Annotated in this window: 51 protein-coding genes and 1 riboswitch; of the genes, 23 read left to right on the top strand and 28 right to left on the bottom strand. The window is 39.3% G+C overall.

Annotated features, from left to right (window positions below; translation table 11 throughout):
- Window positions 1-49 precede the first annotated feature (49 nt).
- The 8 genes from MF4642_RS11585 to MF4642_RS11615 all read left to right on the top strand — a co-directional run bounded on the left by MF4642_RS11585 (window position 50) and on the right by MF4642_RS11615 (window position 6,099).
- A complete protein-coding gene (locus tag MF4642_RS11585; protein WP_078426312.1) occupies window positions 50-1,216 on the top strand; it encodes a replication initiation factor domain-containing protein in 1,167 nt (388 codons plus the stop codon).
- A 3-nt stretch (window positions 1,217-1,219) separates the two neighbouring features.
- The gene (locus MF4642_RS11590) at window positions 1,220-1,510 is read left to right on the top strand and encodes a hypothetical protein (protein WP_078426313.1); all 291 of its coding nucleotides are present in this window, start codon (window positions 1,220-1,222) and stop codon (window positions 1,508-1,510) included.
- Window positions 1,511-1,635: 125 nt separating this feature from the next.
- Complete coding sequence (locus MF4642_RS16875; RefSeq protein WP_161489511.1) at window positions 1,636-1,812, top strand: hypothetical protein; 177 nt, start codon at window positions 1,636-1,638, stop codon at window positions 1,810-1,812.
- Between the two features lie 11 nt (window positions 1,813-1,823).
- Window positions 1,824-2,090 carry a major capsid protein gene (locus tag MF4642_RS11595; RefSeq protein WP_078426314.1) on the top strand — a complete coding sequence of 89 codons (267 nt, stop codon included), beginning with the start codon at window positions 1,824-1,826 and terminating at the stop codon, window positions 2,088-2,090.
- Window positions 2,091-2,247: 157 nt separating this feature from the next.
- The gene (locus MF4642_RS11600; protein WP_078426315.1) at window positions 2,248-3,756 is read left to right on the top strand and encodes a hypothetical protein; all 1,509 of its coding nucleotides are present in this window, start codon (window positions 2,248-2,250) and stop codon (window positions 3,754-3,756) included.
- Window positions 3,749-4,039, top strand: coding sequence for a DUF2523 family protein (locus tag MF4642_RS11605; RefSeq protein ID WP_078426316.1), 291 nt, complete (start codon window positions 3,749-3,751; stop codon window positions 4,037-4,039). Before MF4642_RS11600 ends, MF4642_RS11605 begins: the two co-directional genes overlap by 8 nt.
- The gene (locus MF4642_RS11610) at window positions 4,036-5,619 is read left to right on the top strand and encodes a zonular occludens toxin domain-containing protein (RefSeq protein WP_078426317.1); all 1,584 of its coding nucleotides are present in this window, start codon (window positions 4,036-4,038) and stop codon (window positions 5,617-5,619) included. The genes MF4642_RS11605 and MF4642_RS11610 overlap by 4 nt, the downstream gene beginning before the upstream one ends.
- Before the next feature lie 285 nt (window positions 5,620-5,904).
- Complete coding sequence (locus MF4642_RS11615; protein WP_078426318.1) at window positions 5,905-6,099, top strand: hypothetical protein; 195 nt, start codon at window positions 5,905-5,907, stop codon at window positions 6,097-6,099.
- Between the two features lie 436 nt (window positions 6,100-6,535).
- Here MF4642_RS11615 and MF4642_RS11625 read toward each other — a convergent pair whose 3' ends face one another.
- The 11 genes from MF4642_RS11625 to MF4642_RS11675 all read right to left on the bottom strand — a co-directional run bounded on the left by MF4642_RS11625 (window position 6,536) and on the right by MF4642_RS11675 (window position 20,113).
- Entirely contained in the window at window positions 6,536-7,300 is a 765-nt protein-coding gene (locus MF4642_RS11625) for an OmpA family protein (RefSeq protein ID WP_078426319.1), read from the bottom strand.
- A 6-nt stretch (window positions 7,301-7,306) separates the two neighbouring features.
- Window positions 7,307-8,263, bottom strand: a complete 957-nt coding sequence (tagF, locus tag MF4642_RS11630; RefSeq protein ID WP_078426320.1) for a type VI secretion system-associated protein TagF — start codon at window positions 8,261-8,263, stop codon at window positions 7,307-7,309.
- Between the two features lie 36 nt (window positions 8,264-8,299).
- Complete coding sequence (gene tssM, locus MF4642_RS11635; RefSeq protein ID WP_078426321.1) at window positions 8,300-12,124, bottom strand: type VI secretion system membrane subunit TssM; 3,825 nt, start codon at window positions 12,122-12,124, stop codon at window positions 8,300-8,302.
- 24 nt (window positions 12,125-12,148) lie between these two features.
- Entirely contained in the window at window positions 12,149-13,576 is a 1,428-nt protein-coding gene (locus MF4642_RS11640; protein ID WP_004693090.1) for a hypothetical protein, read from the bottom strand.
- Window positions 13,569-14,567 (bottom strand): type VI secretion system baseplate subunit TssG, encoded by a 999-nt coding sequence (gene tssG / locus MF4642_RS11645; RefSeq protein ID WP_004693089.1) that lies wholly within the window; start codon window positions 14,565-14,567, stop codon window positions 13,569-13,571. The genes MF4642_RS11640 and tssG overlap by 8 nt, the downstream gene beginning before the upstream one ends.
- A complete protein-coding gene (tssF, locus tag MF4642_RS11650; RefSeq protein ID WP_078426322.1) occupies window positions 14,531-16,339 on the bottom strand; it encodes a type VI secretion system baseplate subunit TssF in 1,809 nt (602 codons plus the stop codon). The genes tssG and tssF overlap by 37 nt, the downstream gene beginning before the upstream one ends.
- Window positions 16,340-16,351: 12 nt before the next feature.
- A complete protein-coding gene (gene tssE / locus MF4642_RS11655; RefSeq protein ID WP_078426345.1) occupies window positions 16,352-16,828 on the bottom strand; it encodes a type VI secretion system baseplate subunit TssE in 477 nt (158 codons plus the stop codon).
- Window positions 16,829-16,894: 66 nt separating this feature from the next.
- On the bottom strand, window positions 16,895-17,398 hold the full coding sequence (locus tag MF4642_RS11660) for an Hcp family type VI secretion system effector (protein WP_004693082.1): 504 nt from the start codon (window positions 17,396-17,398) through the stop codon (window positions 16,895-16,897).
- A 46-nt stretch (window positions 17,399-17,444) separates the two neighbouring features.
- Entirely contained in the window at window positions 17,445-18,926 is a 1,482-nt protein-coding gene (gene tssC, locus MF4642_RS11665) for a type VI secretion system contractile sheath large subunit (RefSeq protein WP_078426323.1), read from the bottom strand.
- On the bottom strand, window positions 18,919-19,422 hold the full coding sequence (gene tssB, locus MF4642_RS11670) for a type VI secretion system contractile sheath small subunit (protein ID WP_005399429.1): 504 nt from the start codon (window positions 19,420-19,422) through the stop codon (window positions 18,919-18,921). Before tssB ends, tssC begins: the two co-directional genes overlap by 8 nt.
- Window positions 19,423-19,462: 40 nt before the next feature.
- On the bottom strand, window positions 19,463-20,113 hold the full coding sequence (locus tag MF4642_RS11675) for a hypothetical protein (protein ID WP_078426324.1): 651 nt from the start codon (window positions 20,111-20,113) through the stop codon (window positions 19,463-19,465).
- A 360-nt stretch (window positions 20,114-20,473) separates the two neighbouring features.
- Between MF4642_RS11675 and tssH the strand changes: the two genes are divergently transcribed.
- The 6 genes from tssH to MF4642_RS11705 are packed head-to-tail and all read left to right on the top strand — an operon-like array spanning window position 20,474 to window position 28,070.
- Window positions 20,474-23,161 carry a type VI secretion system ATPase TssH gene (tssH, locus tag MF4642_RS11680; RefSeq protein WP_413772809.1) on the top strand — a complete coding sequence of 896 codons (2,688 nt, stop codon included), beginning with the start codon at window positions 20,474-20,476 and terminating at the stop codon, window positions 23,159-23,161.
- A 23-nt stretch (window positions 23,162-23,184) separates the two neighbouring features.
- Window positions 23,185-24,315, top strand: a complete 1,131-nt coding sequence (gene tssA / locus MF4642_RS11685) for a type VI secretion system protein TssA (protein WP_078426325.1) — start codon at window positions 23,185-23,187, stop codon at window positions 24,313-24,315.
- A gap of 5 nt (window positions 24,316-24,320) precedes the next feature.
- Complete coding sequence (gene tssK, locus MF4642_RS11690; protein WP_078389292.1) at window positions 24,321-25,685, top strand: type VI secretion system baseplate subunit TssK; 1,365 nt, start codon at window positions 24,321-24,323, stop codon at window positions 25,683-25,685.
- A gap of 11 nt (window positions 25,686-25,696) precedes the next feature.
- A complete protein-coding gene (icmH, locus tag MF4642_RS11695) occupies window positions 25,697-26,494 on the top strand; it encodes a type IVB secretion system protein IcmH/DotU (protein WP_078426326.1) in 798 nt (265 codons plus the stop codon).
- An 11-nt stretch (window positions 26,495-26,505) separates the two neighbouring features.
- Entirely contained in the window at window positions 26,506-27,105 is a 600-nt protein-coding gene (locus tag MF4642_RS11700) for a hypothetical protein (protein ID WP_078389290.1), read from the top strand.
- Window positions 27,102-28,070 carry a M15 family metallopeptidase gene (locus MF4642_RS11705; protein ID WP_004979568.1) on the top strand — a complete coding sequence of 323 codons (969 nt, stop codon included), beginning with the start codon at window positions 27,102-27,104 and terminating at the stop codon, window positions 28,068-28,070. Before MF4642_RS11700 ends, MF4642_RS11705 begins: the two co-directional genes overlap by 4 nt.
- Here the strand turns inward: MF4642_RS11705 and MF4642_RS11710 are convergent, their stop codons facing one another.
- The 8 genes from MF4642_RS11710 to MF4642_RS11745 all read right to left on the bottom strand — a co-directional run bounded on the left by MF4642_RS11710 (window position 28,071) and on the right by MF4642_RS11745 (window position 33,193).
- On the bottom strand, window positions 28,071-28,844 hold the full coding sequence (locus tag MF4642_RS11710; RefSeq protein ID WP_078426327.1) for an alpha/beta fold hydrolase: 774 nt from the start codon (window positions 28,842-28,844) through the stop codon (window positions 28,071-28,073). It abuts the gene before it with no gap.
- 232 nt (window positions 28,845-29,076) lie between these two features.
- The gene (locus MF4642_RS11715) at window positions 29,077-29,946 is read right to left on the bottom strand and encodes an MBL fold metallo-hydrolase (RefSeq protein ID WP_078426328.1); all 870 of its coding nucleotides are present in this window, start codon (window positions 29,944-29,946) and stop codon (window positions 29,077-29,079) included.
- Entirely contained in the window at window positions 29,943-30,365 is a 423-nt protein-coding gene (locus MF4642_RS11720; RefSeq protein WP_078426329.1) for a DUF6691 family protein, read from the bottom strand. The genes MF4642_RS11715 and MF4642_RS11720 overlap by 4 nt, the downstream gene beginning before the upstream one ends.
- Window positions 30,366-30,367: 2 nt before the next feature.
- The gene (locus MF4642_RS11725; RefSeq protein WP_078426330.1) at window positions 30,368-30,784 is read right to left on the bottom strand and encodes a YeeE/YedE family protein; all 417 of its coding nucleotides are present in this window, start codon (window positions 30,782-30,784) and stop codon (window positions 30,368-30,370) included.
- A 473-nt stretch (window positions 30,785-31,257) separates the two neighbouring features.
- Complete coding sequence (locus MF4642_RS11730; protein ID WP_078426331.1) at window positions 31,258-31,983, bottom strand: zeta toxin; 726 nt, start codon at window positions 31,981-31,983, stop codon at window positions 31,258-31,260.
- A 33-nt stretch (window positions 31,984-32,016) separates the two neighbouring features.
- Window positions 32,017-32,268 carry a hypothetical protein gene (locus MF4642_RS11735; RefSeq protein ID WP_004693049.1) on the bottom strand — a complete coding sequence of 84 codons (252 nt, stop codon included), beginning with the start codon at window positions 32,266-32,268 and terminating at the stop codon, window positions 32,017-32,019.
- Window positions 32,269-32,395: 127 nt separating this feature from the next.
- Entirely contained in the window at window positions 32,396-32,821 is a 426-nt protein-coding gene (locus tag MF4642_RS11740) for a hypothetical protein (RefSeq protein WP_078389282.1), read from the bottom strand.
- 3 nt (window positions 32,822-32,824) lie between these two features.
- On the bottom strand, window positions 32,825-33,193 hold the full coding sequence (locus MF4642_RS11745) for a hypothetical protein (protein ID WP_004693046.1): 369 nt from the start codon (window positions 33,191-33,193) through the stop codon (window positions 32,825-32,827).
- 186 nt (window positions 33,194-33,379) lie between these two features.
- Here MF4642_RS11745 and MF4642_RS11750 point away from each other — a divergent pair, with 186 nt between their 5' ends.
- From MF4642_RS11750 to MF4642_RS11770, 5 genes are all read left to right on the top strand, one after another.
- On the top strand, window positions 33,380-34,324 hold the full coding sequence (locus MF4642_RS11750; RefSeq protein WP_078426332.1) for an ABC transporter permease: 945 nt from the start codon (window positions 33,380-33,382) through the stop codon (window positions 34,322-34,324).
- Entirely contained in the window at window positions 34,324-35,220 is an 897-nt protein-coding gene (locus MF4642_RS11755; RefSeq protein WP_078426333.1) for an ABC transporter ATP-binding protein, read from the top strand. The genes MF4642_RS11750 and MF4642_RS11755 overlap by 1 nt, the downstream gene beginning before the upstream one ends.
- 72 nt (window positions 35,221-35,292) lie before the next feature.
- Window positions 35,293-36,303 carry an isopenicillin N synthase family dioxygenase gene (locus tag MF4642_RS11760; protein ID WP_078426334.1) on the top strand — a complete coding sequence of 337 codons (1,011 nt, stop codon included), beginning with the start codon at window positions 35,293-35,295 and terminating at the stop codon, window positions 36,301-36,303.
- Window positions 36,300-37,184, top strand: a complete 885-nt coding sequence (locus MF4642_RS11765) for a hypothetical protein (protein WP_078426335.1) — start codon at window positions 36,300-36,302, stop codon at window positions 37,182-37,184. The genes MF4642_RS11760 and MF4642_RS11765 overlap by 4 nt, the downstream gene beginning before the upstream one ends.
- 18 nt (window positions 37,185-37,202) lie before the next feature.
- Window positions 37,203-37,532: a DMT family transporter gene (locus MF4642_RS11770; RefSeq protein WP_004979541.1), complete on the top strand. Its 330-nt coding sequence runs from the start codon at window positions 37,203-37,205 to the stop codon at window positions 37,530-37,532.
- A 111-nt stretch (window positions 37,533-37,643) separates the two neighbouring features.
- On the opposite strand, the gene MF4642_RS11775 is transcribed toward MF4642_RS11770, so the two are convergent.
- The 4 genes from MF4642_RS11775 to MF4642_RS11785 form a co-directional block, all read right to left on the bottom strand.
- The gene (locus MF4642_RS11775; RefSeq protein WP_078426336.1) at window positions 37,644-38,666 is read right to left on the bottom strand and encodes an ABC transporter substrate-binding protein; all 1,023 of its coding nucleotides are present in this window, start codon (window positions 38,664-38,666) and stop codon (window positions 37,644-37,646) included.
- Window positions 38,667-38,741: 75 nt separating this feature from the next.
- On the bottom strand, window positions 38,742-39,197 hold the full coding sequence (locus MF4642_RS11780) for a CopG family ribbon-helix-helix protein (protein WP_078426337.1): 456 nt from the start codon (window positions 39,195-39,197) through the stop codon (window positions 38,742-38,744).
- A 4-nt stretch (window positions 39,198-39,201) separates the two neighbouring features.
- The gene (locus MF4642_RS17260) at window positions 39,202-39,324 is read right to left on the bottom strand and encodes a hypothetical protein (RefSeq protein ID WP_004693037.1); all 123 of its coding nucleotides are present in this window, start codon (window positions 39,322-39,324) and stop codon (window positions 39,202-39,204) included.
- Window positions 39,325-39,643: 319 nt separating this feature from the next.
- On the bottom strand, window positions 39,644-40,135 hold the full coding sequence (locus tag MF4642_RS11785) for a hypothetical protein (RefSeq protein WP_004693036.1): 492 nt from the start codon (window positions 40,133-40,135) through the stop codon (window positions 39,644-39,646).
- 330 nt (window positions 40,136-40,465) lie between these two features.
- Here MF4642_RS11785 and MF4642_RS11790 point away from each other — a divergent pair, with 330 nt between their 5' ends.
- The 4 genes from MF4642_RS11790 to MF4642_RS11805 all read left to right on the top strand — a co-directional run bounded on the left by MF4642_RS11790 (window position 40,466) and on the right by MF4642_RS11805 (window position 45,848).
- Entirely contained in the window at window positions 40,466-41,545 is a 1,080-nt protein-coding gene (locus MF4642_RS11790; RefSeq protein ID WP_078426338.1) for a putative zinc-binding metallopeptidase, read from the top strand.
- Window positions 41,546-41,678: 133 nt separating this feature from the next.
- The gene (locus MF4642_RS11795) at window positions 41,679-43,619 is read left to right on the top strand and encodes an esterase/lipase family protein (RefSeq protein ID WP_078426339.1); all 1,941 of its coding nucleotides are present in this window, start codon (window positions 41,679-41,681) and stop codon (window positions 43,617-43,619) included.
- Window positions 43,620-43,792: 173 nt separating this feature from the next.
- A complete protein-coding gene (locus tag MF4642_RS11800; protein WP_078426340.1) occupies window positions 43,793-44,554 on the top strand; it encodes a 3-oxoacyl-ACP reductase in 762 nt (253 codons plus the stop codon).
- Between the two features lie 139 nt (window positions 44,555-44,693).
- On the top strand, window positions 44,694-45,848 hold the full coding sequence (locus MF4642_RS11805) for an MFS transporter (protein WP_078426341.1): 1,155 nt from the start codon (window positions 44,694-44,696) through the stop codon (window positions 45,846-45,848).
- 55 nt (window positions 45,849-45,903) lie between these two features.
- Here the strand turns inward: MF4642_RS11805 and MF4642_RS11810 are convergent, their stop codons facing one another.
- The 5 genes from MF4642_RS11810 to MF4642_RS11830 all read right to left on the bottom strand — a co-directional run bounded on the left by MF4642_RS11810 (window position 45,904) and on the right by MF4642_RS11830 (window position 52,057).
- Window positions 45,904-47,394: an amidase gene (locus tag MF4642_RS11810; protein WP_078426342.1), complete on the bottom strand. Its 1,491-nt coding sequence runs from the start codon at window positions 47,392-47,394 to the stop codon at window positions 45,904-45,906.
- A gap of 54 nt (window positions 47,395-47,448) precedes the next feature.
- Window positions 47,449-48,879, bottom strand: coding sequence for a sensor domain-containing diguanylate cyclase (locus MF4642_RS11815; RefSeq protein ID WP_078426343.1), 1,431 nt, complete (start codon window positions 48,877-48,879; stop codon window positions 47,449-47,451).
- Between the two features lie 254 nt (window positions 48,880-49,133).
- A complete protein-coding gene (locus MF4642_RS11820) occupies window positions 49,134-49,361 on the bottom strand; it encodes a hypothetical protein (protein WP_078426344.1) in 228 nt (75 codons plus the stop codon).
- A 182-nt stretch (window positions 49,362-49,543) separates the two neighbouring features.
- Window positions 49,544-50,788, bottom strand: coding sequence for a D-amino acid dehydrogenase (locus MF4642_RS11825; protein WP_005399403.1), 1,245 nt, complete (start codon window positions 50,786-50,788; stop codon window positions 49,544-49,546).
- 132 nt (window positions 50,789-50,920) lie between these two features.
- Window positions 50,921-51,007: riboswitch (glycine riboswitch) on the bottom strand.
- Window positions 51,008-51,253: 246 nt separating this feature from the next.
- The gene (locus MF4642_RS11830; RefSeq protein ID WP_227518544.1) at window positions 51,254-52,057 is read right to left on the bottom strand and encodes a hypothetical protein; all 804 of its coding nucleotides are present in this window, start codon (window positions 52,055-52,057) and stop codon (window positions 51,254-51,256) included.
- Between the last annotated feature and the right edge of the window lie 369 nt (window positions 52,058-52,426).

Below are 52,426 nucleotides of genomic sequence, written 5' to 3' on the forward strand. Positions count from 1 at the left end.
ATTCACTAAAACAAGAAAACGACATCATGCGTGATATGGGGATTGAATAATGTTGAACAAAAAACAATCAATACCACAGAGTTGTACGTGGGGAATGGGATTTTTAGATACCCCCATTAATAAGATGGGGGTAACGGAATTCGAATCCATTCACTCCCATTTGAAAGATGCCGATTTGCCTTTGCCTTTTGAACGTTTAAACCCTGTTTCCTATTTGCACATGGTTATGACTTCGAGAGGTGCTAAACAAGTTCCATGCCGTTTACCCGCTGATAATGAAATTGCAGTCATTGACTGGGTCAACTTCACTGATAGCTGTGGCACTTTAAACCACAAGTTTGTAAATGCGCTTAATGATGATCAAAGCATCAACGAAACAGAATTAAATTTCGCAATGGCTCTAGAAATCGAAAAACATATAGAGCACATCTTCGGATTACAACTAACCCTTGCCGATAAAGGCAAAAAGAACATGTACCAAAGTTCATTTGAAATAGGCGATAAGTGCGGATTTGTCTGCGTTGGCGGTCAACGTAATACCTATTTGGTGATGCTTTCGGGTCGTGGCTGCTCAATGGCCAAAGAGGGTTGGGAACAACGTCTTTATACATTCCTAACAACGGTTGCAACACGTGGAAAATTAACCCGTGTAGACATAGCTCATGATGACTTTGATGGAAAACGTATCAATGTTGACTGGGGCAATATGATGGATGGCATGGGTGGATTTAAAAACGGCAACCGTCAACCAAATGTAGAGCACAAGGGCAATTGGAAGCGTCCTAACGGTCGCGGTCGTACTTTAAATATTGGTAGCCGTGAATCAGGTAAATATCTCCGCTTATATGAAAAAGGTAGGGCAGAGGGCGATCCAGATGATAACTGGCAACGTGCTGAAATCGAGTTTAAATCACGTGATCAGGCATTACCTTTTGCCATGCTGTTGTCACCGTCCGAATACTTTATTGGTGCATATCCATGTTTTGAATTTCTATCTGAAGATATTCAGCCTGAACGTATCGAAACCATGAAAAAGGCAGCTTCAATCAATGCTCATGCTGCTTTAGAAATTATCAAAAAACAATACGGCAAATATATCAACGTATTTAAGAAAGTCTTTGAACCTGAAGAACTTATTAACATTATTTCGTGTTCTGATCCGTTGGCTTATCCCAAACGGTTAGACCATGTATTAGTCACTGCAATGAGGATGTAAAAAATGACACAAATGAAAGCAAACCTAGTGGGTGCAAAAGCTACTGATTGGAAGTCTGAAGACGGTCGTCATTATGACTACGTTACTCTTTATGCACTTATCCCAATGGACACTTCCCAAGGCAATGCAGTTGGGCAGGGTGTAGCAGAATTCAAATGGCAAGATTCACGTAATTTAGTCCAGTTAAGTGGTCGTAAATTTCCGTTTGAAGTGACCTTGGAACTTGATTTTGTCTCTACTGGTAAAAGTCAAAAACAAGTGCTTACCAACGTGATTCTTCCACCGAAGGTCTAATTATGAACATCAAATACGTGTTATTTGGAAGCGACATCCGCGAATGTCCTAAATGCTTCAACTTAATGCACAAAAACAATATGTCTTTGCACTTAACCAAGTGTAAAGGCTAAGGAATTTAACAAATGCTCGCTTTGTGTCAATTAGATGAACAGACACAGCAAGTCATAAGCTGTGTTGAATACTCATTTTCGATTATTCCTCAGCTTTCTTTAACCGAAGCAACAATTTTAGGCACTGCTTACTGGCTCGTCCTTGCTGTATCTAGTTTTGTCCCTGCTTTAAAACGTGTAATCAAATAGGTATAAAAACTATGGAAAAACAAACCTTAATCAAAGCTGTTAAAGCTGACGCTCGTTTCAAACAGCTTTCAGTTGTTCAAAAAGCCTCTGTAATTGCCTTAGCTCTTACAGTTGCAAGTCCGTCTTTTGCTGCTGGTGTAACAATGCCTGCTGTAGATGTAACTGACATTTTGACTTACATCGGTCTTTTGATTGCTGCTGTCTCAACTGTCGGTGCTGCTGTCCTAATGATTTTTCTTGCTGCTAAAGGGATCAAAGCAATTCGAGCAGCATTCTAATATTAATGTATTAGGCACTCTCGAAGAAAAATAAGGTCGTACGAGGGCGCGCAGTACGACCTTTTTTTATTTGAGAGGGCACCATGCACATTATTTTCCCGTACTTCATTTTGCTTTGTTTCATTAGCTCAGGTCATATTATTTTCGGTAATCGATCATGAAACTAAAAATACTTTTAATCCTACTTTGCACTGCCTTTACCTCTCCAGTCTTTGCGGGTGCTGCTGAACGTCAAGAATCAATTTATGACGCTGCAATGAAGTCACGCAATGGAATTGGTGTTTCTAATGTTCGTGCTGCAAATGACATGATTAACGCTGACATTACCCAACGTGTCACTGTAGATGGTTCTAACGCAACGATTAACACCAAAGTTTCAATCCCTGCTAATGATGATTCATTCAAGCGAAATACGGCTAAACACGCTAAAAACCTTTTAAAGGGTGGTGCTGTTGCTGTTGGTGCTGCAATTGCAATGGATCAAATTCTAGATGGTGTTGGTTGGGTTATTGATGAGGGCGGTAAGGTAACGAAAAAGCCAGTTGAAACAGATGTAGGCTCTCATCATCAATTCTTTTGGTCTTATGATCTAACTACAAAATTTGTTACACCCACAGAAGCACTTAATGCAACTTGTAAGAAATACCAAGGTTCAGGATTTGCAGGAATTTCTAATGTAGTTATTTCAGGCGATATAGCCCGTGCAACTTGCAACAATTCCGATGGTTCTAGTGTTGGCTCAGGTGTTCAAAGAAACTCAAATCCTAGCTATGACCCATCTGCACCACAGCCGGGCAACGTTCCTGTACCTGATGGTGAAATGGAAGATGCATTTTATAACTGGTTCAAAAACAATACGCACTCTATTACTGACCCAGTAACTACATATATCTATTCTCCAAAAGATTCAAAAGGTAATGCCTTGCCTAAATCCCCAGAGGGTTCTGATCCATCATTCGGCCCGAATGAAATCACAGATGAGATGATGGATAACTATATGGAACACCGTGATGCAAACTTGCAAAACCCTTACACAACCTCAATTCAAGATTCTACACAAACGGATACAACTCAAAACCCTGACGGCTCAAAAACAACAACGACAACAAACCCTGACGGCTCAAAAACTACAACACGCACAGATACTAAAACTGATCCTGATACGGGTGAAGTTACAACAACTGTTACTGAAACAACGACCATGCCTGACGGCTCAACATCAACAAAAACTGAAACATCGACACAAACTAAACCAAATCCTGAAACAACAGAATTACCCGCTTTTTGTGAATATGCTGCAACTCTTTGTACTTGGATGAACCGTGATACAGAGCATAAAGCAGACGAGAAATCTCTTTGGGAAAAAATTACAGAATGGTTTGATTGGACGAAAGAAGAGCCTGATCACAAGGATGAAGATACCAAGGTTGACGTTTCTGAAATGGATATACCTGATGTCAAAACCAATCTATTTAATGCTTCTGGTCAATGTCCTCCTGACTTTTCTTATCCATTTCCATTACCTACTGGTGGTACTTACAACATTACTTACTCATATTTAGGTGTATGCGAATGGTTTGGAAAGCTTTATTACATCAATGTTACTTGCGGTTGGATTGCTGCTTACATGATCGTTGTCGGACGTGGAGAAAAAAAGAATGGCTAATTTCTCATCTTTACTTACTTCTGTAATTCAATTCTCATCAAAAGGCTTTGTAAAAAACTCCCTTACTGGTGCAGGTCTTGGTTTAGGTTCTTATGTACTTTTAAGAGAGCTTTATGACCAATTCTTATCATATTTGCAGTCTAACTTTGCCAATCTTTCAACAATTTTCTATGCCATTAACCTTTCTGGTCTTGATGTAGCACTTTCTATTGTTATTTCTGCCGTTGGCATTCGTATCTATTTGAACTCACAACAAGTATTTTTACGGACATTATCAAAATGAACTATTTAATTGTAGGTAAAAACGGTTCGGGCAAATCATACTTCTGTGTTGATATGCTTTACAATTTGAACTTAACAAATTTAGCCAATCTCAAATCGAATAGCGAAGCGTATTCGCAAAATTATCCAATATTACAAGACCGAGATTTAAACCAACTTTATACTTCTTTCGCTGATACTCTCGAAGCATTAGCTCTTGAAAACCCAAAGGTTTATTGCAATTTCAAAACACCTGAACAACTTATTTCTTCATTCGAACAATTCCAAAATATTGAGGATGGAGAGGATTTCCTTGAATATTTTAAATTCCATATTATTTATAATGATTTCATTAAATACGTTCTTAAAAACCATACATCCTTAAAATTAGATTTCTTAAAACCTGTACACCAATTAATGGCCGATATTAACGGTATTAAGGTTGATAATGTTTATGCACCCCCTGACGACTGGAGAACGGCACCCCTAGGTTCTAAGATTTTCTATGATGAATTTCAGGATAGACCTGAATTTCTATTTGATGGTAATCGACCTTCAAAAAACCCAATGATCCTAGAATTATCAAAGATTCGTCACTATGACATTGATCTTTTCTTGATGACTCCTGATCCTGATAACTTGCACAAATCATTAAGAAAAATTGTTCATGTTCTATATTTTGTAAAGAGACCGCACGGTAATCCCAATTGCTGTTCTATTTATACATTTGATCAATTCTTGTCGAATCCTCGTGCAGCTGCTGATTCAAAACGTGAACCTAAAAAGTATTCTGAGTACAAATTATTGACTTATAAAAAGTCAATTCAACGTCTCTATACCAGTGCTGCAAATCACTCATCTATGGGTTTTAAAATGCCCTGGAAATGGATTAGAAATGCATTTTTCATTCTAATTGGTGCAATTATTATTATTTCTTTGCTCTTCAAAATTCCAATATTCGGCGCCTTTGCAGATGCGATCCGTGGAATGGTCGGAAAAGATAACAACCTTGCCAATTTGCAAAATGCTTCTACTGGGCATAAACCTACTGATAAAACCAATACCTCAGCAACTCAATCACAGGCTTTTGATCCTGAACTTGAATGCCGTAAAGGTGTCAATGTAGAAAAACCTGAATGTGTTAAGTGGTTTGATGACCTATCTAAGGGTAATCAATCTGTAGGTAATTCTGAACATTCCGTTTCTACAGTTTCATATAACCCGAATATGCCTTTTAATGATGAGTCGTTTACCGATTTGACATATGAAGTTACCGCAAAACCTGTCTTTGCAGGCTGTGCCAAATTTAATGGCGAGTACATTGCATATACACAGCAGGGTACACGCTTAAAAGTCTCTCAGGCCGATTGCAGACGTGTCATTAATGATGGTGATAGACCTTTCAATTATTTCGCTCAAAAGCAAGAAATAAAGCCTGTAGAACAAGCAACAGATGATCATTATAAAAAAGCTTACCAAGAAAATATTGCTCGTTTAGACGCTGAACGATATGCAAAAGCCCAAAACCCAGTTGTTAAACCTGAACAAATTCCATTAGGTTCACCAGTACCAAGAGATATTACAGGGGCAAATTCACTATGACACCTGAAATGCAAGTAATTAACCATTTACTGTATTGGACTATTTTTACAGGATTCTGTACAGGTTTATTCCTTTCAAGATTTCCTATTCAAATTATTGAATTTACAGAAAAATATTGGCGTTTAAAGCGCTTTAAGAAATATCGAAAGAAATTAACAGAACGAGTGCCTACGAGTGATTCGAGTAATTAAAATTTAAAAACCTTCTTTCCCTGATTACAGCTCCCGTATAAACTCTAAGCGATAAAAACAGAGCGTCCGTATGGCGCGAACTGAGGGGAAAAATATGTTATCTCAACAAGTTACAGATGAAGCTCAAAGAGTTGCTAAACAGCATTTAAGTGGAAATTTAAATGTTTCAATCAATCTTGAAGTTTTACAAAAGATATTAAGTGATGAAGATATGTCTCATGTTTTTATCACTGAATTTAATAATTATTTAGATAAATACCGTAGTTGGTATGTTAAAGATCAGGCATAAATAAGATGCCGGTAAAGATTTATGCGTGTAAACCAACATTTGTACAAAACAGTCAGCTATGACAGAAACAAGGGCACACTCACCAGAGCCGACTATGAGTACATGCGCGATCTACTGGAGACAGTCCTAGAACAACTGCAAAATTCAGAATTAGATAACGATAAAGAAATAGATCAGCTTAAACAATTTTTTATAAAGTTAGATCATCACATTGATAGGTTGCGTGCGTAGATTTCGGCATAACGTATATTATGTTCATTAGCGTACTCGGCATTGTGAATATAATTTTACTGAGATTCACAATGTCGAGCTGTAGCACCAACTGAGGTTGCGTAGGCTACAGTCTTGGATATGCTATTTAACATAATATACATTATACGCAATCTAAGTTATTTATAAAAAGCCACACTTGATTATGTAGCTTTTTATAAATAACTTAGATTACATCAAATTCAATTCGACGGTTTTTCTTACGACCATCTGCAGTTGCATTATCAGCAACAGGTTTGTTCGAGCCCAATCCTTCAACACTTAAGCGTTCTGCTGCAATACTTTTATTGATCAAATAGTTTTTAACAGCTACAGCACGTTCTTTACTTAAAGCAAGATTCTTTGCAGCATCACCTGAACTGTCTGTGTGTCCAATAATTTTGACCTTTTTCCCACCAACCTTATTTAGTGCCACCGCCATTTCATCTAAGATCTGAGTCCCACTCGCAGCCAAAACCGCACTGCCAGATTCAAATTCTATAATTCTGTTTTTAAGCGCTTCATCTATAATTTGCTGTTCGGCCTGATTGACAGAAAGCTGTGCATTTAAGCGATATGGTGGCGTTACTAGACTTTGGAATAAGTTTGTTGTTGGCTGAACTTCGTTTGAACTCGATATTTTTCCATTAAGTTCCATTTGCGTACCACGTACAGAAAATTTACCTTGGTGAACTTTTTTTAACTCTGGAACCACCATATTCGCAACAGATTCACTCCAACCATTTGGAGCATTAACCGCTTTAACCTTTATTTTATCAATCACTTGGTCAGTGCCATAAACACTATACATCTTGTTTAAAATGATTTGCTTACTGGCATCATTTGGAACAACACCTTCAACAATAATCGGTTCAGCCCAGACATTCACGCTCAAAACCAACGTTAAAGTCAGCAGCCATTTATTCGACTTAAATCTATGATTTATTTTCATATTTTACTAATCTATAAAAGTTTTTTTAAAAAGTTTCACAGCTTGTATTAAGCTCAATTGCCGCTCACACAAAGCTTGCTCCAGCGTTGCCAAACCGGCATTTTGCTCTAAATATGCATCAATCCAATTGGCTTGAACCAATGAAACCCAGTGATCTGAATCTAACTTTTGCGTGAAAATTTCACTTAAAGTCATAATATCAGCCCCTTGAAAGCCAAAAAGCAGTACGGGTTTTTCGCTATGTAAAATTCCTATCAGAAGCTCAGCATTTTGATTTTGAATAAAAAAACTGATTAGATTGACCCAAAAAGCCGCAATTTCATAGCAGTAGCTAGAGTTATTAATAGGTAAAATCAACACCTTAGTTAAGCGACTAGTACCATGTTGAATGACGGGCTGTAACAATAACCCGAGTCCAATCATGCTTTGTGCAAGCTCGTAACTGGTCATTCTTAGTAATTGAGCAAATGAATGTATCGTATGGTGTTCATAAAATGCCGAAACTTCGCTGTTATTAAAAACTTGTATCTCATTATTTAATTTAGATAATTTATCAAGCACGATATTGGGGTCACGTATCGAACGTACCACACGATTCTTTTGAAATAAATCGATTAAAGTTTGCTTATAGCGATATGGTGCATAAATAAGATTATCAAAACTATTTTCAACCTCTAATAAATGACTCAAAACCATTGGAAATTGACGGCCAGAACTATCGTGACTGGCTATCAAATTTGCCACAAGAAAATTATTTTCTTGTGGATTGGCAATAAAAAAGTCTAATGAAGGTAGCTTTTCATACGCTTGACTAAATCCCTCTGATTGCATGGCATGTTCTAATGCTTCAGTAATCCACTGATCAATCAGTTGAATTAAGGCATACTGGCCGCGTGTTTTTAAGAAATCACCACGTGCAGGACATTTTCCATAATATAAAGCTAAGGTACGCAGTTCATCCATCGCAATACTCCTTACAACCTAGCCACTTTCTAGAAATCATAAACGAGGCTCCTGTATACCTGGTGTTGGAGCTTTAGGACTTGCAGCTGTTGCTGAAGGTGTGGTTTGCGCTGCCACCACACGTACGGATTTATTGGTGACAATTTGATCGACCAGTTGCATGCCATTGTAACTGCGCTGCCCGCCTACTCCACCATTGGCGTCCCCGCTGATTAAACGGAAATTGACTTTTACTGCAAGCTCTGGATTTTGCTGATTTCTCCAAATCATTTCATAGCTTCCGCCACGTTGCGTTCGCTCAGCACCATCAATTAAACGATTAATACCATATTCACCAGGTGCCTCAAAAATCGTATGCGTTTTCCCATCTAAATCAATGGCTGTAATACGTGCACCTGGAATTGCTCCGGCATTTGGCCATACAAAATTCACCCATTGTTGAATACCGTTTTCATAAAGCATTCTTTGTCCATCAATATCAATGGTATAGGATAAAAACTTAGGATTTTCAATTGGGTAAAATTGAAAATTGGATTGCGCCGTAGCCGCAGGTGCAGACGAAGCTTGATTTAACGCTCCTGTTGCCATCCCATTACTTGGCGCAACATAGCTTTGAAAATTCATTACAAATTGTGGATTTAAACTAATCCCTAAATCTTTCCATGTCTTAGAAGTCAAGGTATAACCACGACGAATAACAAGTGGATCAAGATACTCTTTGACATAACGCGCAATACTGCCATTTTCGCCAAGAATCTGGCTAATTTCATTGCTTGTTGCTTGCAGTGTCGCTGAAGAGTTAAATGGATATTTTTTACTCAGGTTCGTATTGAAAGGTTGGTAGACTTGCATAACCCATAGCTTATTCATCTCATCTTGCGCTGGGAGAATTAAACTTTCAAATGATTGTGTCAGTGGCGACATCAACAGCTTTTGGAGCAGTTTCTGATCAACCTCAGATAGGCCAACTGACATTTTTTCATCGACCAACTTCTGCGTTGTATTAAAGACAGAATTTTGCTCATTAATGGTCGACTTAACCAAACTCATCGCAGATGGCCCAATATCACCTGAGCTTTTCAAGTCATTGAATTTACTTCGAACTTGAGCTAAAGATTGCATGTATTCATCAAGCAAAGACTTATTTTGTTGATCATCACGTTTACGCACCAACTGATAAAACATTTGGAATTCTTTAGAAATCGGGCCTTGCGCTTGATTCATGACTTTAGCATCAATCTGAGTTTCATCTCGTCTTAATACTTTGCGTTTAAACCAAGCCACAAAACCTGTTTGTGGCGCTGCCAGCTCCGCCATTACGACTGGATTGTCCCAACTGGTTTCTTTCGCAACGCGATCAAAAACACTACGAATGGGTGAGTTTTCAGGCTCGCCTAAAACTTGGACAAAGCTCGCCTGTTGTCCGTAATCCTTAGCTTTGGCATAATGTATCGCACCTAAAAATTTCCGCCATTCCGCAATATATTCTTTTTTATAGAGTTCTGTGAGCTGTTTACGGATTTGATCTGGGCTACCACTAAATGATAAGTCATCCGACTGTGTGCTGTTGAGTACCCAGTCTTTGGTATCCGTAGGACGTTTTGCAACTTCATCGATGGCTTGTTCAACATATTCTGACCATGCAGCATGTGTAAACATACCCGGTAATGCATAACTGCCTAAGACTGCATTTTGATTGGCATCGCCAAGCATTTGCTTTATGGTTAATGCCGGATAACGGACAGCCGCACGCATTTTTAATTCATTATAAACACGGTCTCGTGCAGGCATTCCACGAACAACAGACAGAAGAACTTGACGCGTTTGATCCACGACCAAGCTGTCTGAGCTGAGTACAGGAAATTTAGGATCGCCAGCTAAAGTCATGCTATACGACAAAATTTGCTCTGCCTTTTGGATCATTTCTCCGCGCGGCATTTGCCCACGATTATTATCCAACCATGAACGCCAGAAGCGTGTGACTTGATCACTTAAATGACTTGCATCCATATATTGGGTATTACCCATCATTAAATAGGCTTTTAAAGCATTGTATGCATCTTGTGGATTTGCATCATTAGGCTCTAAATATTGCTGTGTTTTTGCAACAGGCGTCAGCTCTACATTTGCATGGTTTGTGCGCAATTTCTCTTCATTGCTTTTCACCCGCTGTAGATATTGAGCAATATTTTGTTGTGTTGGAGTCAATACAATTTGCTCAACACCCTTTAAATATTCAGTTTTTAGCTTCTCCCGCAGCTCATCTCCCTGATATAGACCAAAACCCAGCTTTAAAGGACGATCTTCTTCAAATTGGTCCAACTGCTGCATACGTTCCTGTAAAATCAAGAGTGCACTCAGTTGTGTAGACAACTCTTGACCTGATTGCTTTTCAAGTAAAACGACTTTGTCTAAATCGGCTTGTACGTCTGCAATCAATTGTTGATTATTCCGATAAGACCACACCCATAGACTTAAAATGATGGCTACACCAAATAAAGCGGCAACAAAGGCGATATAACGCTGACGCTTTCGGCTAGGGTTAATATGCTGTTTAACGAGGTTCTTGTCTTTCAGAATAATGTCTGAAAATAAACCTTTTAAAAAATAGCCATGGTTTTGCGAAACTGAACGCGTTGGAATGCCATTTTCATTGTCTAAACCTTTTTGCAATAAAAAGTCTTGAGCAATTTGCTCGGTCATTGGACTTTCAATAATGCCTTCTTGAAGTGCGCTGGTGAAATAAAAGCCACGGAAAACAGGTTTAAATTGATAAGGGTTATCTTCAAACAGCGTGCCGATAAATGTCTTTAACGCAGGCTTTAAGCTCTTAAACTCTAAAGGAAATGTCATGACACTTGGAGAAATATTCTGCGAGTGTCGACGGCTGAGATGTGTCGTACTGACGCCTTTTAAACCGTCATATAAGATGGAATAGTGTTTTTCAAACAGTTCAACAGCATTATTAGCTCCATCAGTTGTATAAGGCAGTGTCGCCCCCCAAACCTGATCAAACTCACCGACTTCATAGCATTCAAAAAACTCAGTAAAGCCTGCTATCAGATCCATTTTAGAGAAGACCAAATAAACAGGCGAAAAAACCTCTAAGCGCTCAGTGAGATCTTGAATCCGTGCACGTAAATTCTTTGCCAGTTTGATCGACTTTTCTGGGCTGTTACTGACCAACTCAGCAATACTGACAATCACGATCAAGCCATTGATTGGTGCTTTTGAGCGGTTTTTTTTCAAGATATTTAAAAAACCTAACCATTCAAAATGATCTTCCGCATAAACGGAATAACGACCCGCAGTATCTAATAACACGCCTTCTGTTGAAAAAAACCAATCACATTGACGCGTTCCGCTGAGTCCAGCAGAAACTGATTTTTGATGAGTTTCTTCAAAAGGAAACTTTAAACCCGAATTATAAATGGCCGAACTTTTACCTGCAGCAGGATTACCAATTACCATATACCATGGCAACTCGTAGAGTGCAGCATTGCCCTTTTTATCCCCCAGTTTTGATTTTCGAATCAACTGAATAGATTCTTTCATTTGTTGCTGAATCAAATGAAGTTCATCTTTGTTTTTTTGTTTGCCATATTCTGCATTGGTGTCATGTGCAATGGCATCGGCAAGAGCTTCACCTTGTGCAGCATGTCGACGACGTACAATGAGTAAATAAATCCCCCACAGCATCAACCCGAATACATAACAAATCATTAAAGGCCAAAAAAATTTGGCTGGAATGACGTTATGCATGGCCATTAGTGCGACAAAACCCGATATAGCCATAATGGCTTTAGGGTTGCTCACATACTGCCAAACATAACCTAAGACGTTATAAAATAAAGAATTCACAATACTCTCTTATTCTTTTTTAATTTAAATGGTTGGTTCTACAGGGATATTACTGTCTTCACACGCATGTAGAAAACAATGTGTAGACAATTGATCAGTGCTATAAATCATCGCCATCAGCTCATCAGGCAAATGCATACTCAACATAAATCCAAATACTTTGGCCAAATGCTGCGTATGTCCAAAGCTTTGTTTGGTATGAATGAAGTGATGCAATTCAATCCCACTTCGATCGAAAATTTGGTTAAGTTTTTTCATGGTTTGAATGTCTGTAATATCATCGAGCATCAGCACAAAAGGCTGAATATCTTTAAATTGTTCTAATTGCTTCATCGGTGGGGATTCAAAATGATTGGCAAGATTGGCCTCGTTTAGTGCAATCTTGAGTTGTTTTAAGGGTTTGATATCAAGTAATGGTAAAGAAGATGATGCTAAGCACCAACTAGAGGCATATTCAGCAGGCAAGTAATGGTCGGTTAACCATGTTTTTTCATCAAGCAGTTCTTGGTCAATTTCAGAATCTACATTCAGGATGAACGTGATTTCCTCTGACTGCTGAGAAATTTGCTCCAATAACAGCATCCAATCTTTATAGGCTGTTTCTTGACTGAAATAATGGTGCTCAAGATGAATTTGCTGCGTAATCACGCCTAATGAACTTAAATAATCCTGTACGACGCCACTGCTTTGTTCTTCATTCCAAGCATGTAACATCGATTCAGGCAGCAGCATATGTATATTGATACGGTTTAATTTAGCAACCTGCTGCACATCAGGTTGTTCCTCTGGTTCATTGCTATCATATTCACTCGTAGGATCAATCCATGCCGGATGCATACGATATTCATAGGCCAATTCACTGTCATAAAATAAAGCCGATTGCTTTAAATGCTGCGAGACTTGCCACAATGTTTCTGCATGTTGCTCTAGTTGATGCTCGATCAGAGCTTGAATTCGCAGATGGCGCGGATGATCAACGACTTCACCATCGTCCTGATTTGTAATGACATGATCTAGTGCATGTATGCGATAAGACAGCATCGGTAAGCCATAGGCATTTTGTAATTGCGTATCGAGCTCTGGGCTTTTATATTTTTTAATCTCGTCAAGAATCTCGTCATTTTCCCCAAAAGCACTATATGCAGACGAGGAATAAATATTCAGGTTCAACCACTGAACTTCAACAGCTTCAGCCTGTTGGTTGTCATCATCCTGATGCTGCTCTACTTGCGCTTGTTTTTGTTGCTCTTTGCGCTTTTGGTGGGCTTTAATGGCATGATAAATAAATACAGGAGACCATAAAATCACACACAGAATCAGTGGAAATAGAAGCAAATAATTGAGCAGGTCTGCCCCAGTTGGGTCATATTGAATATCTCGCCAATAAAAAATGACGATTCCTGCAACAAGCAACAACAAGCTGCTCAAAGTACCAATAAAGAGCTTAAGCATGCCCTATCCCCATCAATGTATAACAGGTTTCATGATTGTGTTCAGTTGGCATCGGCATTAAAAAAGCGCCTTGTGATAAACCAATGGTCATCGTTGAACTCAGCTGAATCGGTTGAATATCCTCTTTCCTCAGGATGATTCTTAAATCCACCCCAAGCGTTGGACTGAGCCAGCTTGCAAGTAATCGTTTAAGTTTTATACTCTCAGCTTGATCGGGTAAAAATTTTAAATACTCGGTGTATGAGACGGGGCCAACTTCTATTTCAATTTTTCCATCTATTTGACGGATATTTTCTCCACAAAAGGTATTAATGCCCAATTGATTATTACCACCCAGTGTGCTTCTTTGTTCAGGGGACAAATGAAAGACCTCTTCAACAAATTCTTTAATCTTAAAGGGTTGCTTAAACACACAACTCAGCATGGTTTTTAGCGCATGTGATGTATTATTTTGCCCCTGCATTAATCCAGCGAATTCAGCAAAATAATGATCTAAATCCTGCTGCTCATGTTGAGCACTCACATAGCCATTTAGTGCATGCAAAATATCGAGGTAATGGTTTTCTTGCTCAATCTCATAGCGAATCGGTAAATGGTAAGCTAAAGATGCATCCACATATTGCGCAGTGAGCTTGTGATTAAATAAACCTAAAAAATGAAGTGTTTCATTCCGTTGTATACGCGCACTTTGTTTAATTTTATTGGTATAGCTATACGGTAAGGTGCCCTGAATCCCAGTTAAACCAATCATTAAGTTGGTTAAGTGAATTTTTTCTTCGTCAAGGGTCAAACTCTCAATTTCTGCATTCGGAAAATTAAGATTCAGTGAACTATGAAACTTAAATTGCTTTGCCCAATCCCCTTCTTTTTGAGCATGGGGAGCCTCCGCATGACGTAGTAATCGCGTGGCCTGAATAAATTCAAAAGCGTTCGGTTGTTCAACCAGTACATCAACTATAGAAGTGTCTTGCCACCAACGTTCTGCACGCATTGGTATAACTCCTGTTGAGATTGAGCATCTGAAATAACAACATCGACAAAACTGTTCATCTGGACTTTTAGATTAAAGACATGCGACAACAACTGACTAAAAATATACAGGCTATGTCCTCGAAACACTTTCGAATCAATCCCTAGATTTACTTTCAACCCTCGTATAAAGAGTGGGAATGGTTTTGCATCCACCATCTTTTGCTTTAATTCAAAACTAACCGACTGAATCGCATTAATAATAAGGTGGTTTTCTTTGAGCTGAGGCAGGTTATACAGTTCAAGCAATTCCTGAATATGGCTTAAAGCATCGCCCTTGGTGAGAGATAAAGTATTTAATGATAAATGCGAAATGATCCGCCATTGCTCTTTTTTATTTTGTTCAAAGTAATAGGGTTTATTCGGTCTTTTTAAAACCACAGCTCGCCGTGCCAGACTACTATCATTCAAATTTAATATATTGTTGGCTTGGCTCAATGCCTCATGGGGTAAATCACGATTGGAGCATAATAATTGCGTACTGATAAAATCAGATTTGGTTGTTTCAGGCGATAAGTGTTTTGAAATAATACTATAACCGGTTTCAACATATTTATTTTGTAGCTGTGCCGAATTCAAACTATAAAAAAACTGAGTCTCATCCTTTTGATAATGACTCATCGCAAAGAATGGATAAATGTCAAAAGTAGTTTGATCTTTATTCGACTTTTCACGAATCATTTGCATTTTAGTAATCGAATAAGTTTGATAAAACTCAGGATGATGAGCATCGGTAATTAAAGGATATTCGAGTTGTTGATGATTAATTTTTTGAGGTTCAGCCTGTTTTTTAAATAAATTGATAACTGGTACTACATATAATTTAAAGTTTGCGATATTCAACTCGGAATAATTTCGAATATTGACCTGATCATTTAAATTTAATTTAAGATGAATTAAAATTTCAAACTGATTTTGCTCTTTTTCTAAATATTTTAACAAACCTAAGTTCATATTGAGGAAATTAAATTTTTCAGAAAAACAGAAATATTCCATCAATAGCCGATATGCATGATGTGTATGTTGATCTAAGGGCAACAAACTTTCATTTTCAGCAAAACCCATGATGCTAAACGGATTTGGGATATCGATGACGCGTTGACCAAACTTTAATGAAAAGCCTGTGCTCGACTGGAACACAGCATCCAAAACTTGTAATGGAAAATTGGATATCGCATCCAAATAAATAGGCAAATTTTCTTTTTCTAAAATTCGATGCGTCTGATTAAAAATATTAAACCCCAAGCTTAGCGTTGCATTTTGATTTAAATGCATATGTGCACTAGGGTTGGTTTTAAAATTGAGGTGACTCAGCTCAATGGGTAATAATTTTAGCTCTTGTGTCGTGCTAAATTCACACTGCACACCTTTAAAACTGCGTGATTTTATTGCGGTATTTTTAGGAATGAGATGAGCTTCAGTTAATTGTTTAGACTTATTTAAGTCCTCAAAACTGACCACAGTACATGCAGGAAATGGTTTTAGGTATTGAGGGAACATCACCTCAAACAAAGACCGGGTAAAGATGTCATAACTGTCCGCCAGCTTTTTATCAATTCTTGCTGCAATTAAAGAAAAAGACTGAATTAAGCGTTCAATATGTGGATCATCTACTTGCTCTTGGTTTAAGGATAAACGCTGAGCGATTTTTGGATATTTTTGCGAAAACTCACGGGACTGCTGCCCAAATTCTTGTAATTGTTTTTCGTAGTACGGTAATAATTCTTCAATCACAAATCAGCCCCATTAAGCTCTTGCAGAAATAACATATTGTTGTGTTGTCGGTTTGAGCAAAGCATCAAAAATCACGGGTTCATATAAAGGATGAATATTTAAATAGGCTTGAATACTCAAACACAAAGCCCCCATATTCTGTCCATCAAGCAACATTTCGACCTTAATTTGTTTAAGTCTCGGCTCATGCGCAGTAATAGACGCTGCAATCGATTGGCAAATTTTATCGCGATCGGTCGGATTCGCAGTCGATAATCCAACAAAATCAATGATTCCAAACTGAACAATCGACTTTTTTACCAGCGGAAAAGCATCAATAGAATCACTAAAATTGGCCATACGACTGTTCAACAAATCTTCTAAGTCGGTCGCGACGGATTCACGTAGCTCCTGAAGAGACATCCCCAATCGGTCCTGTTCAGTGGTCGGTAGTAATCGGTCAAATAGCGTTTTTCTAAACCCATAGGGATAAAGCTGATCTAAATTCATGTTGATTAAAATCATCTCGCATAAATAAAGGCCAACGATGGTTAGCCTTTATTTTTTCAGTTATTTTTATGCAGCGTATGATGCAGTATTGTTTGATAGAGACCATTTCTTGGTCACAGCACCTTTTTGTGTGCCATTAATATCTTGCTGGTTATATGTCCATTCCACAGCAGCATATTTCAAACCAAACCCTTCAAGCGGAACACCTTCCTCACTTACTGTTGGCGTAACACTTGAAACCAAAACATGCTTCAATTTAATTTGTAGATACTTGATGCGTTTATCGCCATTTGCGCGATAAAAATCAATTTGTACTTCATCAAAGGTATAACCAGCTGAACATGCTTCCCAAAGCTTTGGACTGGTTGCATCCAAATCTTTAACAAACAGCATGTCAGAATGTTCAACACGTTCCGCCGTATGGCCACCAACACTTGATGATGTTGCAGACTTTGGCTGACGAATATTGTGCGACCAAGAGTTCACCTCTAACCAGCCTTGGTGCTCTGTATCACGCGACTCGCCATCGACCTTATATTTACCTCTGAACTGTACGTATATGTCTTTCATTTGTAATCTTTTCCTATTCTAAAGTTATTATGTGTTGGCACTCAAATTAGTTTGAGGACTGAGGTAACTCAGTAACAAGTCGCAGTGATACTGACAACTCATCCAACTGGAAATGTGGTCTTAAGAAAACCACAGATTTGTAGTGCCCCGGTTGTGCTGGGTTCTCTACAACTTTGACAGATGCTTCACGCAGCGGATATTGCGCTTTCGCCTCTTGTGAAGCCCCGTCATCAAGCAAAATATATTGAGCCAACCACTCATTTAAAAATGTTTCAATGTTTCCAGCCGAAGCAAAGCTTCCGACTTTATCGCGCATCATAGCTTTTAAATAATGTGCAATACGTGAAACGGCCATAATGTACTGAATTTGACTGGATAAAGCAGAGTTCGCATTGGCAGAATCGCTATTATACTTTTTAGGTTTCTGTGTCGATTGCGCACCAAAAAATGCTGCATAATCTGTATTTTTACAATGCACTAAAGGAATAAAGCCAAGATCACTGAGCTCTTTTTCACGACGATCGGTGATGGCAATTTCAGTTGGACATTTAAAGACGACTTCACCATCACTGGTTTTAAAGGTATGAACAGGTAACCCTTCAACCAAGCCACCACCTTCAACACCACGAATGGCAGCACACCAACCATGCATATCAAAAGCATTGGTCAAACGCGTGCCAAAAGCGTAGGCTGCGTTCATCCATAAATATTCATCGTGATTTTGCCCAGAGACTTCTTCTACAAAATTAAAGCCTTCAGTCGCCGTACCTTCCTTAGGGTGATAAGGCAGACGGCCTAATACACGTGGCATTGTTAATGCAACATAGCGTGCATCATCACTTTCTCGGAAAGAACGCCACTGGACATATTCAGCAGTTTCAAAAATTTTAGATACTTCACGCGGACGGTCAATATCCGTAAAGGATTCCAACCCAAGGATGTTGGCATCTGCTGCAGAAATAAATGGTGCATGTGCAGCTGCAGCAACATGTGAAATTTGTTCCAGCAAATACATGTCTGAAGGGGTACGATCAAACTCAAAATCGCCAATTAATGTGGCATATGGTGCACCACCAAATGATCCATATTCTTCTTCATAGATCTTTTTAAACAATGTACTTTGATCAAAGTCCGTTGCGCCTTGAAAATCCTTGATTAATTCTTTCTTCGTTGTATTTAACATACGAATCTTAATCAATGGATTAGAGGGTGTTTCTTGGCAAAAGTAATATAAACCGCGCCATGTAGATTCAATTTTTTGAAACTGCTCATTATGGATAATTTTACTGAGCTGCATCGAAATGAGCGCATCAATTTCAGCAATACGCTTATCAATCGATAAAGTCATATTTTCTGAAACAGTAATCGTCCCAGCCATTACTTCTTTAGCGAGCTCGCCAATTAAACTTTTTGCTCGATCATGCTCTTCTTCATTTCGAGCGATTCGACTGCGTTCAACAATTGAATCCAAGAGCGTAAATTCTTCAGTAGTATCTTGAGCAACTGCAGCAGATTGGGCATTATTCATTTTCAGCCTCCACACTCATTTTGCGTACTTGATCTGTATTTTGCAGAACTTGATCAAGTAGATCTTCTAAGCGCTCATTATTCGAAATTTTGTTACGCAAATCAGTCAAACGTTCACGAGCCTCCACCAATTTTCTCAAAGGATCCACTTGCTGAACCACATTTTCAGGACGAAAATCTTCCATCGACTTAAACGTCAAATCAACAGACATACGCCCACCATCTTCAGTCAATGTATTTTCAACTTGATAGGCTGCACGTGGTGCTAAAGACTCCATGACTTCATCAATGTTTTCTAAATCAACATTAATAAATTTTTTGTCTTTGAGCTTGGTTTTTTCTATTTCAGATGCCGCCGAGAAATCACCTAAAACACCAACAACAAATGGTAATTCCTTGATTTCTTTAGCATCGCCAACTTCAACATCATAAGTCAGTTGCACCCGAGGTGGTCGAATACGCTGTAACTTTTTTTGGACGCTTTCACGTTTAGCCATATGAAAATCCTATTTTTTATTATTTCAAAAATGAAATTTTTTAAAGTGAATTGAAGGGATTTGTATTCGGTTTGCTCGCCACTTCAGTTGATTGTACTTTCTCAACTTTTTTGGGTTTTGCCACCTGAGCCGTTGTTTTCTTTGTGGTTTGTTTGGTTGAACTTGCGATTTTACGCGTGGTTTTTTTTGGTGCTTTGATTACCACGGCCTTTGCATCACTCGTATCTGGCGCAGGCAAAGAATTACGAACGAGATTAGACAAATCTTTTGCAGGTGGATAAGTTAAATCTGCAGATAAATAGCGCATTTCTTCTTGACGCATATGGTTTAGCGCCGTATTTGCAATCGAAACACCAGCTAAAAATCGAGTATCTGTTAATGATGTATGATTAATATTTCGCGCATTTAACTCTTCAACCAGTTGAAGTGCTTTATAACTTTTCCCGAGTTCTTGATAGCGGCTTGCAGCTTGAACCAATAATTTATTTTTTAGTTCATCATTTTTTTTATTTTTACTATCGCAAATCTGTGCATATAAACCCAGTAAATTGTGATCAGTTTCACCATTTACCAATGGGTAATCTTTAATACACTTATTTTTTAAACTAATACCCTCTTCTGCCGCTGCAAAAGCAAATGGTGTCACCGTTAATAAAACGAATGTAGGTAAAATTAAATAATATTTTTTCAAAACTTGCCTCAAACCTTTATGAATAAAAAATTAAAATTATTATCAGTAACTTCGATTTAAAATATACACACCCTAGGTAAATACTTTCTGCTTATATAATGCGCTTGGATTTAACAAAAATATGGCACCTAAAGTCAAGGGAAGAAATGTTACTCAAAAGTAACTATGTTTGCTTTTTGTAATATATCTTCTTTTTTATCTAAATTTCATTTGTGTATTATGATGGCATATATATAAAATACTCGCCAAATAGCATTTATAATGGCTTGTAAAATGCTAATTTATAAATAATTTTATATTTACACTAAAAACACAGATAGCCATTGGCATATTTGTCTTGTAAAAACTTTGCTATAAAGCATGACTGAGTTACATATGAATAACCTTAAAATATTAATTAAGAAGCTATCTAATCATGCGCGCGTTGCTCTAGAGAAGTCTGCAAATAGTTGTATTAATCAACAAAATTATGAAATCGAAATTGAGCATTTTTTTCTTGAATTATTAGAACAACAAGAGCCAAATGATCTCCACTTATTAGTTGAAAAATATAAAATTTCCCATGATTTTTTAGTTAAGGATTTACAACTCAGTCTTTCCCAGTTGCCTAAAGGAAATACTCGCACCCCGATATTTGCTCAATCCATTATTCGTTTATTGGAGCAAGCGTGGCTACTTGCTTCAGCCGAACAAAATCCTGTCATTCGAACAGGTCATATTTTGGTAGCACTTTTAACAGCACCAGATTTGCATCAAATGGCATTACGCGCTTCGAGCCAATTTGAACTGTTCCCGATCGATACAATGAAGCATAAATTTTTAGACCTATGCTCAAACAGTATCGAACAAGACGTTTTACAGGAAACAGCGCCAAGCGAAAGCACTGAGCCTGCACAGCATTTGGCTAAAAACAAAACTCCAGCACTTGATCAATATACAATTAACCTGACCCAAAAGGCACAAAATGGCCTTATCGACCCTGTTATCGGTCGTGAGTTTGAAATACGTTTAATGCTCGATATCCTAATGCGCCGACGCCAAAACAACCCCATATTAACTGGTGAACCGGGTGTAGGAAAAACGGCTGTCGTTGAAGGTTTGGCATTAAAAATTGTGAACAACCAAGTGCCTGATGCTTTAAAAAATGTTCAGCTGCATACGCTTGATATGGGACTATTACAAGCAGGTGCCAGCGTAAAAGGTGAATTTGAAAATCGCTTGAAACAAGTGATTCAAGAGGTTCAGTCTGCTACGCATCCTATAATTTTATTTATTGATGAAGCTCACACTTTGATTGGCGCAGGAGGTCAAGCAGGCCAAAATGATGCTGCCAATCTATTAAAACCCGCACTGGCTCGTGGTGAGTTACGTACCATTGCAGCAACCACATGGGCTGAATATAAACAATATTTTGAAAAAGATGCAGCGCTCAGTCGACGCTTTCAAGTCGTTAAAGTTGAAGAACCAACCGAAGATGTCGCCATCGATATGTTACGTGCCATGCTACCAGTCATGGCCAATCATTTTAATTTAAATATTGATGATGAAGCCATCGTCACAGCCGTACACTCTTCACATCGTTATATTAGTGGTCGTCAACTCCCAGACAAAGCAATTAGTGTACTGGATACAGCCGCAGCGCGTGTAGCACTCACTCAGAATGCACAACCTGTAAAGTTAGATCAGATACTTGCTCAACAACATAATCTCAAACTTGAATATGAGATTTTAGAAAATGAACATAAAAATTTACCGATTCATCATGAGCGCTTGCACGATTTGAAGCAAAAACTAGCACAGCTTGAGTGTGAAATTGAGTACACTCAAACGCAGTGGCAAAAAGAAAGAGCGCTTGTTGAACAGATAAAACAACGCCAACAAGATACAACTGTTAACAATGCTCAAAAAGAGATTGCTGTGCTTCGTGAAGAATTAAGCACTGTACAAGGTCAAAATCCCTTAGTGTTTGAGCGAGTTAATGCACAAATCATTAATGAAATTATTTCAGACTGGACCGGTATTCCTGTTGGCAATATGGTGAACGATGAAATAAAACAGATCCTCAGCCTAGAAAGCAAACTGGCTGAGCGTGTTATGGGGCAAGACTCTGCCCTACATCAACTGGTTCAGGGAATTAAAACATCTAAAGCAAAATTGGATGATCCCAATAAACCGCAAGGCGTATTCATGTTGGTAGGGCCAAGTGGCGTCGGTAAAACCGAAACCGCACTTGCGCTGGCGAGTGAGCTTTATGGTGGAGAATCCCACCTGATCACCATTAATATGTCTGAATATCAAGAAGCACATACCGTTTCTTCTTTAAAAGGTGCCCCACCAGGATATGTGGGATATGGTCAAGGTGGTGTGCTGACTGAAGCGGTTCGCCGCAATCCTTATAGTGTGGTTTTACTGGATGAAATTGAAAAAGCACACAATGATGTTCAAGAACTCTTTTATCAAGTTTTTGACAAAGGTACACTTGAGGATGGTGAAGGTCGAATCATCGACTTTAAAAATACCACCATTATTTTGACCTCAAATGTAGGTTCGAATGCCATTATGCAGGGGTGTTTGAATCAACCGATTGAGACATGGCCAACTGCGGAAAACTTAGCAGAGCAGTTAAAACCAAGTTTATATAAACAGTTTAAACCTGCTTTTTTAGGGCGCATGCGTATCGTTCCCTATTTCCCACTGCATGATGATTTACTGATTCAAATTATCCATCATAAAATCAAGAAAATAACCTCTCGCCTTGAGAAGCAGTACCAAACCAAAGTTCAATATTCAGAGGAACTGGTAGAACTGTTATTAAGTCGCTGTACGGAAGTCGATAGCGGCGCACGGAATGTTGATCACATTTTGAATGCCAGTATATTGCCAGCTTTAGCCACAGAGATATTGATAGCTTTGGCAGCAGACTATTTGCCTAAAGTCATTCAGATCGATGTCAAAGATGATGAAATTACTTATGTTTTAGACCCTGTCGAAAAGACCACGGCTAAAAAGAAACGACATCCTGCTAAAAATAAAGCGAATCAAGTTTAATAGAATATATAGAGTGTAAAATTATGAGCTTAGAAATCGAGCCTTTATTGTCTCCTATCTCAAGCGATCAACCATGTGGACAAGACTTGTCTTTTTCCAATGAATTCCACGCTATCAAAATTGCAAAAACTCAGGATGATCCACTACTCGATCAAGGCGACTGGCTCGCTGAACCTAAGCAAGCAGACTGGCATTTCGTTGAACAAAAATCTATCGAGATTCTCACGGGAAAATCGAAGGATTTACGCTTATTGGGCTGGTTACTTGAAGCGTGGTCAAATTTATACGGATTCGAAGGCACAGCAAAAGCCCTAGAGCTTATGCACCTGACGCTAAGTGAATATTGGACACAACTTCATCCCGAAATTGAAGAAGACGATTTAGATCAACGTCTAGGTTTATTACAAGGTTCAATTAATCATTTGATTCCACTGATTAAACAAGTCGCTATCGTGAATGTTCCTGCATTTTCACTCAGTGATTATGACGCCTTACTGAGACAAAAAAACCATTTGTTGAAACAAGTAGAAAGTTATACAGATGATGCCAATAGCTCACAGATTTTGGAACAGTTTGAGCAGAGCTTGTTCAATACATCAAAATCATTTCAATATCAGAACTATCAACATTTTTCGGCAATTCTGGCTGAATGGTCAATTTTGAAAAATGTGTTAGATACCTTAATGGGCTTAGACGCACCAAGCTTTGCTGCGATTGATACTCAGCTTGAAAATATCCACACCAGTTTAAAAAAGCTCTACAAAACCGATGTTTTTACTCAGCCTGTAAGGGCGACACAAACGTCTGAGTCTTCTGCTGCCGCAACGATAACCACACAGGCGCTTTCCTTTACCCAGCACAAAGAACAAGAGATTGACATGAACACCGTTCATCCATCCAAAGGCTTTCAGGTTCAACCGCAAAATCACTTGGCAAACCGTGAACAAGCCATGCTGGTATTACAAGAAATTTCTGACTATTTCCAAGCCAATGAACCACATAGTCCCGTAAGCTATATGTTACAAAAAACCATCAAGTGGAGTCAGATGCCTCTACATGAGTGGTTAAATCAAGTCATTAAAAACGAAAATCCACTGCATAACGTCCAAGAACTACTGGGCGTACCACAAGCAAATGAATCAAACGATTGGTAATCTAAATGTTTAAAGCAGAAAAAATACTTTGGGGTGAAGGTCTATTTTTACGTCCTCAACATTTTCAATTACAAGATGCGTATCATGAACAACGTCTGAATCATACCATTCGTTCCACAATTCCATTTGCCTATGGCATTCAAAATATTCAATTTGATGAGGCCCAGTTACACACACATATCTTGGCCCTCGAAAGTATTAGTATGATTTGGCAAGATGGTGAAATTTATCAAGCGCCGACACGTGATTTACTGCCAGAGCCAGTGTTATTAGATGAACTGAATTTACGTGGCGAAATCTTGGTTTATTTGGCTTTGCCGATTGTACAAGCCAATAAGAAAAATGTGAGCGCTGAAAATAGTGCGCAGTTCGGTCGCTATCATTCTTATCTAACCTCAACTCATGATTTATTTACAGATGCTACTGCGGCAGATATCACCTTATTGCGCCGCCGTGCAGAGTTTCGCTTGTTAGAGGTCAACGCAGAACCGAATCAAGAGCTTGATGGTTTTTTATATTTAGCTTTAGCAAAAATTAAACGTCAAAGCTCAGGCCAATTTGAATTTGATCGTCATTTTATTCCGCCTATCTTGCATATTGAATCTTCTGAAAATCTTATTTCGAGTTTGAAACGCAGTTTAAATGTCATCAAAGCTAAAATTAAAACCATTCAAAGCAATAATCGAGAAAACGAGCAAAAACTGATTGAGTTTCGCTCTGGTGACATTGTGTCATTTTGGCTGGTCAATGCACTCAATACAGCACACGCGACGTTGAATCATTTATTGCAATACCCGCATATCCATCCAGAGCGACTGTTTTTTGAATTATTACGTTTAACAGGCTCATTACTGACCTTCTCAACGGCTCATGAGGTTGATCATTTACCTCGCTATCAACACCATAATTTACAAGAAAGTTTTAGCCAGCTCGATGTTATTCTACGTGAGTTATTAGATACGATTATTTCAAACCGCTACATCAGCATCCAATTGAAAGAAACACGACCATCCTATTGGTTAGGCAGTTTAGAGTCAGACAAAATTACTCGAGATTCAAGGCTTTACTTGGCTGTTTCTAGCAGCATGATGCAAAGTCACGAACTAATTCAATTGGTTCCGTTACGATTTAAAGTCGGCAATACCGTAGATGTGGAACAACGCGTCATCGCCGCACTCCCTGCAGTTCCTTTACATCATTTAATGCAAGTTCCAACCGCTATTCCAGTGCGATCTGGTGTGAGTTACTTTGAAATTGAACCGAATAATGACTTATACCAACGCATGTTGGATGCCGAGTCAATTTGTATTTATATTCCAGCAGGTTTCCAAGATATTGCTGTTGAATTGATTGCTGTGATGAATGGCTAAGGAAATGAATCATGAATAATGCCCCTTCACTTTTTGATGATGGACAAATTGGAACTGGTTCAATTTCTCAGCCCATGACCGCCAAAGCCACCAGTACAACCAACTTGGTCGACTTACTTCATGACGGGTTTTATATTGTATTTTTATTGAAAAACAAATATATACCGAGTAGTGCAACTGAATTTCGCGAAAAAATCATTACCCTACTCAACCGTTTTGAAAACCAAGCCAGAAAATTACAATTTTCATCAGATGACATTCAAGATGCTAAATATGCTTACTGTGCATTATTAGATGAAACCATTGTGACTCAGCAAGATGCACAATTTTTCGAGCTACAAAATAGTTGGTTAATCAGTCCCTTACAGCTTAGTTTATTTGGCTCGCAACTTGCGGGTTATCGTTTTTTCGAAATTTTAGAAGAGTTACGCCGTAAAGGAAATAGTCGATTAGCCGCACTTGAAGTTTATCATTACTGCATGCTTCTGGGTTTTCATGGTAGATACCGTATTGAGTCTATAGAAAATTTAAACCATTTGGTCGCACGTGTGGGCGATGAAATTGACTATTTGAAGGGGAAAAAGGCAGCCTTTTCTCCCTTTGCATCGCTCCCCGATCAAATTAAACATATGATTCACCGTGAGCTTCCTTTTTACTGGATTTTACTTTTTCTAATCGTATTCGCACTCTTATCCTTTGCGGGCTTGCGCTATATGTTATCAAAGCAAAGTACGAATTCTTTAGCCACATATGAAAATGTCATTTCTACGCCAACAGAACAGGCACATATTACTATTCATTTACCCTAAGAACTAACTCCATGGCTCATGAAAAACGGACTTCAGTCAAAATTTTGACGTCTACAAAAAAGAAAAATATTTCACCTATGCTCTATGCGTTTGGTGGTTTTTTGAGCGGTGTCGTATTGATGGCCACTCTTGGTTTTACTTACTTTTTTACACAACAAAAAAATGATTCAATACAGGTTAGTCAAAATTCTAGCGTCGATGTCGCTGAACCCTCAGTTGATAATGAAGCCCCGACTCAGGAACCCGAAGCTATTTTTGAAGCGACTAAAGTCGTCCCTTCTAAAAGTGTTCAACCTTCAAATGTAACTGAGCCGCCTTCTGATTTTCCTCAACCCAAAGAAGATGAATTAAGCAAAGCTTTTCTTCGTCCAACCGAAACAGTTGCTGCACCATCGATGAAGAGTGCTAGTCCGCAGCCCTTACCAAAAGAAAATAAGAAACAAAACTCGTCAACGCAAAGTTCGGCCGCACCGAAAGATAAAAATCACGACAAAGTAACCAAAGCAGAACAGGCTGTGGAAAAATCCGAAGAATCTCCCACAGGTAGTGTACAAACCAAAATTACAACTCGTACCGTCGAAGCCCCAATGCCAGCTACTATCAGACTATGATTTATGCTCTTTTTTCGCTTTTTCTAATCCTGGCACTAGGACTAGGTTTGGCACTGTCCTACGAACTCAGAGCAAAATTTGCTGGCTTTTTTGTCGGGTTAATTCCTCAAGGAAAAAAAAGATTTCAATCCGCTCGTCATTTTGCACAGCATATAAATCATGCTGCTGCGCCCGAGCAATTGCAATCGCATTGGCATATTCAACAGTGGTGGATATTGGTTGCGGGTCTATTCTTATTTGCTAGCATCTTAATGTTTGCTTTTACCAGTCCAGTCACACCCACTAAAATCGAAGCGGATTATTTAAGACAATCGGATCCACAAATTTATGCCCTACTTGATGGACAAATTTTGTCTCCACCACCAGAGGTCGAAGAATCCTTAGTTGCTGCGGCCATAGTTGAAGCAAGTATGCTTGAGCAAGCGGATCTTAATAATAATTCTATTCAAGCCAGTGCTTTGAATTACGACCCAAGTATTCAGGATGTACATTCAACTCATTCACATGACAATTTAGCAACGGCTGATCGTAAGTGGCACAAAATGAACCCACGCTATAAACAACGTTTACTGATGGTATTTAAAATAATGCGTGAGCAGCATGGATATGAACTGGTTTTACTGGAAGGCTATCGTAGCCCGCAGCGTCAAAATTCTTTAGCCAGCAATAAAAATACGACTTTGGCGCGTGGTTACCAAAGTTACCACCAATTTGGATTGGCGGCGGATGTCGCATTTAAGCGGGATGGAAAAGTCGTTATTTCTGAACGAGATCCATGGGCGATGCGTGGCTATCAGCTCTATGGTGAAGTTGCAGAATCTGTAGGTTTAACCTGGGGCGGGCGTTGGAAGTCGATCCAAGACTATGGCCATACCGAATTTCGAATGCCTAATTTAAAGAAAACTGCGGAAATGGCTGAAAAGCTGACCTCTGAAGGACAACTTTCAGCTGCGAATTTGAGTTAATCAGGTTGAAGGCTGACTCAAATATTGAGTGATGATTTGCAAAACTTGCGCAGTTTTCTCTGCATGTAACCAGTGTCCAGCATCTGCCACCGTCTGAATCTGGGCTTGAGAAAACTGCGATTGGATAGCTTCTATATATTCTGGCTTTGCTACATAAGGTGAGTTTCCACCACGTATAAACAATGCAGACTTATGCCATGTTTCTATATTTTCCCATGACAGAATTTGGGCATAGTTCTCATATAGTGCATCTACATTAAACAACCACTTCCCTTTGCTAAAAGACTTCAAGAGAAACTGAATAACCATTTCTTCTTTGAGATATTCACACATGATTTCAATGGCTTGCTGACGTGTCTGAATATCTGCTTTTTGTACTGCAAAGAGCGCTTTGAAAATCTGCTCATGATGATTTTCTTTATAAGCAATAGGCGTAATATCCAATACCACCAGTTGATCTAGTCGATCTCCTGCGAGTTCGGTCACTTTCATCACCAGCTTCCCCCCCATCGAATGCCCGATCAAAGAAAAGTATTCGATGTTGAGTTCATCTAAAGTTTCAATTAGATCAGCTGCCATAACCTCATAATTCATCACATTTGAATGTGACGATAACCCATGATTACGTACATCTACCTGTAATACATGGTGGCTTGAATAAAACTCCCGTGCCAACATCCCTAAATTGCTTAAACTGCCAAATAAACCATGGACAAAGACCAATGTTTTTGTAGGCGGCTGCTCATTTTGATGAAATTGATGATTTAGGATCATATGAAACTTACTTTATTTGATTGCTATAGATATTGAATTTTTAATGGAAATAAATCAAATGACTTTTTATATTGAGCTCAATTTTGCTTAGGCTATTTTGAGTAAAATATTTGCTTAGGCTAAATTTAAAGGCATGATGTACATATCTGTTTAATATCAGATTAGATTTTTGAATCAGATTTTATGCAAGTGAAAAGATGCCGAATGCCTTAAGTCTTGCTACTTTTCTATTTTAAAAATAATTCAGCGGAATTTTTAAGTAAGAAATACCATTGTCTTCTGGTTGAGGGAACTTGCCTGCAAACATATTGATTTGAATCGCTGGCAATATCAGTTTTGGCATGCTTAACGTTGCATCACGGCGATTTCGCATCTCGACAAAATCGCCCCTTTGCGTTGTAGTATTGATATGAATGTTTTCATGCTTTTGCGAATAAACCGATGTCTCATATTTGTATTGATCACGACTTTCGGGTAAGTAATCATGGCATAAGAACATCCGCGTTTGATCTGGCAATGTGTACAAAGTCTTCACTGAATCAAATAAAGCCGCCGCACTCCCCTTTGGAAAATCACAACGTGCCGTCCCATAGTCAGGCATAAACAACGTGTCCCCGACAAAAACAGCATCACCAATGACATAACTGAGACACGCAGGTGTATGCCCTGGTGTCGGAATATTATATGCTTTTATGTTACCTATCAAAAATGTCTCATGATCTGCAAAAAGATAATCAAATGACTGCGTAGCGTTTAAACTTTTAATATCTAAGTGATAAATTTCACCAAAAGTTTGTTGTACGATCTCGATCTTATGACTAATTGCAATTTTTCCACCTAGTTTTTGCTTTAAATACTGTGCAGCACTTAAATGATCTGCATGCACATGTGTTTCTAAAATCCAGTCTACGCTTAGGCTATTTTCCTGAATATAAGCAATGATTAAATCGGCCTGCTCTGTTTTGGTCGTTGCCGATGCTGCATCATAGTCCAATACACTATCAATCACGGCGCAGCGCTGAGTGTCGGGATCACTCACCACATAACTAAACGTGTTGCTCGCTGTATCAAAAAATGCTTTTACTTGAGCAATTTGCATCATGGCATTTTCTCCATTACTTTACGATGTAGCAGTACACCAACGAACATCGCAATTATAAAATAGATCGCTTGATAATAACCCAGTCCAATCAAAGTAAAGCTCGGCGCAGGACAAATTCCCGCAATTCCCCAGCCTATACCAAATAGCAGACTTCCGAAGATCAGTTTTCTGTCGATTTTCGTATTTTTAGGAAGTTGTATGGCTTCACCATAAACCGTTTTTGGATCTGGCTGACGTACAGCTTTTTGAAAAGGAATAAATGCAACCGCAATTGCACCCATCATCACAAAAGCTAAACTGGCATCCCAGTGCCCAAAAATATCTAAAAAGCCAATCACCTTCGCAGGATTCGACATTCCTGAAAGCATGAGCCCAATTGAAAATAATCCACCCCAAATGAATGCCCAAACATTTTTCATTTTTAGATTGCTCCAAGCATATGACGGACAACATACACAGTGATAAAGCCTGCGAACATAAAACCCATTGTAGCGATGATTGAACGTTTGGATAAACGACTGATACCACAAATACCATGCCCGCTGGTACATCCAGAACCTAATCGCGTTCCAAAACCTACCAATACGCCCGCAATGATTAACATGAGAGGTGTAGCTTCAATATAGATTTGTGGCTGAACAAAAGAGGCACATATAAACGGAACAATAAACAGTCCCAATAAGAACCACAGTGCAGGCGTATTTATAATCCCTTTTAAATTTAAAACTTGAGAGACCAGACCACTGATTCCTGCAATTCGTCCATTGGTATATAAATATCCAACGGCGGAGATGCCGAGTAATATTCCACCTATAAAAGACCACGCAAAATCATGCATTGGTAAGCACCCTAAAACAATATATATTTTCATAATATATTTAATTAAAAAATAATCAAGCCCCCTTTGTATCTATCGATGCTATGCACGTCTATGACCACTGTTTACGGGGCCTTGCATCTAGATTTAGATATTTGAATGGTTACTATCTGTTCGTTCTCGAAGCTTTTAGTCTTTTAGATAACACCTTAAAGCATTTCTTTTACATAGTTATTCTTCACAATAACGTAAAAAGCTTGAATATATCCCCGAGAGATTTTGTATTCAGGCCTTTTTTAGATTAGAAATACTTAACTTCTCTCGTTTTATTTCATTGTAGTTTTCATTTAAAGAAACTGAATAGAATTAGGGCACATCTCTACATCATGAGTATTATTCTGGGTTTATAAAACACATTCGCGACTTTTGAATATTTTTTTATGCGGGCAGACACATGAAAAGTGATGAAATAGCCAGCTCTTTTTCTGAGCAGATTATTGGAATTCTGATAATACGCGCTCTGCAAACCATATTGGGAGCTTAGACACGGCGGCATTCATCTTTAGGGTTTCAGCTACTTCTATTTCTGCAAGAAAAGACGCTTGTATACCGTCAGAAGAGTTATCAAACAAGTAAGCACGATCACAGCACTCTATGGCTTGCATGAGCAGATCCATACTACGGTAGTAACGTTCAATAATTTTCTGCTCAGGAACAGGATGGCCACCCACACTGACACGATACTTGACTCGGGCAATATTGATTTGTGGGTCTACTGTTGAGACATAATATAGATAGGTTTTATAACCCTGACGTTTCGCTTCTCGGAGAAACTCAACTTTAGAGATATGTGACATGACCGTCTCAAAAGTAAAACTGACTTTTAAGCGCAGAAACTCAAGCCGGATATAGTCAATAATGCGTGCACAGAGATAAGAATCAATTTCTTCGGTTTTAAACTCGATCTTCCATTCATCTAGCACAATTGGTTCATGCGCAAGTAAGTCCACGAACTGTCCCGCTTGAGGACGCTTCTTACTTTTTAGAAAAGTGACCAACTCTGAAGCTTTTAAGGAAGGATGATAATGCAATAAATCAATGCGTTGACTCTGTCTTAAGTTTTGTTCCAGTTCATCTGCATTTAAATATGCCCCAATATGTTGGGGCAAGAGGTAATCTTTAACAGTGCTTTTACCAGAACCATTCGGCCCTGCAAACATTCTTATTCTAGGTTGTCGAGGTGGCATATCAATCTATACGGTTGCGTGTTTCTTTTTACGTGTCAGTGTCGGTAAAACGCCTACATCGACATAAGCATGACTTAAGTCTTGTAAAACAGTTTCATTGCCATGAATATCGCGTTCAACCAACTGCTCAGCTTTTGCATAAACTACAGACGAACGAGTGGTTGCTTTTTGAAAAGCATCATGAAAAGCATGAATGGCAAGTTTAGGAATCATATCATCCTCATATTTGCCTACTTTAATGTCGGTATAAGCTGCCATACACCAACTCCTACTCAAACGATGGTTGATTTTTATTTATCTTAACACAATCGAGGACATTGTCTATTTATACAGCATCCTGAAACAATAAATTAGATCTTAATCTCTACACTCATTCCATGCTGTCTTATTCGGTTACTTTACTTTTTAATCGTTTCGTATCTTCAACTTTTAAAGCTTTAGCCGTTGGGCAGAAGGCACTTTCATTCATCCCTGCATCGGTCAGGCTTTTTTCTTGCTGATCAAGATAACGGTTGGCCACCATCAGCATCACTGAAGCGGTACTTAACTCAATATTGGCTTTAGATAGCGCAGCAATTTGATGATATGCATCCATACGCTGACAAAATGCGGTTTTCATTTCTGTTGCAGTTGCTTGGTTATCTTTTGAATCTAGAACAGTTTTAGTCGAATTCACCGTTGCGGTATATTCAGCCATTTTCTGGTCATATTGCGCCTGAGTCAGTTTTATTGTTTCTGCATAACTCTGGGTTGATAGAAGCGATAATAAAAATAACGAAAAACTAAGCAACGTCCATGTCTGTTTTTTCATATCTTAAGACTCATCGCCTTCTTTCCAAACGTCTTCATAGTCATCACCATCAATCATAAAACGGTAACCTTCACTTAGAGCCAAGTACGGAAGTACATCGGGCAAGATATCTTGTAACTCACGTACAGTCATGGTTGTAAAAAAGTCTTGTCCTTCACCCAATTCACCACCATAGATAAACCAAGCGACATTCTCTTCAGTTTCTGGTTTTTTACGTAAACCAACAATGGGTTCTTGATTCAAAGTATGCACAGCAACAGCAACGACATCATCACCTTTTACTTCAACATAAGCCGAGTCAAATTCTTCACACAGTAGTTTCTGTTCTGCAATCAATTCATTCAATGCAGATTGTTGTGACTTTTGTGCCATGCGATGCTGCCCCCTTTTGAGCGTCAATCTATCGATAGCGCATTTTAAAACATATTTAGGTCAAAGGCTGTTTTTATTTAAACAATTAGCACACAGGTGAACACTCAATATCACTACAAATTTGGCATCCATTTTGCTTAACAGTATTACGTTTTATAAAAAAAGTAATATCGGGGCTAAGCAACTATGGGTTATGTCGCACGAGAACTCAGTCCTCAAAGCAAAATATTGCTGGGCTTTGGATCATTTCTAATACCAATCCTCATTTGGTGTGCTGTGAGTTATTTGCCCTTTATTTGGCACCCTCAGGTACAAATCACCAACTCTGGCAGTGTCTCTTTTTTACAAGTCGGTAGCCGTATAGACAAAAGTGTGTTCTATGCAGAAGCGCAAAATGCTGTCAATACAGGCACTGAACCGCCGCAAGGTAATTTGGTCAATCCCATTTATTTACCAGCACCTCATCAAGTTGCGACAGCCTTAGTGACGGCATTTACTACACCACCAGCTCAAGCCGATGCACCATGGTTTCATCAAAGTCTTTGGCACAGTATCAAGATTGTATTTAGTGCTTTCTTTATTGCATCACTCGTTGGTATTCCATTGGGGATTTTATGTGGTTTTTCCAACAAAATTTCCCAGCTCACTGAACCCTTTGTTGAGTTCTTTCGCTACTTACCTGCGCCTGCCTTTGGTGCACTGGCTGTTGCAATATTAGGCATTAATGATGCACCAAAAATTGCCATCATCGTGATTGGGACGCTGTTTCAGCAAATTCTGATTATTGCCAATACTACGCGTATGGTGGACCGCGGGCTGATTGAAGCGGGTTATACCCTAGGGACGAATAAAGTAAAAAGTCTGTTTCACGTGGTCATTCCAGCGGCGTTACCCGATATTTACCGTGATTTACGTGTTTTGCTGGGCTGGGCGTGGACCTACTTGATTGTCTCTGAGTTGATTGGCACCACCACAGGGATCACTTGGTTTATTACCCAGCAAGCACGCTACCAGAACTTTGACAATGTCTATGCTGCGATTTTAATTATTGGGGTGATTGGCTTGGTCTGTGATGTGATTTTAATGAAACTCGGACAACATCTGTTTAAATGGAAAGCGGGAGCAAAATAATGATAACTACAGATATAAGAACGCCAGAATTCAATGCTCGTCAGTATTTTGATCACATTTATCAACGTCCTGTCATTTTAGAGGCCAAACAACTTAGTCAAGTTTTTCAGCATGGTAAAAACTCACGCACGATTTTAAATCAGCTCAATTTGAAAATTCATAAGCGAGAGTTTATTTGTGTGATTGGCCCGTCTGGTTGTGGAAAATCGACCTTTAGTCGTGTTGTTGCGGGTCTAGACCCATATAGCAGTGGCGAATTACTAGTAGATGGACAGCCCATTTCAGGCCCTAGCCCAGAGCGAGGCATGGTGTTTCAAGGCTATACCTTATTTCCTTGGAAATCGGTTAAAGAAAATGTGATGTTTGGTCCACTGATGAAAGGTGCAAGTCATGCCTCAGCCGAAGCGGCTGCACGAGAATGGATCAATATTATTGGCTTAGAGAAGTATGAAAACCAATATCCGCATCAACTGTCTGGCGGGATGAAGCAACGTGTTGCGATTGCCCGTGCTTTAGTCAATGAACCGAAAATTTTACTGATGGACGAACCTTTCGGTGCGCTTGACCCGCATACCCGTCAAAAAATGCAAAAACACCTAATGGACTTATGGCAAAACATTGATATCACCATCATTTTTGTAACCCATGATATGGATGAGGCTATTTTACTGGCTGATCGTATCGTAGCCCTTAAAGCCAATCCTGGAGAAATTAAAGAAATTATTGAGGTGGATTTACCCCGCCCACGAAGCGCTGAACTGATGTCCAGCCCTGCCTTTAAGCAACTTCGAGAGCGAGTCGATTTCTTAGTACATACACAAGAAGAAGAGCTTGACCCAGCACTGGAAGATTTACCCAAAATTCCACGTATGACCCAAGTCAGTACGCACAAGTAACTCATTGATCTAGCCTGAGGGACGACCCTTAGGTTTTATGCACTGTTGGACGGCCAACGCGAGGATTTTACCATGCAAGATAAATATGTCCTTCCACTGGTGGATATCAGCCTTTTAAATAGCCCAAATCTAGATGAGCGTATGCAAGTTGCTCAAGCGCTTGATCAGGCCTGCAAAGAAGTTGGTTTTCTCTACCTCAAAGGTGATCAATTTCAACCTACATTATTTGCACAGTTATGTGACATCGCGGAGCACTATTTTGCCCAAGATGAAGCACTCAAAATGCAAAACTATATTGGCAAATCGGTCAACCATAGTGGCTATGTGCCTATAGGTGAGGAACAGTTTTCGAGTAACAGCTACGATTTAAAAGAATCTTATGATGTGAATTATGACTATCAAGGGTCTGCATTAAATTATCCCTTACTAGGGCCGACACAATGGCCAGATGATCTCGCATTTAAACTCAATGTCTCACAGTACTATCAGCACTTAAAAGCCATTGGTTATCAACTATTTCGCTGTTTTGCACTGGCTTTAGAGCAAAAAGAAGACTTTTTTGATGTGCATATTCAACATGCACCCAGCCAGTTACGCCTCATTCACTATCCATATAACCCTCAAGCAACAGATGCAGAAGGCATCGGGGCGCATACCGACTATGAGTGCTTTACTTTATTACTGCCGACAGCACCCGGTTTACAAGTCCTCACTAAGCAAGGTGAGTGGATTGATATTCCCCTACTTGAAAATACCTTGGTGATGAATATTGGTGACATGATGGAAATATTGTCCAATGGCAAATATTTAGCCACCAAACATCGGGTCAAAAAAGTCCAACAAGAACGCTACTCCTTCCCTTTATTTTTTTCTTGTGACTATGACTATGTCATCCAACCGATTAATACAAATGAGCCACCTAAATATGCGCCACTGGCAGGTGGAGAACATTTGTTTAATCAAACGGCTCAAACCTTTTATTATTTAAAACAACGTGTAGCCAGTGGTGAACTGGTCTTAAAGAACGCCGAACCGCTTTATTCTTTTGGTCTGACTGAGTCACACATGGAGTACACTCCATGAATTTATTCGAAACTTTAAGTCAGTTAAAACCTATCACAGCTGCTTCAGGCAGTGTACCAACCTATTTAATGGGCGCATTTCGACGTAAAAGTATTAGCTTTTACAATGGTTTGACAGATGAAAATACGATTGTGTATTGGTTTCAGTCCAAGAGCTTCACCATTGACCTACGTCTCAAATCTGTAATAGATACACCTATCGTAGAGCGTCAAGCATGGGTCGGTTATACGCATTGGGATGCACAAAATGCATCACTGTCATGGGAGCTAAGTAGTAATTATCAGAACCATACCCAGTGGCCTGAGCCTGCAACCCTGCATAGCATTGGCAATTGTATTTTGGAGTTCTCACCCAGTAATGGCTATGTTGAAGACTGGCGTCAACAAGCCAGTACGGGTTTATTTTTAGGACTACGCTTAGTCAAAGCCGTACATGTTGCCACGCAGCAAGACATTTTGCTCGATGGCGGTCTCATCATCTGCGGTGAGCATATGGCATATGCACAGTCACGTTTACCCCAAATTCAACAGAATATAGACGCGTTAGGGGTTCTTTCTTATGTGGAGCAAAGTCCTTCTGACTTAAATCAAATTGAAAGCTATGAAGTATCGGTTTCAACTCAGGATCAGCTCATTCAATATTCAAGCTGCACCCAAATGGCTCAACAACAACTCATCCTAGATGGTTTTGAAGTCGTTGATGTTGAAACCCTCATACAGCGTAAATTGATCGGTGGCGAAGCATATCAGTTGGTGTTTGTCGTGGATGTGTATGAACCTGAATACACTTTTCAAAATATAACATCTACCACGGCGGACAGTCAGCATTGGCTGAAACAAGAACAACATCACCTCATGCATCATGCAACTGTGGTTGCGTAAGGGAGCTTTTAATAAGCTATGGCTTTTCTCTATTTATTGATCGCCGTGATTGCAGAAGTCCTCGCGACTTCTGCATTAAAAGCGACCAATGGTTTCACTGCACCTTTACCTATTGTTTTAACTATTGTTGGTTATGCAATTGCACTCTTTTTCTTAGGTCTAACATTTAAATCCATCCCTATGGGGCTAGCTTACGCACTGTGGTCAGGTGCGGGCATTATTCTTATTTCTACAGTCGGTTGGATTTACTTTAAACAGCAGCTCGACTTTGCTGCGGTTGTTGGTTTAAGTTTTATGATTATCGGCATCGTGATTATTCATGTGTTTTCTAAAAGTACGCATTTATAAATACATGCCTTAAAATCTACTCTTTATTTAACATTAGATCTTTCTTTGCTTTTTAAACACACTCATACAAAAAAGCCCAAGTTAACTTGGGCTTTTAGTTTCTACGAAATCTTACTTTAACTCTTCAACCAAAGCTGGATAAATTGCACCATCAACATCCATTTCTGTTTTATAAATACCATTTTCAACGTTGAATTTGTTTACGTGGTAGCTTGAGCCATAAATCGAGTCAAAACCTGAACCTTTTTTAAAGACGGTTTTATTGGCTGTCAAATCGAGTAAATGCGTCCCGCCAATAAATTGTTCATATTGTTTCGGATCGACGCCAACACGGTTAGACATAATTTTCACGGCGTCTTCATGTGTTGCAGGGTCATTAATATATTTGACTGTTTTATCCCACACTTGGATCATCTTTTTCCAATCTTCTTTATTGGCAGAAAGATGGCTCATATTTACAGTCAGCGTGTCATAAATTAAACCTGGCTTATCTTTAGAACTATAAATAATTTTAGACCCTGCAACAGACTTCAACGCTTGATTGGCTACAGGTTGCCAGACCGCAATTGCAGCAATATCTGGACTGGCAAAAACTTGTGGAAGCTCATTGGTCATAGAATTAACCAATTTAATGTCATTGGTCTTAATTTTTGCATCTGTCAGTGCTGTACTTAGCAATAGATGGTCAACCAAGCCTTTTTCAGTAGCAATACTTTTGCCTTTTAAATCAGCAATGCTGTTAATTCCATCTTTTGCGATAATCACGTCATTACCTGCGGAATAGTCTGTCGCCATAATCATGACACCTTGAGTGCCCCCAGAGGCTGTGACTAGATTATCTCCATTGGTCACCAGTACTGCATCTAGCTGATTGGCTGCAAAAGCAGAAAGTGATGATGAATAATCAAACCATTTAAACTCAACATTCAACCCTGCTTCTTTGAGCCAACCTTTTTCAATTGCCACTTGCCATGCAACAAAACCCGGCCAATCACTGTAGCCAATCGTGATGTTTTTGGTGCCTGTGCTCTCAGATGCACTGTTTTTTGTTTCAGGAATTTTGGCGGTGTTATCACAACCTGCCAATAAAATAGTCGAAACAATAGAGACTGATAAGAACGCTTTTTTAATCATGATGCAATTTTCCCGATGCTGTAAATGTTTAAACTTGCTATATATGGAGTGAGACATTGAGGGCGGTGAACATGGTCACGATTTCAACGCTCTCTGTTTTTCATTTTGTGGAATCGGCGGCATCACTGCATCCATCAGCTCCAAATGCCCTTTGATCACACCTTTCAAAGCAATGAATTGTTGGCTTAGCGCTTTTAACTCTGTAGTTAAGCCCTGCAAAATCATCACTTCTAGAATTTTTTGCTCATCTAACTGAATATGCAGTGAGCTGACCAGTTGTTCTAAAAACTGCTGCTGTAAGTCCAGCAATTGGACTCTAAGTGGCGTAACACTGGCGTCATAGAGCAAGGTAAATGTCCCCACCATCACGGCGTTACGTTGCTCCTGATCCGCAATTAAATGTTTATTGATCATGTCGACAATTGCTTGAGAACGGCTTTCATAGTGCTGATCAACAATTTTCTGATCCAATGCATCGACAGTTAGTGCAGGCACAGTAATACTGATCCGTGCCAATTTATGTTTCGGCACATGCTTATCCTTTTTCGGATGAATCTTGCTTGATATAAATGCCCGCTCTAGCGCTTAGGATGGCAACCGCGAACTGTTTAAATACGATGAAGAATGCATTTAAGTCATCTTTGAATTGTTTAGACATTTGCTGCTCCTTTCGGTATTACCAAAAAAGGTTTTTGTAATACCTAGAACTAAGCAGAATACATGCCAATTTTTTTGATTAGACTGACAGCAATAGCACATTAAAAAGTTTATTTTTTGTGCAAAAAATATTTATATTTTTAAAATTGATACATCAAAGTGCATTTAGGGCTATTCAGCTTGACTTTTCATCCGTCAAAGGCCGAATGTTTACATCCCTAGAGGCAAAACACCTTATGGACATGAGATCGTATGTCCTCACAACTTTTAGTTTTCTCTCACTTATAAGCAAAAAAAATCGCCAGATGGCGATTTTTCTTTTATTGATAAACTTTTTGGAACTCACCCAAGATTGGAGCTGAGACGCCATCTTTATACACATATCGAGAGATAATACCTTGATCTGTATAAATATTCATTTTGATCGAATTTGTACCTTTTAAGCTACTCATCAAATTTACAGGCGCTAAAATATAATTGGTCGAACGGTTGGTACCTAAAACATGATCATGCTCGGTTGGCCCAGTGACAGCAAAAGTTTGAAAGTCTTTCTCATTTGTAAACTCAACTTTATGAATCTCATATTTATTGTAAGTACTACTCAAATGCATTTTTAACTTAAGCAGCTCTTTGTTGGATTCATTCCAGCTCACAGTGACCACTGGACAAAGCTCATTCTGCGCACAAATGAGTAACCCTGTGGTCCCCACATTTTGACGACTTGGGTCTGTAGAGGTTGTCGCACAACCTGAAAGCAACATCGCCCCCAAACTCATGAGTAGCCATTTTTTTGGCGATACGTTCGTTATCATTATATTTACTCCCAGAAACTTAAAAGGCTTTGAAATTCTAAAATGAAGCTTTGATTTTTCCCAGTCCCTATTTTTGACGAATCTGCACCTAAATCAAGCTTTTTCGTTCATTCAGGTTATAAATTTTAAAATTTGTATCTCTTTATACAAATATGAAAGAAAAGAACCCACTGAAAAGCTCGCTACTAACCAAGCACATGTATTCTTTTCTAATATGCTCTCAATGAATACTCAACTTTGCAAGCCTATCAAAACAGATGACAGAACATGACGAAGGGAATCAACATCCTTTATACTGGTTCTAAAAGCTCACCAAAGACATAGCCGCCGATGAAATTCTTTAGTTGCGCATCCTGTCAAAACCAAGTCTTTTTTGCCAACTCACAATGTGTGAGCTGCCAAACTACACTCGGTTATATTGCATCAGAAAAAGATATGGGGAGCTTTGAACAGCATAGCCCTGTGCTTTGGTTAGCGCTAAATAAAAAATACCAGACGAAGCGCTATAAGCCTTGTTATAACTATCAGCATCATCAGGTCTGTAATTGGGTTATACCTGCAGAGAGCAACGACATCTACTGTGAGTCTTGTGTACTCACATATACCATTCCTACTCTCGACAACCCTGATCATATCGTCTATTGGTCACGGCTCGAACATGCTAAACGGCGTTTTCTGTATTTAATGCAACGCCTGAATATTATGCCAAGGCCCAAATATAACGACGACGATCGCTACGGACTCCGTTTTAATTTTCTCATGCCTGAACCAGAGCACCCTGTGCTGACAGGACATGCTAACGGCGTTATCACACTCAATGCCAGTGAAGCAGATGTCATCTATAGGGAAACGACCCGTATTAAAATGGGTGAAAACTACCGTACACTTTTGGGACATTTCCGACATGAAAGTGGGCATTATTATTTTGACCTCATTAAATCGCTACATCCTGAGCTGGTCGACGAGTTCCGTCAGTATTTTGGAGATGAGCGTCAAGACTATAATGCAGCACTACAACGCCACTATGAAGATGGGGCACCGCAAAACTGGGACAAGTTTTATGTCAGCTCTTATGCCAGCACACATCCTTGGGAAGACTGGGCAGAAACATGGGCACACTATTTACACATGATGGACACATTGGAAACCGCTTACTATGCAGGATTAATTGTGCGCAATAATCGAAAAGATACCCATGACTTAACCTTTTACGAAAATCCAATCGGCGCTCAAGATTTTGATGTACTACTCAAACAGTGGATGACACTGACTTTTAACTTAAATGCGTTAAATCGCAGTATGGGTTTAGAAGATGCTTATCCATTTACGCTCTCAGGACCAGTCCTCGATAAATTACGATTTATACATAAACATGTTTTGGGTAAAGCCTTTGCTCGCCAAATTGCTTGAGCTGAATATAAGTGTTCTTAAGTTATGTCTAGGGACACAAAAGATCGGACCGAATTTGGATGTAACTCGTTAGAAATTATCTTAAAATGAAAGACATCTTTAGCCTATATAGATAACGTCCGTGCTAAAAACTATGCTTTTAACGAGACATCATGCTTTCACGCGACCAATCATTTTAGGGCTAACGATTGTTTTATTGCCGGCCTGCCAGTTGGTCAAAGTCAAAGAAAATAACATCCGTCAAGCTATTCGTAGTAAGTCTGAAAATATCTTAACCCACGACCAATTGAGTGCGGAAACCACCAGCTTACTCAAACTACTCAGCCTGACGCCACAGCAAGGCACCGCTGAGTTTGAAACATGTTTGAAGCGCTTAAACACACAAACGGATATTCCAGCAGATGAGCGTTATGCCGCGTTAAGTGAACTGTATTTGGCTCAAGCTTTAGAGCTCTCAAAACAACGCAACTGTACCCACGCACAGCCACATAGTGAAAATAATCACTGCTTAGAACAAAGCCTTGATGCCTTCGACCAGAGTTTACGTTATAGCTATGTGTATTTATTTAAAATGCAAGAAAGCCCAAGTACCCGGGTTTTTGATCAAAGACAAATGCATGTCCGCACTTTTTACAATGTCGCTTTGTCACGTTTAATTACCACGGCGTACCGTACGCAGCCTTTTCAACAAGTTCCCGCGCAACTCAACGTTCAACAACGTCAATATATTGTAAATTTAGAACACTATCCTGAACTGAAAAGTAAAACCATTGACCGAGTTCAATCCAGTTATAATTTAAACTTCTCGGGTTTTTATCAAGTCAACCGTCAAGACGGTCTGGGCGCAGAGTTTGTGGTTGTGGCTGAAGCGGATCCTATTCATAAAAATGATTTTATCCTTGACCCGATATCGTTTTATCAAAATCAAACCAATCCCAATATCCATCCTGCACGCTATTTGTCCGTAACCGCAGCGGCACAGCCATTAAAGCCTGAAAGCAGCATTGAAGATGTGCTTAATGGCAAAGCCATTTTTGAGATTGAGCTGTTTAATCCTTATACGCAAAAGTATGTAGACATACATCAACAAAAATACATTCTCACGGCGAATTATTCTGTGCCTTTTGCTTATTGGCTGGCAGAAAATAAACTGGGCTCTACAGGCTACTTAACCTTGCTCGATAAAACTGAGCGATTGCGTATGCCACATGTCTATATGCTTGAACCCTACCAACCGAATAAAAAAGTGATTGTACTTATTCATGGTCTCGCCAGCAGCCCTGAAACTTGGGTCAATCTGACCAATAACATTTTGGGGGATAAAGTTTTACGAGAAAACTTTCAGGTATGGCAGGTGTTTTATTCAACCAATATGCCAATTGTTGAAAGCCGCTTTCAGATTCATGCACTACTTAAACAAGCCTTTGCACAAGTTCAACCCAACTCTCGCTCGGCCAGTGACGCCGTGCTGATTGGACACAGTATGGGCGGCGTTATTAGTCGCTTACTGATTAGTGAGCACGATATTTCTGAGCAAGTGATTCCACTATTAAACTATGAGCAATACACTCGATTACAACAATACCCCGTAATCAAAGAACGTTTTCAATTTCATTCTGATTTACCCATTGGACGTGCAATTTTTATTGCTACACCTCACCGTGGTAGTGAACTGTCTGACCGCTGGTACATGGAATTGGTGAAGAAAATGGTGAAGTTGCCGATTACTTTCTTTAACCAAGTGGATATACAACTCAATGGTAGCTCTAGCACCAAAGGCATGGTGCAATCTGGCCCTGACGACTTAAGTCCAAAGTCACGCTTTATGGTCTTGACCAGTAACATCATGCCTGTATCCACAGTTCCTTATCATTCTATTATTGGCAATCACCGTCAGACCAATGACATACATGACATGAGCGATGGTATTGTGCCCTATTCAAGTTCACATTTAGAACAAGCAGTCTCTGAAAAAATTATTAAAGGCAACCACTCGGTGCATGAGGAAGCAGAAACATTATTAGAATTGCGTCGTATTTTGAGGCTACACCTTGAGCAAACTCAGGCCCAATAATCATTAATGCTAAAACTGTTCTACTGCTAGGCGACTTTTATCCAAATACTCTAATCCAGCTAAATGAGCATCGAAAACCTGAAAAGTAGCAGTTGTAAAACCTAAGGTACGGAAAGGTTTTGATATACTTGCTTTATCTAAAAAATACATACATTTATCTACTCGGAAATATCATGCACATTAAAAATCAAGTTGTACTGGTCACAGGTGGCGCACGCGGTTTAGGTCTTGCGATTACACACGCCTTAATCAATGAGGGTGCTCGTGTAGTCGTGAACTATTTGAACAGCCACGTTGCAGCTCAAGCCTTAATCCAGCAGTATCCAAAGCAGGTTTTCACCTACCAAGCTGATGTTACAGACAGTGCACAAGTCAAAAACATGTTTGATGCAAGCTTTCAGCATTTTGGACAGCATATCAATGCCGTGATTAATAATGCGCTCATTCAGTTCGAGTTTAATGGTGAGGCCCGCCCAAAAGTTCATGAGCTACGCTGGGAAACTATGCAACAACAATTTGAAGGTGCAGTTAAAGCCGCTTTGAATACAACCCAAGCAGCGCTTGAAGGTATGAAACAAAACCAGTTTGGGCGCATTGTAAACATCGGAACCAATCTGGTGCAGAACCCTGTGGTGCCTTATCATGACTACACCACGGCGAAGGCTGCACTGTTGGCATTTACCCGTACCTCAGCGCATGAACTTGGTCAATACGGCATTAATATCAATATGCTCTCTGGCGGTTTACTACAAACCATCGATGCCAGCAAAAGTACACCCAATGAAGTTTTTGATTACATCGCGAGTGCAACACCACTGCGTCGTGTAGTTACACCTGAGGAATTTGCTTCAGCCATTTTAATGTTCTTATCGCCATATTCTTGTGCTGTGACAGGTCAAAACTTGATTGTGGATGGTGGTTTAGTCAAAGGCTAATGAGCTTTAATCCCTAAACTCTGAATAAGCATGATTAAACAATCCATTTTTAAAATTCTCGAAGCTTCATCGACTTGAAGCTTTATTTAGATTCAAGTCTTCTTCAAAATTTGCTCATCCTAGCAAGGAATACAGTACGATGCTTTCTTTTCCCATTCGGCACCGACTGGCTGGTTTTTACTTTTTCTATTATTCCATTGTGGGCACGTTCATGCCGTTTTGGAGCCTGTATCTCGAAGATCAAGGCTTTAACTACAGTGAAATCGGTATCCTTTCCTCAATTGCGATCATTACCCGTTTTTTTGCTCCTTTTATTTGGGGCTGGATTGCAGATAAATCAGGGAAACGGATGCTCTTGGTCAGAGTCGCAACGTGGATGGAAGCCTGTATTTGGTTCATGATTTTTATCATTCCAAACTCCTTTCAGGCGATCGCCCTGCTCATGCTGATCTTTAGCTTCTTCCAAAACGCCATTCTGGCTCAGTTTGAAGGCGTAACTCTATTTTGGCTCGCGGAACAACGCAGTGCTTTGTATGGAAAAGTTCGAAAGTGGGGCTCGGTCGGTTTTATTGTCGGGGTTTTTGGTATCGGAGCCTTATTAGAAATTTTACCCATCTCTATGCTGCCAGTTTTATTGCTGTGTATTTCTTTTTTGGCCTTTATTTGGTCATTTAGCATAAAAGAACCGACCACTGCACCCCATTCACAAGGGCAGCTCGAGCCATTATTACCGATTTTAAAAAAACCCGTTGTAGCGGCATTTTTCGGTATCGAGTTTATTCTGCTTTTTTCGCATGCGCCCTTTTATAGTTTTTATAGCAACTTCTTAAAACAAGCCGGTTACTCAACCACAGAAATTGGTTTTTTGTGGGCTGTCGGTGTCATGGCCGAAATTATTATGTTTGCCATTGCTCACGTTTTTTTCAAACGTTTTTCATGGCGACTCATGGTGTCTATTTGTCTGATCCTCACGGCGCTACGATGGTTTATGGTCGGTTCTTTTCCACAAATCTTCGCGATCCAGTTCTTCGCACAAACTATCCATGCTTTTAGCTTTGGTTTATTTCATCTCATCGCAATGCGTATCATTTTCCAAAACTTTAGTTTAGGACAACAAGGACGTGGTCAAGCCCTGTATAGCACCATGTGGGGACTGGGTGTAGCGTCTGGAAGTATTCTTGCAGGACATTATTGGCACAGCCTGTCAGGCGAACTTATTTTTATTTTGGCAGGCTGTGCGGTTCTACTCGGTTTGGGTTTTATTCGCTACTTACCCAAAGAGGTTCAAGCTTAAAAAGTTCTCTTCTGATCTGTACACATAAATTGCAGCAGTTTCATTAATCAGCTTTCTAAACTTTGATTTCACTATATTTATGAAACCATGGCTGGGCCTGTTCAAGTTGACTAGCCAGCTGTAATAACAGATCTTCACGGGCAAAAGGTGCAATAAACTGCGAACCAAGCGGAAGATTGTCAGCATTCCAATACAAAGGTACAGACATCGCAGGTAAGCCAGTGATGTTAGCTAACTGAGTAAAAGGCACCCAACGCAAATTATCTTTCACAATTTTATCGACCAGTTTTCCTTGTGCCAGCAAATGTGCTTTGCCGACTTTTAGTAAGCTTTTTAAAATTGGTTTTTGCCATGATGGGGTAGAAATTTGCCCATTTTTGGGTGCGACTGAAGCTGTAGCAGGAGTCAGATAAAGATCATAATGATCAAAAAATTGGTTCATTTTGGTGACATATACTCCCCAATTATTCAGATTATGAATATATTCTAACGCAGTCGTTTTCGCACCAAAGGCAGCCAAAGCTAAAGAATCCAGCTCAAAATCTCCTGCTGTGGTCGGAACGTGTTGCTTGATCTGCTCTAACATATAAGAAAATTGACTAAACCACGTCGTGATGAAGTCTCTGGCCAAAGACATACCATCTATCTCAGGTTGTGCTTCGACCACTGTATGCCCTAAAGAGTCCAACAAACGTGCAGTATGCTGCACCGCATCAATTGCATCTTTAGACACTGGGGTTCCGATAGGCGATTGAGTACTAAATGCAATTTTAAGTTTTTTTACAGGCTGCTGTAGACAGGCCAAATAGCTTTGGCTGGGCAGTTCAATTTTAAACAGTGAACTATGCTCTGCACCCTGCGTTGCATCTAACATCGCTGCACTGTCTCTTACACTTTTACTCAATACATGCTGTATCGCAGCGCCGTGCATTGCCTCACTCATATCTGGGCCCCACGGCGTACGTCCACGACTTGGCTTTAAACCAAATAAACCGCAATACGATGCAGGAATTCGAATCGACCCGCCGCCGTCACCCGCACCTGCAATCGGAACAATTCCTGCGGCCACCGCAGAAGCGGAACCACCCGATGAGCCACCACTGTTATGTTTTAAATTCCAAGGATTATGACAGGCTCCCCAAGCATCTGATTCTGTTATGCCTTTGATACCAAACTCAGGGGTATTGGTACGGCCAAAAGTTAAAATGCCTGTGTTTTCCCAACGGTTTACAATTTCTGCATTATGTTCTGCAATATGGCCTGTGCGTTTAAATGCTTGGCATCCATAAGAGGTTGGATAACCTGCATATTCTTGAAATAAATCTTTTACTAAAAATGGCACCCCAGCAAATGGGCCAGACAATGCATTTTGCGCTCTGTTCTTGGCATAATCATGCATCGGAATAATAATCGCATTTAAAGCAGGATTGGTTTGTTGGCTACGCTCAATTGCAATTTGTAATAATTCGGCGGGATGGATTTGTTTTTGTGCAACCAACTCAGCCAAACCCAGCCCATCATAACGAAGGTATTCAGAAAAATTCATTTTTATCCAAGTATCTATAGTTTTTATTGTTTTATACTTTTACTAAATTTTAACCTATGAGGCAAGTTGTACTTGATTGCGTCCTAAAGTTTTGGCTTGATATAGCGCCCGATCAGCACGATTTAACAAGCTCTGTAGACTATTGTGAGCTGGTAAAACTTGATGCACCATACCAAGACTCACTGTCATACTCAAAACCGCATGCGCCACTTGGGTTTTTGAAGTAGCGACAGCACGACAGATACGTTCTGCGATGATTTGCGATTCAATCTCTGAAATATTATTTAAAACCACCACAAATTCTTCACCGCCCATACGCGCAAATAAATCCTGTTCACGCAAATTACTTTTCACCGTCGTGGCAAAGCTTTGTAGCAATACATCACCAATATAGTGACCATATTGATCGTTCATTTTCTTAAAGTGATCAATATCTAGCACAATGATACTCATCGATTTAACCAGATTTTCCTTCAATAAGTTTTCAGTTTGAGTGAAGAAAAAACGGCGATTTCCCACATGAGTTAAGGGATCATGGTTGGCCAGATAGAGCACTTCTTTATATAGATCATGACGATTACGACTCACAATACATAAAAGCAAAGGTGCAATCATCAACATGCACAGCCCTATACGCACCGAAATAGAAGTGGCCAAGAAGTTATCTGCTGTACGTGAAATATAATAGGTCGTTAAACTATGATACGTCACAAAACAAACCAAACTGTTAATAATACTCACATAAAATAAGTTGTAACTTAAAGCCGCCCAAATGAGCCCTGCTAGAGGGAAAAGTAAGGCACCAGGACCAAAGAACAGATGAGTACATGCCACAGAAATTAAAACTGAGAGTAAGGGTAAAACATCGACAAACTGGGTTTCGCACTGTCTACGGTTATTCCAAAGATACTTTAATTTCTTCGCTGCAGGAAAGGTCAACATGAGGGGTAAAAGTGAAATACAATTGAGAACTTCCCCTGTCCACCAAATATAAAAATCAGCCCACAAGTCTTGCGTGCTCATAAAGGTGTGTGGCATATACGGAACGACCGCAACGGCAAATATCGCACTGGAAAAACATCCAAGAAAAGCACAAACCAAGAAAAGATAAAGAAAATTTAAGCCTTTGTTATATGCACGATAGTCAATTTGTAAATAATGGATAAAAAATAACGAAACGCCTACCGTCATAAAATTGGCGATCGTTAAAGCCAAAGTCAGCTCAAGATGATTCCCTGTGACTAAGTCTGCCGACATATAACCAATAAATGCGCCCAACCAACCACCAGCATTTCTGAGTGGCTTAAACCGTAAAAATAAGCCGATCAGTACAGCATTAGCTGGCCAAAAATAAGCGAAATATGCAATCGGTCGAGTGAAAATACCAAACAAGCAGCAGACAAAAATCACCGCAGCAACAATCAAACATGCTCGGCCATGCTGTTTAAAATTCAACGATACTTCTGTGAGCTTAACTGCGTACAAAATATTCCCTCATTTTTACATGAGTTATGATTAAACATCATGTTTTCTACTGTCCATTTGCTTGCAAAGGATGCATTGATGAAAACCATCACAGATTGACAATATTTACTAAATAAACTCTATCGATTGTTCGTTATGGTTTCAATATGATTTTTTGATTTATATCCTGAATCTAGATATTTACGATTAAATGCTGATATCACTCTCACCCATAAAAAAAGCCTCCACATCGGGAGGCTTTTTGATCTTTGGACTTATTTTGCTTCAGACGCTGCCACTGGTGCTGATGCACCTGCTGCTTCAGACTCTAAAGGTGCAGCATCAATCATCTCTGGACTAACTTCAATATTGGTTACTGGTGTTTCAGCCGCTGAACTTTCCACTGGCGTTTGTTCAGTCTCTTGTTTTTTGTCACTACACGCAGCAAGCGACAGCATTGTTGCAGAAGCTAAAACCACCAAAGCCATTTTCATGTTAATCATTATTCACCTTCACATTAGTCATCAATTGCTTGAAACAATACTACTTATTTTTGCTCAAGTTTAAAGTATTCATTTGTGAGCAATCTTTTGAAATTAAGGCAGAATTATAACATCATTAAACAGAAATAATAAAAACAAGCTCGAAGCAAACTTGTTTTTATCTATCCAAGAATACACTCGAATTAAACAGGATACGCTGTCGCGACTTCCTGACTAATCATTGCCGCAGTTGCTGCAGATAGCGTCCAACCTAAGTGCCCATGTCCTGTATTAAAGAACACACGTTCTAGCTTTCCACGGCGAACTACAGGCATCATATTCGGCATCATGGGGCGAAGACCTGCCCAAGGGACCGCATGCTCTGTCGAAACTTTAAAGTTACGATTGGTCCAGTCAACAAGAGGTTGAATCCGATCTGCACGGATATCACGGTTATAGCCATTAAACTCAGCAGTGCCAGCGACACGGAAACGATCTTTACCTAAACGTGAAGTTACAATTTTCGCGCTTTCATCCAGCAAGCTCACCCACGGCGCATTTTGCTGACTCTCTTCGTCATTTAACATCACAGTAATCGAATATCCCTTTACAGGATAAACATTGACGCGTTCTTGAACCAATTCAGCCAATTGATAGCTACCCACACCTGCACAAACCACAACAGCATCGGCAGCCAATATCTCCACTTCATTTGGAAGCAGTTCAACATTTTCTGAACTTGGTTGTAACTTCACTTCAACACCTGAGCTTAAGTGCTGAATATCTGTCACATCCATACCAAAACGATACTTCACACCTAACTTTTTGGTGACTTCAGCCAAACCTGTGGTGTACTTATGAATATCACCCGTCGCATCACCTTCACAATAAAATCCAGCATAATAGTCGCCGGTCAATGTCGGCTCAATTTGCTTAATTTCTTCATTGCTTACGCCACAACGTTCAAGGCCACCTTTATTGAGTAAATCATTAACTCGAATAGCAACGTCATAATCTTGTTTATTATGATAAAAATGCAAAATACCACGTTTTTCTAAATTGAAGTCGATTGACTCTTTATCCGCAATTTCGAACAAGCGTTGTCGAGCCAATAAAGCCAAACGTACTGTTTCGTGGGTATTGGCCTCATAATGTTTAATATTGCCCAGAAACTCCATCAGCCATGCATATTTATGCACACTAAACGCAGGATTGAGCAATAAAGGGGCAGATTTTTGAGACATCCATTTCATGCCTTTCAGCACTGTCGATTTTTGGTTCCAAACTTCCGCATTACATGCAGACAGTTGTCCACCATTTGCAAAAGAAGTTTCCATGGCTGGAAATAAATGACGATCAACAACGGTCACTTGATAACCCAATTGACTTAATTCATATGCAGTAGTTACGCCTGTAATTCCAGCACCAATGACAACGACATGACACATAGACACCTCCTTTTTATTGTTTGATGTCAACCCCATCTGTCATGTGTACCTGAGAGCTTCGACCTAAAACATCCCATGATATTTTAAACCATCCCCTTCGGTGAGTGATTGAACACTTCTCTCCAGAGTTTTTTCATTATTACAGTCCTTTTGCCTGAGAGTTTCCGGGGTCGTTGCTCCTTCGGCGAATGCAGAACATTTCTCTCCTGCAATAATGCTTATTATTCTATGAGCAATTTATATACCATGTAATCATCCGGTTGGAAACTGCTCTTAAAGTATTATCTTTCGTTTATTTTTATAGAGCACAACCTCAGCTTAGGGCAAGCGTTGCACTATACTGATCAAAATTGCGCTGTTACTGCTTTAAAATAGGACATATCTATCGCGCACATCTGAGCTATGCTGAGGTCATCTAAACATCTTTGAGCATAGGTACGGTCTATACTCTTCGGATGTTTCATTTTATTTTTTCTCAACCTTAAAAGAATGAATAAGTTGTTCTGCATCTTGATAAATTTCTTGCCAATGTGGCAGTAACTCACTATGAAATTTTATAGTGATATAACTCGTATTAAACCCATAATTGGGCTGATGTGTATTAAATTCACATTTTGTTGCCCCATCCTTAAAATAAAGGCACTTAATGGTTAGGCTTACCCCTTTACCTTTACGCTCCTGCCAATACACCTTTTTTCCAACACCATCATCACTTTTTACCTCTATTTCGTAGAGTCCCAAATCTGAATTAAATGTTTTTGTTTCATCTATCCATACTTCACTTACCTCTTCTCCACCAGAAGACATTCCTTTTCTTAAGTATAGTTTTAAAAGCAAAAACTCATTAAAAAAGTCTTTACTTCCCTGCTCCTCTTTCCAAACTGAGCGTTGGTTTAATGCGATTGTGATATCATTTTTAAACTCAGAATCTAGTTTAAAGCCTTCTCTAGATGCTGTCATTTCAGGCCATTTCACTTTCAAAGAAATACTTTGAATTTGATCATCACAACCTCTGGCCTCGTGTTCTTTTTTAATATTTTTCCCCCAATAATTGACGCCTTGATAAGTCACTCTGCCATAATGTAAATACTGCTTATCAATGAGCATGTGCTGATCACCAAATTTTCCACAAGCATATAAGCGCGCTTTGACTTTTTCAGGGTCATGCATACTGTCGTAGCCATATATCAACAATGCAATAACCAAAACGGTGAGTAGTAATAAAAATATAATGGTGCATCGTCTGACTGTGCTTATTTTTTTATTCATACCACCCCTTCCTTTTTTCTTTTAAAAATTAACTCTCTAAATTTTCTTACTCAGTAAGACCAAATTTGGCACTTAACTTAATAGGTAAGATGCTGTTTTCTGAGTATCGTGATAACCATAGCGGGCATAATATGCCAACAGCTCTTTTCTTACATTTAAGATTAGCTTTCATACGTAAATAAAAAAAGTCAGACCGAAGTCTGACTTTAATGTGTATTCTCTTAAATATAAAGAGAATTTTCTAGGGCTTGTTGAGAATTAACAAAGGCTACTGATTAATTTATAATAGTACTATGGATAGATACATACTTACTGATGCCCAATGGGCAAAAATGGAACCTTTTTGCCTAGGTAAAGTGACCGATCGAG

This window comes from Acinetobacter sp. MF4642 (assembly GCF_002018925.1).
GTDB classification, from domain to species: domain Bacteria; phylum Pseudomonadota; class Gammaproteobacteria; order Pseudomonadales; family Moraxellaceae; genus Acinetobacter; species Acinetobacter johnsonii.

What these genes read in the sequence shown, in the direction of transcription:
- icmH (WP_078426326.1), top strand. Translation starts at nt 25,697, where the DNA reads ATGAATAATGCCCCTTCACTTTTTGATGATGGACAAATTGGAACTGGT.
- MF4642_RS11800 (WP_078426340.1), top strand. Translation starts at nt 43,793, where the DNA reads ATGCACATTAAAAATCAAGTTGTACTGGTCACAGGTGGCGCACGCGGT.
- MF4642_RS11720 (WP_078426329.1), bottom strand. Translation starts at nt 30,365, where the DNA reads ATGAAAAATGTTTGGGCATTCATTTGGGGTGGATTATTTTCAATTGGG.
- MF4642_RS11810 (WP_078426342.1), bottom strand. Translation starts at nt 47,394, where the DNA reads ATGAATTTTTCTGAATACCTTCGTTATGATGGGCTGGGTTTGGCTGAG.
- tssC (WP_078426323.1), bottom strand. Translation starts at nt 18,926, where the DNA reads ATGAATAATGCCCAATCTGCTGCAGTTGCTCAAGATACTACTGAAGAA.
- MF4642_RS11605 (WP_078426316.1), top strand. Translation starts at nt 3,749, where the DNA reads ATGGCTAATTTCTCATCTTTACTTACTTCTGTAATTCAATTCTCATCA.
- MF4642_RS11735 (WP_004693049.1), bottom strand. Translation starts at nt 32,268, where the DNA reads ATGGCAGCTTATACCGACATTAAAGTAGGCAAATATGAGGATGATATG.
- MF4642_RS11750 (WP_078426332.1), top strand. Translation starts at nt 33,380, where the DNA reads ATGGGTTATGTCGCACGAGAACTCAGTCCTCAAAGCAAAATATTGCTG.
- MF4642_RS16875 (WP_161489511.1), top strand. Translation starts at nt 1,636, where the DNA reads ATGCTCGCTTTGTGTCAATTAGATGAACAGACACAGCAAGTCATAAGC.
- MF4642_RS11745 (WP_004693046.1), bottom strand. Translation starts at nt 33,193, where the DNA reads ATGGCACAAAAGTCACAACAATCTGCATTGAATGAATTGATTGCAGAA.
- tssE (WP_078426345.1), bottom strand. Translation starts at nt 16,828, where the DNA reads ATGAATTTAGATCAGCTTTATCCCTATGGGTTTAGAAAAACGCTATTT.
- MF4642_RS11705 (WP_004979568.1), top strand. Translation starts at nt 27,102, where the DNA reads ATGATTTATGCTCTTTTTTCGCTTTTTCTAATCCTGGCACTAGGACTA.
- MF4642_RS11760 (WP_078426334.1), top strand. Translation starts at nt 35,293, where the DNA reads ATGCAAGATAAATATGTCCTTCCACTGGTGGATATCAGCCTTTTAAAT.
- tssK (WP_078389292.1), top strand. Translation starts at nt 24,321, where the DNA reads ATGTTTAAAGCAGAAAAAATACTTTGGGGTGAAGGTCTATTTTTACGT.
- MF4642_RS11590 (WP_078426313.1), top strand. Translation starts at nt 1,220, where the DNA reads ATGACACAAATGAAAGCAAACCTAGTGGGTGCAAAAGCTACTGATTGG.
- MF4642_RS11770 (WP_004979541.1), top strand. Translation starts at nt 37,203, where the DNA reads ATGGCTTTTCTCTATTTATTGATCGCCGTGATTGCAGAAGTCCTCGCG.
- MF4642_RS11790 (WP_078426338.1), top strand. Translation starts at nt 40,466, where the DNA reads ATGAAATTCTTTAGTTGCGCATCCTGTCAAAACCAAGTCTTTTTTGCC.
- MF4642_RS11825 (WP_005399403.1), bottom strand. Translation starts at nt 50,788, where the DNA reads ATGTGTCATGTCGTTGTCATTGGTGCTGGAATTACAGGCGTAACTACT.
- MF4642_RS11615 (WP_078426318.1), top strand. Translation starts at nt 5,905, where the DNA reads ATGTTATCTCAACAAGTTACAGATGAAGCTCAAAGAGTTGCTAAACAG.
- MF4642_RS11715 (WP_078426328.1), bottom strand. Translation starts at nt 29,946, where the DNA reads ATGATGCAAATTGCTCAAGTAAAAGCATTTTTTGATACAGCGAGCAAC.
- MF4642_RS11600 (WP_078426315.1), top strand. Translation starts at nt 2,248, where the DNA reads ATGAAACTAAAAATACTTTTAATCCTACTTTGCACTGCCTTTACCTCT.
- MF4642_RS11730 (WP_078426331.1), bottom strand. Translation starts at nt 31,983, where the DNA reads ATGTTTGCAGGGCCGAATGGTTCTGGTAAAAGCACTGTTAAAGATTAC.
- MF4642_RS11625 (WP_078426319.1), bottom strand. Translation starts at nt 7,300, where the DNA reads ATGAAAATAAATCATAGATTTAAGTCGAATAAATGGCTGCTGACTTTA.
- tssB (WP_005399429.1), bottom strand. Translation starts at nt 19,422, where the DNA reads ATGGCTAAACGTGAAAGCGTCCAAAAAAAGTTACAGCGTATTCGACCA.
- tssH (WP_413772809.1), top strand. Translation starts at nt 20,474, where the DNA reads ATGACTGAGTTACATATGAATAACCTTAAAATATTAATTAAGAAGCTA.
- tagF (WP_078426320.1), bottom strand. Translation starts at nt 8,263, where the DNA reads ATGGATGAACTGCGTACCTTAGCTTTATATTATGGAAAATGTCCTGCA.
- MF4642_RS11710 (WP_078426327.1), bottom strand. Translation starts at nt 28,844, where the DNA reads ATGATCCTAAATCATCAATTTCATCAAAATGAGCAGCCGCCTACAAAA.
- MF4642_RS11805 (WP_078426341.1), top strand. Translation starts at nt 44,694, where the DNA reads ATGCTTTCTTTTCCCATTCGGCACCGACTGGCTGGTTTTTACTTTTTC.
- MF4642_RS11755 (WP_078426333.1), top strand. Translation starts at nt 34,324, where the DNA reads ATGATAACTACAGATATAAGAACGCCAGAATTCAATGCTCGTCAGTAT.
- MF4642_RS17260 (WP_004693037.1), bottom strand. Translation starts at nt 39,324, where the DNA reads ATGTCTAAACAATTCAAAGATGACTTAAATGCATTCTTCATCGTATTT.
- MF4642_RS11725 (WP_078426330.1), bottom strand. Translation starts at nt 30,784, where the DNA reads ATGCATGATTTTGCGTGGTCTTTTATAGGTGGAATATTACTCGGCATC.
- MF4642_RS11795 (WP_078426339.1), top strand. Translation starts at nt 41,679, where the DNA reads ATGCTTTTAACGAGACATCATGCTTTCACGCGACCAATCATTTTAGGG.
- MF4642_RS11660 (WP_004693082.1), bottom strand. Translation starts at nt 17,398, where the DNA reads ATGAAAGACATATACGTACAGTTCAGAGGTAAATATAAGGTCGATGGC.
- MF4642_RS11775 (WP_078426336.1), bottom strand. Translation starts at nt 38,666, where the DNA reads ATGATTAAAAAAGCGTTCTTATCAGTCTCTATTGTTTCGACTATTTTA.
- MF4642_RS11595 (WP_078426314.1), top strand. Translation starts at nt 1,824, where the DNA reads ATGGAAAAACAAACCTTAATCAAAGCTGTTAAAGCTGACGCTCGTTTC.
- tssA (WP_078426325.1), top strand. Translation starts at nt 23,185, where the DNA reads ATGAGCTTAGAAATCGAGCCTTTATTGTCTCCTATCTCAAGCGATCAA.
- MF4642_RS11830 (WP_227518544.1), bottom strand. Translation starts at nt 52,057, where the DNA reads ATGAATAAAAAAATAAGCACAGTCAGACGATGCACCATTATATTTTTA.
- MF4642_RS11585 (WP_078426312.1), top strand. Translation starts at nt 50, where the DNA reads ATGTTGAACAAAAAACAATCAATACCACAGAGTTGTACGTGGGGAATG.
- MF4642_RS11740 (WP_078389282.1), bottom strand. Translation starts at nt 32,821, where the DNA reads ATGAAAAAACAGACATGGACGTTGCTTAGTTTTTCGTTATTTTTATTA.
- MF4642_RS11640 (WP_004693090.1), bottom strand. Translation starts at nt 13,576, where the DNA reads ATGCTTAAGCTCTTTATTGGTACTTTGAGCAGCTTGTTGTTGCTTGTT.
- MF4642_RS11785 (WP_004693036.1), bottom strand. Translation starts at nt 40,135, where the DNA reads ATGATAACGAACGTATCGCCAAAAAAATGGCTACTCATGAGTTTGGGG.
- MF4642_RS11610 (WP_078426317.1), top strand. Translation starts at nt 4,036, where the DNA reads ATGAACTATTTAATTGTAGGTAAAAACGGTTCGGGCAAATCATACTTC.
- MF4642_RS11700 (WP_078389290.1), top strand. Translation starts at nt 26,506, where the DNA reads ATGGCTCATGAAAAACGGACTTCAGTCAAAATTTTGACGTCTACAAAA.
- MF4642_RS11820 (WP_078426344.1), bottom strand. Translation starts at nt 49,361, where the DNA reads ATGATTAACATGAAAATGGCTTTGGTGGTTTTAGCTTCTGCAACAATG.
- tssG (WP_004693089.1), bottom strand. Translation starts at nt 14,567, where the DNA reads ATGCGTGCAGAACGTTGGTGGCAAGACACTTCTATAGTTGATGTACTG.
- MF4642_RS11765 (WP_078426335.1), top strand. Translation starts at nt 36,300, where the DNA reads ATGAATTTATTCGAAACTTTAAGTCAGTTAAAACCTATCACAGCTGCT.